This window comes from Comamonas sp. E6, from assembly GCF_001010305.1.
Taxonomy (GTDB): domain Bacteria; phylum Pseudomonadota; class Gammaproteobacteria; order Burkholderiales; family Burkholderiaceae_C; genus Comamonas; species Comamonas thiooxydans.
Genome location: NZ_BBXH01000005.1, coordinates 227351 through 285021 on the forward strand (window position 1 = coordinate 227351; position 57671 = coordinate 285021).

At 61.7% G+C, this 57671-nt stretch carries 52 protein-coding genes (2 of these 52 running past the window's edge); 40 read left to right on the top strand and 12 right to left on the bottom strand.

Annotation, left to right across the window (positions count from 1 at the left end; translation table 11 throughout):
* A protein-coding gene (locus tag CSE6_RS02065; RefSeq protein ID WP_059439789.1) for a lipoprotein crosses the window boundary here: on the bottom strand, positions 1 to 217 show its 5' portion. 32 nt of this gene lie to the left of the window's left edge; 217 of the gene's 249 nt are visible here — the first part of the coding sequence; the start codon lies at positions 215 to 217; its stop codon lies beyond the left edge, outside the window.
* A 12-nt stretch (positions 218 to 229) separates the two neighbouring features.
* On the opposite strand from CSE6_RS02065, the gene cyaY reads away from it, so the two are divergent.
* On the top strand, positions 230 to 571 hold the full coding sequence (gene cyaY / locus CSE6_RS02070) for an iron donor protein CyaY (protein ID WP_003061987.1): 342 nt from the start codon (positions 230 to 232) through the stop codon (positions 569 to 571).
* Positions 572 to 637: 66 nt separating this feature from the next.
* Here cyaY and CSE6_RS02075 read toward each other — a convergent pair whose 3' ends face one another.
* Positions 638 to 2968, bottom strand: a complete 2331-nt coding sequence (locus CSE6_RS02075) for a penicillin-binding protein 1A (RefSeq protein ID WP_034381532.1) — start codon at positions 2966 to 2968, stop codon at positions 638 to 640.
* A 349-nt stretch (positions 2969 to 3317) separates the two neighbouring features.
* Here CSE6_RS02075 and CSE6_RS02080 point away from each other — a divergent pair, with 349 nt between their 5' ends.
* The 10 genes from CSE6_RS02080 (at position 3318) to CSE6_RS02125 (ending at position 13095) form a co-directional block, all read left to right on the top strand.
* Entirely contained in the window at positions 3318 to 4400 is a 1083-nt protein-coding gene (locus tag CSE6_RS02080) for a pilus assembly protein PilM (protein ID WP_012837037.1), read from the top strand.
* Positions 4397 to 5008: a PilN domain-containing protein gene (locus tag CSE6_RS02085; RefSeq protein ID WP_012837038.1), complete on the top strand. Its 612-nt coding sequence runs from the start codon at positions 4397 to 4399 to the stop codon at positions 5006 to 5008. The genes CSE6_RS02080 and CSE6_RS02085 overlap by 4 nt, the downstream gene beginning before the upstream one ends.
* Complete coding sequence (locus tag CSE6_RS02090; RefSeq protein ID WP_034381535.1) at positions 5008 to 5682, top strand: type 4a pilus biogenesis protein PilO; 675 nt, start codon at positions 5008 to 5010, stop codon at positions 5680 to 5682. Before CSE6_RS02085 ends, CSE6_RS02090 begins: the two co-directional genes overlap by 1 nt.
* On the top strand, positions 5679 to 6230 hold the full coding sequence (locus CSE6_RS02095) for a pilus assembly protein PilP (RefSeq protein ID WP_034357416.1): 552 nt from the start codon (positions 5679 to 5681) through the stop codon (positions 6228 to 6230). The genes CSE6_RS02090 and CSE6_RS02095 overlap by 4 nt, the downstream gene beginning before the upstream one ends.
* Complete coding sequence (pilQ, locus tag CSE6_RS02100) at positions 6227 to 8341, top strand: type IV pilus secretin PilQ (protein WP_059439790.1); 2115 nt, start codon at positions 6227 to 6229, stop codon at positions 8339 to 8341. The genes CSE6_RS02095 and pilQ overlap by 4 nt, the downstream gene beginning before the upstream one ends.
* A gap of 114 nt (positions 8342 to 8455) precedes the next feature.
* The gene (locus CSE6_RS02105; RefSeq protein WP_059439791.1) at positions 8456 to 8992 is read left to right on the top strand and encodes a shikimate kinase; all 537 of its coding nucleotides are present in this window, start codon (positions 8456 to 8458) and stop codon (positions 8990 to 8992) included.
* Between the two features lie 64 nt (positions 8993 to 9056).
* Entirely contained in the window at positions 9057 to 10154 is a 1098-nt protein-coding gene (gene aroB, locus CSE6_RS02110) for a 3-dehydroquinate synthase (RefSeq protein ID WP_059439792.1), read from the top strand.
* 84 nt (positions 10155 to 10238) lie between these two features.
* Positions 10239 to 11417 (top strand): deoxyguanosinetriphosphate triphosphohydrolase, encoded by a 1179-nt coding sequence (locus CSE6_RS02115; protein WP_059439793.1) that lies wholly within the window; start codon positions 10239 to 10241, stop codon positions 11415 to 11417.
* A gap of 155 nt (positions 11418 to 11572) precedes the next feature.
* A complete protein-coding gene (locus CSE6_RS02120; RefSeq protein WP_003062011.1) occupies positions 11573 to 12190 on the top strand; it encodes a DUF1415 domain-containing protein in 618 nt (205 codons plus the stop codon).
* Positions 12190 to 13095: an SAM-dependent methyltransferase gene (locus CSE6_RS02125; RefSeq protein ID WP_003062013.1), complete on the top strand. Its 906-nt coding sequence runs from the start codon at positions 12190 to 12192 to the stop codon at positions 13093 to 13095. Before CSE6_RS02120 ends, CSE6_RS02125 begins: the two co-directional genes overlap by 1 nt.
* 45 nt (positions 13096 to 13140) lie before the next feature.
* On the opposite strand, the gene pgi is transcribed toward CSE6_RS02125, so the two are convergent.
* Together pgi and tal are read right to left on the bottom strand one after the other, a co-directional pair.
* The gene (pgi, locus tag CSE6_RS02130) at positions 13141 to 14745 is read right to left on the bottom strand and encodes a glucose-6-phosphate isomerase (protein WP_059439794.1); all 1605 of its coding nucleotides are present in this window, start codon (positions 14743 to 14745) and stop codon (positions 13141 to 13143) included.
* A gap of 12 nt (positions 14746 to 14757) precedes the next feature.
* Positions 14758 to 15723, bottom strand: coding sequence for a transaldolase (gene tal, locus CSE6_RS02135; RefSeq protein ID WP_059439881.1), 966 nt, complete (start codon positions 15721 to 15723; stop codon positions 14758 to 14760).
* A 244-nt stretch (positions 15724 to 15967) separates the two neighbouring features.
* Here tal and CSE6_RS02140 point away from each other — a divergent pair, with 244 nt between their 5' ends.
* Positions 15968 to 16813 carry an SIS domain-containing protein gene (locus tag CSE6_RS02140; RefSeq protein WP_003058703.1) on the top strand — a complete coding sequence of 282 codons (846 nt, stop codon included), beginning with the start codon at positions 15968 to 15970 and terminating at the stop codon, positions 16811 to 16813.
* Between the two features lie 254 nt (positions 16814 to 17067).
* On the opposite strand, the gene CSE6_RS02145 is transcribed toward CSE6_RS02140, so the two are convergent.
* The 5 genes from CSE6_RS02145 to CSE6_RS02165 all read right to left on the bottom strand — a co-directional run bounded on the left by CSE6_RS02145 (position 17068) and on the right by CSE6_RS02165 (position 21745).
* Positions 17068 to 17805, bottom strand: coding sequence for an SDR family oxidoreductase (locus CSE6_RS02145; protein ID WP_059439795.1), 738 nt, complete (start codon positions 17803 to 17805; stop codon positions 17068 to 17070).
* 136 nt (positions 17806 to 17941) lie between these two features.
* On the bottom strand, positions 17942 to 18937 hold the full coding sequence (locus CSE6_RS02150) for a tripartite tricarboxylate transporter substrate binding protein (protein ID WP_059439796.1): 996 nt from the start codon (positions 18935 to 18937) through the stop codon (positions 17942 to 17944).
* Between the two features lie 165 nt (positions 18938 to 19102).
* Positions 19103 to 20314: a 3-oxoadipyl-CoA thiolase gene (gene pcaF / locus CSE6_RS02155; protein WP_034357429.1), complete on the bottom strand. Its 1212-nt coding sequence runs from the start codon at positions 20312 to 20314 to the stop codon at positions 19103 to 19105.
* Between the two features lie 56 nt (positions 20315 to 20370).
* Positions 20371 to 21012, bottom strand: a complete 642-nt coding sequence (locus CSE6_RS02160) for a 3-oxoacid CoA-transferase subunit B (RefSeq protein WP_003058693.1) — start codon at positions 21010 to 21012, stop codon at positions 20371 to 20373.
* Positions 21013 to 21043: 31 nt separating this feature from the next.
* Entirely contained in the window at positions 21044 to 21745 is a 702-nt protein-coding gene (locus CSE6_RS02165) for a 3-oxoacid CoA-transferase subunit A (protein WP_059439797.1), read from the bottom strand.
* Positions 21746 to 21848: 103 nt separating this feature from the next.
* Between CSE6_RS02165 and CSE6_RS02170 the strand changes: the two genes are divergently transcribed.
* The 4 genes from CSE6_RS02170 to CSE6_RS02185 all read left to right on the top strand — a co-directional run bounded on the left by CSE6_RS02170 (position 21849) and on the right by CSE6_RS02185 (position 29950).
* On the top strand, positions 21849 to 22685 hold the full coding sequence (locus tag CSE6_RS02170; RefSeq protein ID WP_034357435.1) for an IclR family transcriptional regulator: 837 nt from the start codon (positions 21849 to 21851) through the stop codon (positions 22683 to 22685).
* Positions 22686 to 22774: 89 nt separating this feature from the next.
* Positions 22775 to 23482, top strand: coding sequence for a transposase (locus tag CSE6_RS02175; protein ID WP_034357436.1), 708 nt, complete (start codon positions 22775 to 22777; stop codon positions 23480 to 23482).
* A gap of 182 nt (positions 23483 to 23664) precedes the next feature.
* The gene (locus CSE6_RS02180; RefSeq protein WP_003074103.1) at positions 23665 to 28401 is read left to right on the top strand and encodes a glutamate synthase-related protein; all 4737 of its coding nucleotides are present in this window, start codon (positions 23665 to 23667) and stop codon (positions 28399 to 28401) included.
* 73 nt (positions 28402 to 28474) lie between these two features.
* Positions 28475 to 29950, top strand: a complete 1476-nt coding sequence (locus tag CSE6_RS02185; RefSeq protein WP_012837053.1) for a glutamate synthase subunit beta — start codon at positions 28475 to 28477, stop codon at positions 29948 to 29950.
* 184 nt (positions 29951 to 30134) lie between these two features.
* Here CSE6_RS02185 and CSE6_RS02190 read toward each other — a convergent pair whose 3' ends face one another.
* The gene (locus CSE6_RS02190; RefSeq protein WP_238585628.1) at positions 30135 to 30623 is read right to left on the bottom strand and encodes a DUF3293 domain-containing protein; all 489 of its coding nucleotides are present in this window, start codon (positions 30621 to 30623) and stop codon (positions 30135 to 30137) included.
* Positions 30578 to 30721 carry a hypothetical protein gene (locus tag CSE6_RS25985; RefSeq protein WP_193751087.1) on the bottom strand — a complete coding sequence of 48 codons (144 nt, stop codon included), beginning with the start codon at positions 30719 to 30721 and terminating at the stop codon, positions 30578 to 30580. Before CSE6_RS25985 ends, CSE6_RS02190 begins: the two co-directional genes overlap by 46 nt.
* A gap of 374 nt (positions 30722 to 31095) precedes the next feature.
* Between CSE6_RS25985 and CSE6_RS02195 the strand changes: the two genes are divergently transcribed.
* The 24 genes from CSE6_RS02195 to CSE6_RS02305 all read left to right on the top strand — a co-directional run bounded on the left by CSE6_RS02195 (position 31096) and on the right by CSE6_RS02305 (position 56881).
* The gene (locus tag CSE6_RS02195; RefSeq protein WP_059439800.1) at positions 31096 to 33906 is read left to right on the top strand and encodes a bifunctional glycoside hydrolase 114/ polysaccharide deacetylase family protein; all 2811 of its coding nucleotides are present in this window, start codon (positions 31096 to 31098) and stop codon (positions 33904 to 33906) included.
* On the top strand, positions 33872 to 37726 hold the full coding sequence (locus CSE6_RS02200; RefSeq protein ID WP_059439801.1) for a tetratricopeptide repeat protein: 3855 nt from the start codon (positions 33872 to 33874) through the stop codon (positions 37724 to 37726). Before CSE6_RS02195 ends, CSE6_RS02200 begins: the two co-directional genes overlap by 35 nt.
* Positions 37727 to 37746: 20 nt before the next feature.
* Positions 37747 to 38298: a hypothetical protein gene (locus CSE6_RS02205; protein ID WP_012837057.1), complete on the top strand. Its 552-nt coding sequence runs from the start codon at positions 37747 to 37749 to the stop codon at positions 38296 to 38298.
* Positions 38299 to 38320: 22 nt separating this feature from the next.
* Complete coding sequence (locus tag CSE6_RS02210) at positions 38321 to 39355, top strand: hypothetical protein (RefSeq protein ID WP_238585629.1); 1035 nt, start codon at positions 38321 to 38323, stop codon at positions 39353 to 39355.
* Entirely contained in the window at positions 39343 to 39687 is a 345-nt protein-coding gene (locus CSE6_RS26385; protein ID WP_238585630.1) for a PelD GGDEF domain-containing protein, read from the top strand. Before CSE6_RS02210 ends, CSE6_RS26385 begins: the two co-directional genes overlap by 13 nt.
* Positions 39680 to 40699: a hypothetical protein gene (locus CSE6_RS02215; RefSeq protein ID WP_059439802.1), complete on the top strand. Its 1020-nt coding sequence runs from the start codon at positions 39680 to 39682 to the stop codon at positions 40697 to 40699. Before CSE6_RS26385 ends, CSE6_RS02215 begins: the two co-directional genes overlap by 8 nt.
* Positions 40696 to 42243 carry a GT4 family glycosyltransferase PelF gene (gene pelF / locus CSE6_RS02220; protein WP_054074469.1) on the top strand — a complete coding sequence of 516 codons (1548 nt, stop codon included), beginning with the start codon at positions 40696 to 40698 and terminating at the stop codon, positions 42241 to 42243. The genes CSE6_RS02215 and pelF overlap by 4 nt, the downstream gene beginning before the upstream one ends.
* Complete coding sequence (pelG, locus tag CSE6_RS02225) at positions 42243 to 43616, top strand: exopolysaccharide Pel transporter PelG (RefSeq protein WP_034357448.1); 1374 nt, start codon at positions 42243 to 42245, stop codon at positions 43614 to 43616. The genes pelF and pelG overlap by 1 nt, the downstream gene beginning before the upstream one ends.
* A 242-nt stretch (positions 43617 to 43858) precedes the next feature.
* On the top strand, positions 43859 to 44668 hold the full coding sequence (locus CSE6_RS02230) for an amino acid ABC transporter substrate-binding protein (RefSeq protein ID WP_034357450.1): 810 nt from the start codon (positions 43859 to 43861) through the stop codon (positions 44666 to 44668).
* A 143-nt stretch (positions 44669 to 44811) separates the two neighbouring features.
* Complete coding sequence (locus CSE6_RS02235; RefSeq protein WP_003058677.1) at positions 44812 to 45465, top strand: amino acid ABC transporter permease; 654 nt, start codon at positions 44812 to 44814, stop codon at positions 45463 to 45465.
* Positions 45446 to 46222 (top strand): amino acid ABC transporter ATP-binding protein, encoded by a 777-nt coding sequence (locus tag CSE6_RS02240; protein WP_003062063.1) that lies wholly within the window; start codon positions 45446 to 45448, stop codon positions 46220 to 46222. Before CSE6_RS02235 ends, CSE6_RS02240 begins: the two co-directional genes overlap by 20 nt.
* 221 nt (positions 46223 to 46443) lie before the next feature.
* Positions 46444 to 47256, top strand: coding sequence for an ABC transporter ATP-binding protein (locus CSE6_RS02245; protein ID WP_034357452.1), 813 nt, complete (start codon positions 46444 to 46446; stop codon positions 47254 to 47256).
* Positions 47253 to 48029, top strand: a complete 777-nt coding sequence (mlaE, locus tag CSE6_RS02250; RefSeq protein ID WP_003062071.1) for a lipid asymmetry maintenance ABC transporter permease subunit MlaE — start codon at positions 47253 to 47255, stop codon at positions 48027 to 48029. Before CSE6_RS02245 ends, mlaE begins: the two co-directional genes overlap by 4 nt.
* 29 nt (positions 48030 to 48058) lie before the next feature.
* Positions 48059 to 48559: an outer membrane lipid asymmetry maintenance protein MlaD gene (mlaD, locus tag CSE6_RS02255; protein WP_034357454.1), complete on the top strand. Its 501-nt coding sequence runs from the start codon at positions 48059 to 48061 to the stop codon at positions 48557 to 48559.
* A complete protein-coding gene (locus tag CSE6_RS02260; RefSeq protein ID WP_059439803.1) occupies positions 48556 to 49353 on the top strand; it encodes a VacJ family lipoprotein in 798 nt (265 codons plus the stop codon). Before mlaD ends, CSE6_RS02260 begins: the two co-directional genes overlap by 4 nt.
* Positions 49354 to 49433: 80 nt before the next feature.
* Positions 49434 to 50066, top strand: a complete 633-nt coding sequence (locus tag CSE6_RS02265) for a phospholipid-binding protein MlaC (RefSeq protein WP_034381574.1) — start codon at positions 49434 to 49436, stop codon at positions 50064 to 50066.
* A 19-nt stretch (positions 50067 to 50085) separates the two neighbouring features.
* The gene (locus CSE6_RS02270; RefSeq protein WP_034381577.1) at positions 50086 to 50412 is read left to right on the top strand and encodes a lipid asymmetry maintenance protein MlaB; all 327 of its coding nucleotides are present in this window, start codon (positions 50086 to 50088) and stop codon (positions 50410 to 50412) included.
* Between the two features lie 74 nt (positions 50413 to 50486).
* Positions 50487 to 51422, top strand: a complete 936-nt coding sequence (locus CSE6_RS02275) for an ABC transporter ATP-binding protein (protein ID WP_034348309.1) — start codon at positions 50487 to 50489, stop codon at positions 51420 to 51422.
* Positions 51419 to 52174 (top strand): ABC transporter permease, encoded by a 756-nt coding sequence (locus CSE6_RS02280; protein ID WP_003058656.1) that lies wholly within the window; start codon positions 51419 to 51421, stop codon positions 52172 to 52174. Before CSE6_RS02275 ends, CSE6_RS02280 begins: the two co-directional genes overlap by 4 nt.
* A 72-nt stretch (positions 52175 to 52246) precedes the next feature.
* Entirely contained in the window at positions 52247 to 52489 is a 243-nt protein-coding gene (locus CSE6_RS02285) for a BolA family protein (RefSeq protein WP_003062090.1), read from the top strand.
* Positions 52490 to 52581: 92 nt separating this feature from the next.
* Entirely contained in the window at positions 52582 to 53853 is a 1272-nt protein-coding gene (gene murA, locus CSE6_RS02290; RefSeq protein ID WP_034357460.1) for a UDP-N-acetylglucosamine 1-carboxyvinyltransferase, read from the top strand.
* Entirely contained in the window at positions 53850 to 54512 is a 663-nt protein-coding gene (gene hisG, locus CSE6_RS02295; RefSeq protein WP_045838452.1) for an ATP phosphoribosyltransferase, read from the top strand. Before murA ends, hisG begins: the two co-directional genes overlap by 4 nt.
* Before the next feature lie 21 nt (positions 54513 to 54533).
* Positions 54534 to 55850: a histidinol dehydrogenase gene (gene hisD / locus CSE6_RS02300; RefSeq protein ID WP_059439804.1), complete on the top strand. Its 1317-nt coding sequence runs from the start codon at positions 54534 to 54536 to the stop codon at positions 55848 to 55850.
* Between the two features lie 98 nt (positions 55851 to 55948).
* Entirely contained in the window at positions 55949 to 56881 is a 933-nt protein-coding gene (locus CSE6_RS02305) for a hypothetical protein (RefSeq protein ID WP_059439805.1), read from the top strand.
* A 36-nt stretch (positions 56882 to 56917) separates the two neighbouring features.
* Here the strand turns inward: CSE6_RS02305 and CSE6_RS02310 are convergent, their stop codons facing one another.
* Positions 56918 to 57671 carry the final stretch of a serine hydrolase gene (locus tag CSE6_RS02310; protein ID WP_059439806.1) on the bottom strand. 812 nt of this gene lie beyond the right edge of the window, so only the last 754 of its 1566 coding nucleotides appear in the window; the start codon falls outside the window, past its right edge — the gene reads right to left on this strand; it ends in the stop codon at positions 56918 to 56920.

The following is a 57671-nucleotide window of genomic DNA, read 5'->3' on the forward strand; positions in this document are numbered from 1 at the left end:
TGGCCTCTATCGGCGTGGCTTTCTTTGCAGGTGTTGCTGCGCTGGAAGGCTTGGTGGAAATGCCCAGCGTTTCGGGCAGCGTGGCGCGACCCTGCGCCGCAGGATCTGTAGGCAGATAGAGCGGGCCTTTTTGCCCGCAGGCGGAAAGTGCTGCCAGGGACGCCGCACAAGCCGCAAGGGCAATGCTCCTGACTAAAATTTGGTTGGCTTTCAACATGGGCAAATTGTAATGACTGACCTTGAATATCTGGATCGCGCCGACCAACTTCTGCTGGCTGTGGAGCAATGCTGTGATCGCATCAATGACGAAACCGATGCCGACCTTGATGCCCAGCGTGTGGGCGGCATGGTGACTTTGGTGTTTGCCAATCGCAGCCAGATTGTCATCAACCAGCAAAAACCCCTGCATGAAATCTGGCTGGCGGCCAAGGCAGGCGGCTTTCACTATCGCTTTGACGAAGACAAGAAAGTCTGGCTGGACACCAAGGGTGCTGGCGAGTTCTTTGCCAATCTGACGCAATATGCAAGCGAGCAGTCGGGCATGGCTCTGGAGTTCAAGGCCCTGGCCTGAACATTCAGGGTGCTGGAATAAAAAAGCCTGCCTCGATGAGAGGCAGGCTTTTTGCTTTGCGAGGGCTTAGTTTCTGAACAGGTCCAGAATGCGGCTGCGCTCCTCTGCGGCTGGAGGCTGGGTGGCACCCGGGCCTGCGTTGCCAGGATCGGAGGCGCCTTCCATACCGAGGCTGGAGACGCCGCCGTTGCGGGCGTTTTCTTCGTAATACCAGTCGCCGCCCATATTGACCACGCCGGGCGGGGTTTGCACTTCGGCCACCGGAACACCCTTGAGTGCGTGTTGCATGAAATTGATCCAGATGGGCAGGCTCAGGCCGCCACCTGTTTCGCGCGAACCCAGGTTGCGCGGGGTGTCGTAGCCAATCCAGGAGACAGCGGCAATGCTGGGCTGGTAGCCGGCAAACCAGGCGTCCACCGAGTCATTGGTGGTGCCGGTCTTGCCATACAGGTCGGGGCGCTTGAGTGTGGCCTGGGCACGTGCAGCCGTGCCCACGCGTGCCACATCATTGAGCAGGGTGCCGGTGAGGAAGGCATTGCGCTCGGGGATGGCCTGGGGCAGCTCCTTCACCGCTGGTGGGGTGAACTCGGAGAGGATGCGACCCTTGTGGTCTGTCACTCGGGCAATCAGCCAGGGGTTGATGCGATGGCCGCCGTTGGCAAACACCGAATAGGCTCCCGCCATCTGCAGCGGCGTGACGGAACCGGCGCCCAAAGCCATGGTCAGGTAAGCGGGCTGTTTGGCGGCTTCAAAGCCGAAGCGCGTCGCCCATTCCTGCCCGGTCTTGGGGCCGATGGCCTGCAGCAACCGGATGGAGATCATGTTCTTGGACTTGTTCAAGCCCGTGCGCATGGTCATGGGACCGTCGTAGCGGCCGTCGTAGTTCTTGGGCTCCCAGGGCTGACCACCGGTGGTTGCCGCACTGAAGAAGATCGGTGCGTCATTGATCATGGTGGAGGGCGAGAAGCCGTGCTCCAGCGCCGCCGAGTAGATGAATGGCTTGAAGCTGGAGCCGGGCTGGCGCCAGGCCTGGGTCACGTGGTTGAACTTGTTCTTTTCGAAGTCGAAGCCACCGATCAGCGCGCGGATGGCGCCGGTTTGCGTGGACATGGCCACAAAAGCGCCTTCGACTTCGGGCAGCTGGGTGATTTCCCAGGCACCCTTGGCGTTCTTGATGGCGCGGATCACGGCACCGGGGCGGATCTTGATATTGGGCGGTGCCTTGGGGCTGAGACCAGATTCGGCGGGCTTGAGGTTGTCGCCCGTGATCTCGAAATGGGTACCGTCCGCACGGGCCGCGACAATTTTGCGCGGCGAGGCTTCCAGCACCACGGCCGCAACCACATCGCCGTTGTCGGGATGGTTGGCCAGGGCATCGTCGATGGCGTCTTCCAGCTCCTGAGCGTTGACTGGCAGAGTGATGAACTTCTCGGGGCCGCGGTACTTCTGGCGGCGTTCGTAGTTCATGATGCCTTCGCGCAAAGCCTTGTAGGCAGCCTCCTGTTCACCGGCATTGAGGGTGGTGTAGACGTTCAGGCCGCGGGTATAGGCGTCGCTGCCGTATTGGGCAAAGATCAGTTGACGGGCCATTTCAGCCACGTACTCTGCATGTACACGGGTCGAATTGGCGGCAGTACGCAGCTTGAGCGGCTCTTCGCGGGCCTGCTTGGCCTGCTCTGCGGTGATGAAACCGTTTTCCTCCATGCGCTCGATGATGTAGAGCTGGCGGATGCGGGCGCGCTTGGGGTTGCTGATCGGGTTGTAGGCCGATGGAGCCTTGGGCAGGCCGGCCAGCATGGCGGCTTCGGCCACCGTGATGTCCTTGAGCGGATGGCCGAAATAGGCTTCACAGGCTGCTGCAAAGCCATAGGCACGGTTGCCAAGGAAAATCTGGTTCATGTAAATCTCGAGGATCTGCTCCTTGGTGAGCAAGTGCTCAAGCTTGAAGGTCAGCAGGATTTCGTAGATCTTGCGGGTATAGGTCTTCTCGGAAGAGAGGTAGACATTGCGTGCAACCTGCATGGTGATTGTGGAGGCGCCCTGGCTCTTGACCTTGCCCAGGTTGGCCAGCGCAGCACGCAGCATGCCCTTGTAGTCCACGCCGCCATGCTCGAAGAAGCGGGTGTCTTCGATGGCCAGCACGGCATCCGTCATGACCTTGGGGATCTCGTTGATGGGCGTCAGGGTGCGACGTTCCTCCCCAAACTCTCCCAGCAGAGCGCCTTCGCTGGAGTAGACCCGCAGCGGTAGCTTGGGGCGGTAGTCTGCAAGTTCGGAGACGTCTGGAAGATTGGGGTAAGCCATGGCCAGCGCCACGGCCACGGCCAGCAAAACGGCCAGGGCAGCGGCGACGGCAATTCCGATCAGCCAGAAAATGGAGCGCGGCAGCCAGTGCATGCGTTTTTTGGGAGTTTGAGATCCAGGCGCAGGTGCCTGGTGAGCAGAATGTTCTGATGGCGGCATTTCGCAGTATTGGCAAGGGGTAGGACATTATAGAAATGCCGCCCGGAAAAGCATCGTGGCGGCCGGGGTGGGGCCGCGCTTTGATTGAATCCTAAATCACAGGGTAAGCACCAGTATGCGCAAGGGCTGAGGTTCTTGCGGTTTGACGTTACACAAGTTTGTCTTTTTTTGACCACGAAATACGGTGAAAAGCGCTGCAGCAAAGCATGTGCTGCTATAGCTTGCTGCTAGGATTCCGGGGTATTGCTGGCTTTTGTTTCCATTCTTACAAACTTGGGGGGGCATGTTGATTGCTCTGAGTTCTTTATTCAGCCGTCAGCCTGCACCTTTGCTTGGCATTGATGTCAGCTCCTCCAGCGTGAAGCTGGTCGAGCTGGCCAAAAGCAAATCCGGCGAGTGGCAACTGGAGCGTTGTGCGATTGAGCCTCTTGAAAAAGGCTGGATCACCGACGGCAATATTGAGAAATTTGATGAGGTGGCGGAGGCCGTGCGCCGGCTGGTCAAGAAAAGCGGAACGCGTACAAAGCAAGTGGCCATGGCGTTGCCAGCTGCTGCTGTGATTACCAAGAAGATCACCTTGCCAGCCGGCTTGACCGAGCTGGAAATGGAAGTTCAGGTCGAGTCCGAAGCCAATCAATACATTCCGTTCTCGCTCGATGAGGTGAGCCTGGATTTCTGTGTCATAGGCCCGTCGCTGGTGTCGCCTGGCGATGTGGATGTGCTGATTGCTGCATCGCGCAAGGAAAAAGTGCAGGACCGCCAGGGCCTGGCCGAGGCTGCCGGTCTCAAGCCCATGGTGATCGATATCGAGCCCTACGCCGCCCGAATGGCGGCAACGCGTCTGGTGTCGCGTTTGCCCAATGCCGGGCGTGACGCTGTCGTGGCGCTATTCGAGGTGGGCGCAATGACTACCAGCATGCAGGTGCTTCGCAATGACGAGGTGCTGTATGAGCGTGATCAGGCCTTTGGCGGTGCACAGCTTACCCAGTTGATTGCACGCCAGTACGGTTTTTCTCCGGAAGAGGCGGAGGCCAAGAAGCGCAGCGGCGAATTGCCGGACGACTACGCGGCTGGTGTGCTCAAGCCCTTTGTGCAAAGCCTGACCCAGGAAGTGGCGCGAGCGTTGCAGTTCTTCTTCACGAGTACTCCCTACAACCGCGTCGACCATGTGTTGCTGGCAGGTGGATCGTCGTCCTTGCCGGGGTTGGTGGATGCCGTCAGCCAGCAGACTGGATGTGCCTGCAGTCTTGCCAATCCCTTCGAAGGCATGGAAATTGGCAGCGGCGTGCGTCTGAAGAAGATGGCTCGTGAAGCGCCGTCCTATCTGACCTCTTGCGGTTTGGCCATGCGGAGGTTTCAAGAGTGATACTGATTAACCTTTTGCCGCACCGCGAGGCGGCCAAGAAGCGCCGTAAAGAAGCGTTTCAGGTCAATATGGTGCTGGGCGCACTGGGTGGACTGCTGATCGCAGCACTGATTTACTGGTACTTCCAGATGATGATCGAGGGCCAGCAGAACAAGAACAATCTGCTGCGCTCCGAAATCAAGGTCCTGGAAACACAGATCAAGGAAATCGAGGGTCTTGAGGCCGAAATCACCGCTCTGCGTGCACGGCAGAAGGCGGTGGAGGATCTCCAGTCCGACCGCAACCTGCCGGTGTACATGCTCAATGAGCTGGTCAAGCAACTGCCGGACGGTGTCTACATCAGCAGCATCAAGCAAGAAGGCCTGTCGGTGACCATGCAGGGAACTGCGCAGTCGAATGAACGTATTTCCGAGATGCTGCGCAATCTTACGGATGGCTCGCCCTGGTTCTCCAAGCCGGAGCTGATGGAAATTGTGGCCAAGACGGTTGATGTGACTGCCAAGGATAAGCGCCGTGCAGCTGCATTCACATTGCGCTTCAATCTGACCAGGGCCAGCGATGCGGAGAAGAATCTGCTTGCTGCAAGCTCTTCTGTGAAGGCGCAGTGATGGCAAAAAAGAAGAAATCTCTGGACATCGATTTCGCTGCGCTGCAAGAGAGAATTCAGCGCCAATTCCGGAATCTGGATCCCAATGACCCTTCGGTCTGGCCAGCCTTGCCCAAGGCACTGCTGTATGTTGCCGTTGCAGTCGCTGTCGCAGCCTTGCTGTGGTTCGTCGTTCTGAAGGATTACGAAGCAGAGCTCGACGCCGAGCGTGCGACCGAGGTGACTCTGCGCGAAGACTATTCCAGGAAAATGGTCAAGGCAGTGAGCCTGGAAGGCTTGAAGAAGCAGCGCGAGCAGGTGCAGCAGTATGTGACGCAGCTGGAAAAGCAACTGCCCAGCAAGGCGGAGATGGCTGCTCTGCTTTCAGATATCAACCAGGCCGGCTTGGGACGTAGCCTGCAGTTTGAAGTATTCCGCCCTGGCGCCATGGTGACCAAGGAGTACTACGCCGAGCTGCCAATCACCCTGAAGGTGACGGGGCGCTATCACGACATCGGTGCTTTTGCCTCGGATATCGCTTTCCTGTCCCGTATCGTGACCTTGAACAATCTGTCCATCGCCCCGGGCGGCAAGGACACGGATGTGCTGTCCATGGATGCCACGGCACGGACGTTCCGATATCTGGATGCGGACGAAGTCAAGGCGCAGCGTGACGCGGCCAAGGGGAAGAAATGAGCAGAGCATTCTTGAGCCCTGTCTGGCTGGTCCTGATGAGCAGTGCTTTGCTGGCGGGTTGCACCTCCTCCGAGGAGGAGCAACTGCGTGAGTGGATGGCCCAGGAGCGTGCCAATGCCAAGCCTCGCGTGACTCCTCTGGAGGAGCCCAAGCCTTTCAAGCCCCAGGCCTATACAGGGGCTGATGGCATGGATCCCTTCAATCCGCTCAAGCTGATCCAGGTGCTGCGCAAGGAGTCTGCGCAATCCAACATCAGCACGGCGTTGCTCACGCCAGAGCTGAGTCGCCGCAAGGAGCCGCTGGAGGCCGAGCCGCTGGACACCATGACCATGGTGGGCAGTCTCGACAAAAAGAACGTGCCCACGGCCTTGGTCAAAGTCGGCGGCCTGCTCTATCAGGTACGTGTCGGCAACTATCTGGGGCAGAACTACGGAAAGATCACCAAGATTACGGAAAACTCCATCCAGCTAAGAGAAATTGTCCAGGATGGCGGTGGTGACTGGATTGAAAGAACAAGCACTTTGGAGTTGCAGGAGGTCGGCAAATGATGGGTATTAATCGCAGCACTATGGCGAAGGCCCGTTGGGGTCTGACCCTGAGCGGCCTTTTGCTTTCTTCGGCAGCTTGGGCGCAAGCCCGCATTGAGGCTGTTACAGGCGCTTTGCAGTCAGGCTCCGAGGTTGTCCGTGTCGAGCTGTCCGAACCGCTGGCTGCTGACCCGACCGGATTCGTGGTTCAGTCTCCGGCGCGTATCGCTCTGGATTTTCCGGGTGTGAGCAATGGCTCGGGCAAGTCGTCGCTTGAATTCAATCAGGGCAATCTGCGCTCGGCAAATCTGGTGGAAGCATCGGGTCGCTCACGCCTGGTATTGAATCTGAAGACGGCTACGACCTATCGCTTGCAGCGCCAGGGCAAATCTTTGCTGATCTTGCTTGATCCCGCAGGTGCAGCGACAACCGCTGCAGCTGCGGCTCCTGTCATGGCTCCGGTGTTCGAGAACAAGACGGCAGCCTCTGATGCCGCTCCGATTCGCGGTATCGACTTTCGCCGTGGTAGCGATGGCTCCGGCCGGGTTGTAGTCAGCCTTGGCAGCAGCCAGGTGGGGGTGGATCTGCGGCAGGAGGGCAAGGGCCTGACGGTGGACTTCCTGCGTACAGCCCTGCCTGAAAATTTGCGCAAGAAGCTGGATGTGGGGGATTTCGGTACGCCTGTGCAAACGATATCGACCACTCAGCAAGGCGATCGTGTTCGGATGCGCATTGACCCTGTGGGTGATTGGGAGCACAGCGCATACCAGAGCGACAATCAGTTCGTGGTGGAAGTGCGCCAGAAAAAGGTCGACACCAGCAAGTTGACGCAAGGCCCGGGCTACAGCGGCGAAAAGCTGTCGCTCAATTTCCAGAATATTGAAGTGCGCTCTTTGCTGCAGGTCATCGCGGACTTCACCAACTTCAATATCGTCACCTCGGATACGGTGACAGGTGCCTTGACTCTGCGTCTGAAGGATGTGCCTTGGGACCAGGCTCTTCAGATCATCATGGATGCCAAGGGGCTGGGCATGCGCAAGTCCGGCTCCGTGCTCTGGATCGCTCCCAAGGACGAGATTGACGCGCGTACCAAGCGTGACTACGAAGCGGCCATGGAAATCCAGAAGCTGGAGCCTTTGCGCACGCAAGGCTTCCAGCTCAACTATGCAAAGGCGGCGGACATCCTGCAGCAGATCACGACTTCGACAGGCGGCGGCGGTGCAGGCGGTACAGGGTCCAGCACGCGCTTTCTGTCATCGCGCGGCTCCGCTATTTCCGAGCCACGCACCAATCAGCTGTTTGTGACGGATACGCCGACCAAACTGGAAGAAATGAAGGCTTTGCTGGCAACGCTGGATGTGCCGGTGCGCCAGGTCATGATCGAGGCCCGCATTGTGGAGGCACGCGATACCTTTGGCCGTTCGCTGGGTGTGAAGTTTGGCGGAGGGGCTGTTGGCAGCAATGCCTCCATGACATCGTCTCAGTTCCTGCCTGACAGCGGATCAGGATCAAGCTCCAAGTTCCCCAGTGGCAATTTTGTCAATTTGCCAGCCAGTGTTTCGGGAGTCAACACTGTGGGGCAGGTCGCATTCTCTGTCTTCAATAGCTCGATGACGCGTTTCCTGTCCCTGGAGCTGTCTGCTTTGGAAGCAGAAGGTGATGGCAAGATCATCTCCAACCCCCGCCTGGTGACGGCAGACCAGAACAAGGCATTGATCGAGCAAGGCACGGAATACCCATACTCCGTGACTGCGCCGAATGGCGCCACGACCATCTCGTTCAAGAAGGCCGTGCTGAAGCTGGAAGTGACTCCGCAAATTACCCCTGAAGGCGACATCATTCTGGATCTGGATGTGAACAAGGACAGCCGCGGTGAGACCACGACTCAGGGCGTCGCCATTGATACCAAGCATGTCAAGACCCAGGTGTTGGTCGAGAATGGCGGCACGGTCGTGATTGGCGGTATCTTTGAACTGGAGGAAACCAACCAGCTCAACAAGGTACCGCTGTTCGGAGATCTGCCTGTGTTGGGGCATTTGTTCCGTAGCAACACCAAGGCTTCGAGCAAGCGTGAAATGCTGGTTTTCATCACTCCCAAGATGCTGAGCCAGGCGCGCAGCACCAGCAAATAACTGTTATCAGTTTTTACATAGGGCCCGCACGAGTTGATGCGGGCCTTTTCATTTGTAATATCTGCGGGCTGCGAGAATCATGGGCTGGCCAGATTGGCGGATGACGGTAACGCGATGACTGTTCTAAAGAAATTTCATATTGCCCTTGTGGGTTTGCCAGGCTCCGGCAAATCCACCATCGGACGCTATTTGGCCAAGCGTTGGTCTATGCCTTTTGTGGATGTGGACGTGGCCATCGAAGAGCATATCGGCTGCACGATTCGCGATTTTTTTGCCAAGGAAGGCGAGTCCAGATTCAGGGATGTAGAGCAGGAGGTGCTGGCAGCGTTGCTGGCGCGACCTGAGAAAGCGGTGGTTGCCACAGGTGGCGGTGCCGTGCTGAAGGCTGAAAACCGGCAGGAGCTGGCCGAGCATGCACAGGTGGTCTATCTGAGTGCATCACCGCATGAGATTGCCAAGCGCCTGCAGCGGGATACTCAGCGTCCCTTGCTGCAAGTGGACAATCCTTTGCAGCGCTTGCTGGATTTGCATGCCATCAGAGATCCGCTCTACAAGGAGGTTGCGGATTTTGTGGTGGCGGGCAGCGGCCTGTCCGCCACGCAGGTGGCCCAGCGAGTGGCCATGCAGATTGAACTCGGTCAGCATTCCTGATTGCGCTGAAAAGCTTGTTGGTCAATACACTGCGTGTGGTTCCTGCTATGTATTTTGAGAGAGGTTGAACGTGGAAACGGTGCATATTGATCTGGGAGAGCGCAGCTATCCCATCGTGATTGCAGAGGGCTTGCTGGCCCAGAGCTCCACTTGGCAGGCATTGCCCAAGGCGGCGGCGGCTCTGGTCGTGACGAATGATGTCGTGGCCCCGCTTTATCTGTCTGCGCTCAAGCAGGCCTTGAGCGGTCAATACGCCCAGGTTCACGAGGTGGTGTTGCCCGATGGCGAGGCGCATAAAGACTGGCAGACTCTGAACCTGATTTTTGATGCCCTGCTGCAGCATGGTTGTGACCGCAAGACGGTGCTGTTTGCACTGGGCGGCGGTGTTGTGGGGGATATGACGGGCTTTGCTGCCGCCAGCTATATGCGTGGCGTGCCTTTTGTGCAGGTGCCGACCACGCTGCTGTCCCAGGTCGATTCCTCGGTGGGGGGCAAGACTGCCATCAACCACCCGCTGGGCAAGAACATGATTGGGGCCTTCTACCAGCCGCAGCTGGTGCTCTGCGATCTTGCTACGCTGGATACCCTGCCAGAGCGCGAGTTGAGCGCAGGTCTGGGGGAAATCATCAAATACGGCCCTATTGCCGATATGCAGTTCTTCGACTGGCTTGAGCAGAACATGGATGGCCTGCTGCGCCGCGATCGCGACATGCTCGCCCATGCCGTCAAGCGAAGTGTGGAGATCAAGGCCTGGGTCGTGGGGCAGGACGAGAAGGAAGCGGGTCTACGCGCGATTCTCAATTTTGGTCATACCTTCGGTCATGCGATCGAGGCCGGCATGGGCTACGGCAACTGGCTGCACGGTGAAGGTGTGGCGGCAGGCATGGTGATGGCGGCGGAGCTGTCCCAACGTCTTGGCCTGGTGGAGGCGAGCTTTGTCTCGCGTCTGCGCAAGCTGATTGAGCGAGCGGGCTTGCCGGTGCGCGCAGCGGTCATCGATGCCCAGGACAATGCTGGTCGCTATCTGGAACTGATGCGGGTCGACAAGAAATCCGAAGCAGGTGAAATCCGCTTTGTGCTGATCGATGGTCCCGGCAAGGCAGTGATGAGGTCGGCCCCCGACGCGCTGGTGCGTGAAGTGATCGAGAGTTGCTGCGCTTGATGGGTGGCGCTATGTGAGCAGACACTGGGGGAAGCGAGCCCATAGCTGTTAGAGTCATTGCATCGAGTTGTTGAGGCGATTTGCATGACCGCTCTGGCTTCCTACGCCTGCCATCCCCAGCAAAGCCGCGGGCGTCGCTTTGCTGAGCCCCAGGCTCCCACGCGCAGCGACTTTCAGCGCGATCGGGATCGCATTGTTCACTCCTCGGCCTTCAGGCGACTGGTTTACAAGACCCAGGTCTTTGTGAATCATGAGGGCGATCTGTTCCGAACCCGGCTCACGCATTCTCTGGAAGTGGCGCAGCTGGGGCGCTCCATCGCGCGTTCTTTGCGGCTGGATGAAGACCTGGTTGAAGCCATCTGTCTGGCGCATGATCTGGGGCACACACCTTTTGGACATGCGGGGCAAGACGCGCTCAATGAGTGCATGAAGCCTCATGGCGGTTTTGAGCACAATCTGCAAAGTCTGCGTGTAGTGGACAGGTTGGAGGAACGTTATCCTGCCTTTGACGGTCTGAACCTGACTTTTGAAACGCGCGAGGGAATTCTCAAGCATTGCTCGCTCAGCAATGCGCAATTGCTGAATGCACGTGAGCCCGGCGGCGTGGCTCTGCGTTTTCTGGATGGCACTCAGCCTTCTCTGGAGGCACAGCTATGCAATCTGGCGGATGCGATTGCCTATAACGCCCACGATGTGGACGACGGCGTTCGATCGGGTCTGATCACCATGGCCCAGCTGCGTGAAGCCGTGCCTTTGTTTGCCCGCTATTACGCCTCGACATTGGCGGATTGGCCCGATCTGGCTCTGCCGGATGCTCAGCGCAAGCTGCTCTATGAGAGCATTCGCCGCATGCTCAGCGACCAGGTCTATGATGTCATCCATCACTCACAGGCCGGTATTGAGCAGGCGGCTGTGCGCTCGGTGCAGGAGGTTCGTCAGCATGATCGGACGCTGATCGGTTTCAGCGAAGAGATGAAAGCGCAGTCCCTGGTGCTAAAGCAGTTCTTGTTCAGGCAGCTCTATCGGCACCCTCAAGTCATGCAGACCATGAACAGTGCCCAGCAAGTTGTGAAAGAGCTGTTTGCCGCTTATATGGTGGAGCCTGAACGCATGAAGCCGCGCTTTGTTCAGCGTGCCCATATCGTCACTACCCTGCATGAACGTGCGCGAGTGGTGGCAGACTTCATTGCGGGTATGACGGATCGTTATGCGGCGCGCGAGCATGAGCGCATCACCGGGCTTAGGCTGCTGGGCGAGGCCTGAAGGAAGCTCGCCAACGGTCTTGCTGCCAGTGGCGAGCATGGCACAGGCCGGATCGCTAAAATAGCGGTTCTGTGTATCTAGAGCCGGAATATTTCCCGCCCAGTGCGCATTCTTTGGGGGCGATGGCCCCCGTTTGCATTTTGGAGGGCCCTGTCATGACCGAAACTTCAACCATCGCCGATCAGGCTTTCCCGCCGGAGCTTGTGATTGCGGATACCGTGCGCTGGCTGGAAAAGGCCGTGATAGGTCTCAACCTATGCCCTTTCGCCAAAGGCGTGCATGTCAAGGCTCAGATCCACTATGCCGTCAGCGATGCGACCGATGCAGAGGCGGTTGCCGAGGCCCTGCATCGCGAGCTTGAAGCCCTGGCCGAAGCCAACGCAGAAAAACGCGACACCACACTGCTGATACTGCCCCATGCCCTGCAGGATTTTCTGGACTTCAATGACTTTCTTGAAGTGGCGGATGCCATGATCGAGGAGCTGGATCTGGGTGGTATTTTGCAGGTCGCCTCGTTTCATCCTCAATTTCAGTTTGAGGGCACGGATGTGGACGACGTTACCAACTGCACCAATCGTGCTCCCTATCCCATATTGCACTTGCTGCGCGAAGACAGCATCGACAAGGCTGTGGAGGTGTTTCCGGAAGCCGAAACGATATACGAGCGCAATATGGAAACGCTGGAAAAGATCGGCATCGAAGGCTGGCTGGACCTGGATGTCGGGGCTCGCTGCCCCGTGACCGGCCATGGTCAGACGAAGGCAGAGAAGTGATGGGCAAGACCGATAAAAAGCAGAGCCTGCAAAAGCCCGCCAAAGCAGGGGCACTTGATATCGCCGAGCAACTGGGGCTCAAGCCCGGCCAGAGCCTTGAGTTGCTCAAGGCCCTGCATATTCTGACGCGCGAGGGAAAGCTCAATCAGGATTCGCGCCGCAAGCTCAAGCAGGTCTATCACCTCTATCAGTTCATCGAGCCTTTGCTTGCCGAGCTGTCCAAGGATGGGCATGCCGTGACATTGGCTGACCATGGTGCGGGCAAGTCCTATCTGGGGTTCATTCTTTACGACCTGTATTTCAAGGCCTTGGCTCAGGGCCGGATTTTCGGTATCGAGACGCGGGCGCCGCTGGTCGAGGCATCTCAGAAGCTTGCGGCTGAACTTGGCTTCGAGCGCATGGAGTTTCTCAATATGTCGGTGGCCGAGTCCACGCGAGCAGACTTCATGCCTTCGCAGTTTGACGTGGTCACGGCCTTGCACGCCTGCGATACGGCGACTGATGATGCGATAGCCTTCGGGTTGGAAAAGCAGGCCAAGGCCATGGTGCTGGTGCCTTGCTGCCAGGCCGAAGTGGCTGCATGCCTGCGCCAGACCAAGGCCATGAGCCTGGCGCGCACTCCGCTGGCCGAGTTGTGGCGTCACCCGATCCACACTCGCGAGATGGGCAGTCAGATTACCAATGTGCTGCGCTGTCTGTATCTGGAGGCTTGCGGCTACCAGGTCACGGTCACCGAGCTGGTGGGCTGGGAGCACAGCATGAAAAACGAATTGATTGTGGCCCGTTATACGGGACAGAAAAAGCGCAGTGCGGCGCAACGCCTGCGTCAGCTCCTCGCCGAGTTTGGACTGGAAGGTCTGGCTGGCGTGCGCTATCCCCATTTGCAGCAAACCAGCGCGGTCTGAGCAGGCTTGAAGCATGAACTCTGCCGGGCCCGCTGCTTGTGATGCTCAGTGACCTTCCATCAGGCGCTTCATCAGCTCCTGCGTTGACGCGTCCACTCCTTCCCAGTCATTGTGGTTCTGGCGGGCATGAAGCTGCTTTGCCAGCTTCTTGCCCAGTTCCACACCCCACTGGTCGAAGCTGTTGATGTCCCAGATGGCGCCAGAGACAAAAATGCGATGTTCATACAGCGCAATCAAGGCACCCAGAGAGGCTGGATCCAGTCTTTCAAGCATCAAGAAACTGCTGGGGCGATTGCCGTCGCAGTCTTTTTCCAGACCTTCGCCGCAGCGCCCCACCATCAGCGCCTGGGCCTGGGCAATCGCGTTGACCACCAGGCTTTGATGGTGCTCTCCCAGGTATTTGCCCCCGTCGCGCAGGGCAATGAATTCGACCGGTATGACATCCTGCCCCTGGTGCAGCATCTGGAAAAAAGCATGTTGCCCATTGGTGCCGGGCTCGCCCCAGATCACCGGTGCCGTGGGAGCTGTGAGCCGAACGCCATTCTTGTTGATGCTTTTGCCATTGCTCTCCATCTCCAGTTGCTGCAGATAGGCCGTCAGGCGGCGCAGTCCATGGCTGTAAGGTGCAATGCAGCGGCTGGAAAACTGGCAGAAATTGCGATACCAGACGTCCAGCAGTCCCAGGCGCACCGGGAGATTGCTCTCCAGAGGGGCTGTGAAAAAGTGGGCGTCCATCGCGTGCGCGCCGCCCAGTAGCGCCCTGAATTGCGCCGAGCCTATGGCGATGGCGATAGGCAAGCCGATGGCGGACCACAGCGAAAAGCGTCCGCCTACCCAGTCCCAGAAGCCCAGAGTGCGCTGTATGCCGAACTCTGCGGCCGCCTGTGTATTGGTGGTGAGGGCCACGAAGTGTCGGTCGATCGAGCATGGGGCCTGCGGATCTTCGCTGCCGCCATGATCGAGAAACCACTGCCTGGCCGAGCGAGCATTTAGCATGGTCTCGGCCGTGGTGAAGGATTTGGAGGCAATCAGAAACAGCGTGCTTTCCGGTTGGACCCGGCGCAGCACATGTCCCAGTTCATGGCCGTCCACGTTGGATACAAAGTGAAAGTTCTTGTCCTGGTCTATCCAGTCCTCAAGGGCATTGACCACGACTTCCGGACCCAGGTGCGAGCCGCCGATGCCGATATTGACGATATCGGTGATCTGTTGGCTGCCCCTGATCTGATCGGCCAGGGCGAGCATTCGATCCTGCGTGTCGTGAACTTCACGCAGTGCCGAATGCATGTCCTGGGGCCAGGACCGAAGCACGGGGGACTGGGCGAGCTGCCCGCCGTTTGCAGGAGTGCGCAGCAGCCAGTGCATCGCGCTGCGCTGCTCGCTGGTATTGATGGCTGCGCCGGCCAGCATGGCATCGCGCTTGCCCGCGAGCCCGCTCTCGGCCGCAAGCTGTCTCAGCAAGGCCTCGGTCTCGCCAGTCCAGAGGTTCTTCGACAGATCGGCGAAGACATGTGGCGCCTGCATGCTCAGGGCGTCAAGACGTTGTGGGTCTTGTGCAAAAGCCTGGCGCAAATCCAGATGCTGGATCTGCGACCGGTAATGGGTTTGCAAAGCCTGCCAGGCAGGCAGCTCGTGACAAAGAAGTGTCAAAGGAAATTTCCGTCAATCTGCAGCCGCTTGCTGCATCAATGCTTCCAGCTTCAGGGTGTCCGCGGTGAAAGCGCGAATGCCCTCGGCCAGCTTTTCGGTGGCCATGGCATCTTCGTTCAGCGCAAAGCGAAACGAGGCCTGGTCATATAGAACGCGTTCCTGCGGCTGGGCTCTGGCCTTGTCCGGGTCCAGGGCGCGGGTCAAAGGCATGGCGTCGTCCTGCTGTGCGCGGAGCTGGGCCAGCAGCTCAGGTGCAATGGTAAGCAGATCGCAGCCCGCCAGAGCTAGAATCTGGCCGGTATTACGAAAGCTTGCACCCATGACCTCGGTGGAAACATCGAAATGTTTGTAATAGTCGTAAATTTTCTGTACGGAGCGCACGCCCGGATCATTGGCGCCGGCCATGGCGGCCTCATCCCATTGCGTGCCGGCCTGCTTTTTGTACCAGTCGTAGATGCGGCCCACAAAGGGCGAGATCAGCTGGACCTTGGCCTGGCCGCAGGCAACGGCCTGGCAGAAGGAGAACAGCAGCGTCAGATTGGTGTGAATGCCGCGCTGCTCGAGAATGCGGGCCGCTTCAATCCCTTCCCAGGTGGCGGCGATCTTGATGAGCACGCGCTCGGTGTGGATGCCTGCGGCCTGATACAGCTCGATCAGTCGCTCGGCGCGCGTGACCGTGGCCACGGTGTCGAAAGACAGGCGGGCATCGACCTCGGTAGAGACACGACCGGGTATGGTGTTCAGAATCTCGCAGCCGAAGCGCACCAGCGTTCGGTCCATGATTTCGTCCAGCCCTCTGTCTTTGAATTGCGCCACGGTGGCGCGCATCAGGGGCGCATATTCGGTCTTTTGAACCGCTTTGAGAATCAGGGATGGATTGGTGGTGGCATCTTGCGGTTGAAACTGCGCCAATTGATGAAAATCACCGGTGTCCGCGACCACGGTCGTGAATTGCTTGAGCGCCTCCAACTGATTCATGTCCATCCTTTGCTGTGTTTCAAACTAACCAGCAAGTGTAGAGCGTGAATCCCAGATTGAAAACGAGGCTGCCGCCACTCTGTTTGATGATGTATCAAGGCAAACCCTGCTGAATATTTGCGCTTGCCTATTTATTTGCGGAAATATTCAAGTTTTGCTGCCATTTTGCGAGGCATGAGGCGCTTCGGTCTTATGCTCGCTTTTTTCTGCACTCATTCATTGCCTCCACCTCATCTGCGCCAATATGCTTGATCGGATTACTGCCTCCCTTCCGTCCCTGGCGCCTGCAGAGCAGCGTGTTGCACGCTTGGTACTGGCCGATCCGCGGGCCTTCGCGCATCTGCCGGTGCGAGAGCTGGCAGTGCGGGCGCATGTCAGCAAACCCACGGTGGTGCGCTTTTGCCGCAGCATGGGTTATGACGGCCTGGCGGACTTCAAGCTCAAGCTCGCGGGCAGCGTCAGCGAAGGCGTGCCCTTCATCCATCGCAGTGTGGACAGCGATGACAAGACCAGCGATGTCATGGTCAAGGTGGTGGACAACGCGGTTGCCGCTTTTCTGCAGTACCGCAATGCGGCCAGCACGGCGGCCATAGAGCAGGCTGCGCAGGCAATTGCAGCGACCTGGCAGACCGGCAAGCGCATCGAGTTTTACGGCGCCGGGAACTCGGGCATCGTGGCGCTGGATGCCCAGCACAAGTTTTTCCGCCTCGGTGTGACCAGTCTGGCCACCAGCGATGGCCATATGCAGGTCATGAGCGCTACCTTGCTGGGGCCGGGGGACTGCGTGGTCATCATCTCGAACTCCGGCCGTACGCGAGATCTGATGGATGCCGCAGATATCGCCCGCAAGAACGGAGCCACCACCATCGCCATCACGGCCAGCGGCTCACCTCTTGCCTCCGCTTGCCAGGTGCATCTGGCTGCCGATCATCCCGAAGGCTACGACCGCTACAGTCCCATGGTCTCGCGGCTGCTGCACCTGCTCATCATTGATGTGCTGGCGACCTGTGTGGCTTTGCGCATCGGGCCGGCACTGCAGCCGGCGCTGGAGCAGATGAAGAACAATCTGCGCGCCAAGCGCTATACCTGAGGGCCAGCAAAGGCGCGGCCTGTGCGCGTCGAGATGGCAAGCAAGAGGACTCTCTTATTGAGAGCTTCTGTCGCCTTTCCATAAATGGTTTCAAGCATGAAACACATTGAAATCATTCTGGGGAAGGCGCTTTAAGCTATCAAAATTAAAAAGCATCCAGATCCCGAAGGCTTGCAGGGTGCGCGCCGGACGAGGGTGATGCATCTGCGGCTTGGGGACTTGGCTTGCCCGGGCAGCAGCTCGGATCGAGCCGCTTACACGGAGGCGACGCCCACGGTCATGCCGCCGCAGACATAGAGCACCTGTCCGGTCACAAAGCCGCTGCGCTCGTCGAGCATGTAAGACACGGCATGGGCCACATCCTCGGGAGTGCCCACCCGCTTGACAGGTACGGAAGCAATGATCTTCTGCGTGCGCGGGGCGTCGGGCGGATTGGCCTTGTCGAACAGCTCGGTGCGTATCGGGCCGGGGCCTATGGCGTTGGCCGTGATGCCCCATTGGCCAAGCTCCAGCGCCCAGACGCGGGTCATGCCGATCAGACCGGCCTTGGTGGCCGCGTAGGCTGTGCGCAAGTCCTTGCCCAGCGCGGCGCGCGAGGACATGTTGACGATGCGCCCGAACCCCGCGTGCTTCATGCCGGGCAGCAGGGCCTGCATGCACTGGAAGGCGCAGCGCAAGTTCAGCGAGACGGCCAGGTCGAACTCGGCCAGGGTCTGCGAGGCGGCGTCGTTGGGTACGACCACGCCGACGTTGTTGATCAGGCGCGTGATGGGGCCGGTTTCCAGAGCCTGGCGCAGGGCGCGGGCCGTGTCCTCGGCATCGCTGAGGTCGGCCTGTATGCCGCCGGGAACGTGATCGACCACGCGGTCGATGATGATGGGCTCGTAGCCGTCGGCGCGGCAGCGCTCGGCAGCGGCGGCGCCGATGCCGGCTCCGCCACCGGTGATCAACACGCGAGGGCGGTCAGTAAGGGAGGCGCTCTGGGAAGACATGGCAATAACTTTCAGACGGAAAACTGGGCGGTTGAGACAGGCGCGGGCCCGGGAGGGCAACAGCAACCGCCGGCATGCGCCGGCAGTGCTGGTTCTGGAGCCAGGGGCGGCCGGGACAGGCCGGCACCTGGGGGGATCAGACGCTGGCGCCGGAGTCCTTGACGACCTTGCCCCACTTCTTGGCTTCGGCGTCGATGAACTTGGCAAAGCCTTCCTGGGTGTCGATCACGACTTCGCCGCCCTGGTCGTTGATCTTCTTGATCACGGCGGGATCCTTGAGCACCTTGGCAATGGCGGCATGCAGCTTTTGCTGGATGTCGGCAGGTGTCTTGACAGGCACGAAGAGACCGAACCAGGAGGTGGCTTCATAGCCGGGCACGCCGGCTTCGGCGACCGTGGGCACATCGGGCAGCTCGGGCGAGCGCTTGGCCGTGGTCACGGCGATGGGGCGCAGCTTGCCCGAGCGCACATGCTGGATGGCCGAGGGCATGTTGTCGAACATGATGGCGATCTGGTTGCCCAGCAGATCGGTGATGGCCGGCGCGCTGCCCTTGTAGGGCACATGCACCATGTCCAGGTAGGTCATGGACTTGAACAGCTCGCCCGACAGATGGATGGAACTGCCCGAGCCCGAGGAGCCGAAATTCAGCTTGCCGGGATTGGCCTTGGCGTAGGCCATCATTTCCTTGACCGTCTTGAAGGGCTGGCTGGGGTGGGCCACCAGCAGATTGGGCACATTGGCGACGCGGGTCAGCGGAGCAAAGTCCTTGACCGGGTCGAAGGGCATCTTCTTGTACAGGGCTTCGTTGATGGCGTGCGTGCCCACCGTCCCCATGAACAGGGTGTAGCCGTCGCCAGCTGCACGGGCTGCGGCCTGGCCGCCGATATTGCCGCCCGCGCCGGGGCGGTTGTCAATGATGATGCTCTGGCCCAGTTCGGTGCTCAGGGCCTGGCCCACCACGCGCGCCAGGATGTCGGTCGTGCCGCCGGCCGAGAAGGGCACGATCATGGTGATGGGCTTGCTGGGATAGGGCGTCTGGGCCATGGAGGGAGCAGCGCCCAGAGCAAACAGGGCGCTTGCTGCCAGGGTTTGCAGGCTGCGGCGGCGAGACAGGGAAAGGGAATTGGACATCTAGGTCTCCGGAAAAAGGCAAGACACCGCCGGCCAGTGGCCGGGGCGCGGGCTGCCGCGGTGGCGTAGCTCCGAAAAGAGCTGCACTCCAGCGGTCGTTGTTTTGGTGTAAGAGGCAGGGGGCGGCAGCAGGCCGGACTTGGCCGGTCCCTGCCGCAGTCGGGATCAGACGCGTTCGAGCACCACGGCGATGCCCTGGCCCACGCCTATGCACATGGTGCACAGCGCATAGCGGCCGCCGAAGGCATGCAGCTGGTTCACGGCCGTGGTGGCCAGGCGGGCGCCCGATGCGCCCAGGGGGTGACCCAGGGCGATGGCGCCGCCCCACTGGTTGACACGGCGGTCGTCGTCGGCAATGCCAAGGTCGCGCAGCACGGCCAGGCCTTGTGCGGCAAAGGCTTCGTTGAGCTCGATGACATCCATCTGCTCAAGAGTCAGTCCTGTCTGGGTCAGCACCTTGCGCACGGCGGGAGCGGGGCCGAAGCCCATGATGCGCGGCGCGACGCCGGCCACGGCCATGCCGACCACACGGGCGCGCGGCACCAGACCATACTGGCTGGCTGCTTCCTCGTTGGCCAGCAGCAGTGCGCAGGCACCGTCGTTGACGCCGCTGGCGTTGCCGGCTGTGACCGTGCCGTCAGGCCGTACCACGCCCTTGAGCCTGGCCAAGGCCTCGATGGTGGTGGCGCGGGGGTGCTCGTCCTGGCTCACGACGATGGGATCGCCCTTTTTCTGGGCGATGGAGACGGGCACGATCTCGCGCGCCAGATGGCCGGCCGCAATGGCGGCCGCGGCCTTTTCCTGGCTGGCCAGGGCCATGCGGTCCTGGGCTTCGCGTTCGATTCCGAAATCATCGGCCACGTTTTCGGCGGTCTCGGGCATGGAGTCCACGCCGTACTGGGCTTTCATCAGCTTGTTGACAAAGCGCCAGCCGATGGTGGTGTCGTAGACGGCATTGTTGCGGCTGAAGGCGGACTCGGCCTTGGGCATGACGAAGGGGGCGCGGCTCATGCTTTCCACGCCGCCGGCGATCATCAGGCGGGCTTCGCCGGACTTGATGGCGCGCGCGGCCGTGCCGACAGCGTCCAGACCCGAGCCGCACAGGCGGTTGATGGTGGCGCCGGGCACATCGATGGGCAGGCCGGCCAGCAGCGCCGACATGCGCGCCACGTTGCGGTTGTCTTCGCCGGCCTGGTTGGCACAGCCATAGAGCACATCGGCCACGGCGGTCCAGTCCACGTCGGGGTTGCGCTGCATCAGCGCCTTGATGGGCAGTGCGCCCAGATCATCGGTGCGCACGCTGGACAGCGCGCCGCCGTAGCGACCGAAGGGGGTGCGGATGGCGTCGCAGATAAAGGCTTGGTTCTGGTTGCTCATGGCATGTCTCCGTTATGAAAATTGAGCTTCTGGTGCAGACGGGATTGGCCTGAAGTTCAGGCCGCGATGGGCAGGCCCACGATGCGTTCGAGTTCGGCGTGCTCCAGGCCTTCGACCTTGTCGATCAGGCGCAGCCCCTCGGGTGTGCATGCCAGGGTGCACAGATCGGTATAGATGCGCTTGACGCAGCCCAGGCCGGTCAGCGGGTAGCTGCACTGGGCCACGACCTTGCTCTCGCCCTTTTTGGTGAGCAGATCCATCATCACCCAGGTCTGCTTGGCGCCAATCGCCAGGTCCATGGCTCCGCCCACGGCGGGAATGGCGCCGGGCTCGCCGGTGCTCCAGTTGGCCAGGTCGCCCGTGGCCGAAACCTGGAAGGCTCCGAGCACGCAGATGTCCAGGTGGCCGCCGCGCATCATGGCGAAGCTGTCGGCGTGGTGGAAATAGCTGCCGCCGGGCAGCAGGGTCACGGGCTGCTTGCCGGCATTGGTCAGGTCGTAGTCTTCGGAGCCGGCCGCCGGTGCCGGGCCCATGCCCAGAATGCCGTTCTCGCTTTGCAGCACGATCTCGCGTCCTGCGGGAATGTGGTTGGCCACCAGGGTGGGCTGGCCTATGCCCAGATTCACATAGGCACCGTCATGAATGTCCTGGGCCACGCGCAGGGCCAGTTCGTCCTTGCTTCGTTTTTGATAGCTCACGCTTGTATCTCCTTGCTGGACCTTGGCTGGCTCAGGCCGCCTTCTTGAAGCCGCCGGCCTGGGTGGCCACGCGCTCGATCTTCACCACCTGGCTCACATAGATGCCCGGGGTGACCACGGATTCGGGGTCAAGCTCGCCGAGCTCCACGATGTCATGCACGGTGGCAACGGTGAACCTGGCGGCCGAAGCCATCACGGGGCCGAAGTTGCGCGCCGACATGCGATAGGTCAGATTGCCCCAGCGGTCGCCTTTTTCGGCCTTGATCAGGGCCACATCGCCATGAATGGGGTGCTCCAGCACATAGTGCTTGCCGTTGATTTCGCGCGTTTCCTTGCCTTTGGCGAGTTCGGTGCCGTAGGCCGTGGGGCAGAAGAAAGCGCCTATGCCCGCAGCAGCGGCGCGCATGCGCTCGGCCAGATTGCCCTGGGCCACCAGCTCGAGCTCGATCTTGCCGCTGCGGTACAGCTCGTCGAAGACCCAGCTGTCCACCTGGCGCGGGAAGCTGCAGATGATCTTGCGCACCTGGCCGGTCTTGAGCAGGGCGGCCAGGCCGGTGTCGCCATTGCCGGCGTTGTTGTTGACCACGGTGAGCTCGCGTGCACCCTGGGCGATCAGGCCGTCGATCAGCTCGCCGGGGATGCCTGAGGTGCCGAAGCCGCCGATGAGCACGGTGGAGCCGTCTTGAATGCCGGACAGGGCCTGAGCGACCGAGTCGGCGATCTTGTTGATCATGGGTGTCTCCAATTTTCTACACAAAGATCTGCGCCATTGGCGCTAAAATGTTCGTATATAGAACATTTGTTCGCTAAAAGAATTGTAGAAAAGGATGATGAAAATGGAGACTGTAAAAACCACATCAGGGAAAACCCCGGTCGAGGGCGAAGCGGTCTCGCTCAAGCCCGGTGACAGCTATGTGCAGTCCTTTGCCAGGGGGCTGGAAGTCATACGTTCGTTCAGCGCCAGGGCGCCTGAGCAGACGCTCAGCGAGGTGGCTGCCGCCACGGGTCTGACGCGTGCCGGTGCAAGGCGCATCCTGCTGACGCTGCAGACGCTGGGCTATGTGCGCAGCGATGGCAAGTACTACGCACTCACGCCGCGCATCCTGGATCTGGGCTTTGCCTATCTGAGCTCCACGCCGCTGTGGAATTTGGCCGAGCCGGCCATGGAGGCGCTGGTGGACGAGGTCAAGGAGTCATGCTCGGCCGCGGTGCTCGAAGGCCTGGACGTGGTCTATGTTCTGCGCGTGCACACGCACAAGATCATGAGTACCAATCTGGGCGTGGGCTCGCGACTGCCTGCCTTCTGGACATCCATGGGCCGGGTGCTGCTGGCGGCGCTGCCCCCCGATGAGCTGCGGGCGCTGATGGCCCGGCGCGAGCAGCGCGCCTTCACGCGACACACGCTGACCGGCGACGACGAGCTGTATGCCGAGATCGCCCGCGTGCGCGAGCAGGGCTGGGCCTTGCTCAATCAGGAGCTGGAGGAGGGCCTGATCTCGATTGCCGCCCCCATACGCAACGCGCGCGGCCAGACGGTGGCGGCGCTCAACATCAGCGGACAGGCCAACCGCACCAGCGAGCAGATGATGCGCGAGCGGTTGCTGCCGCAGTTGCTGGCCGCTACGCGCCACATCAGCCAGTTGCTGAGTGCTTCGGGCCGCATGCATCTGTGATGTCTGGCGCCTGAGGACGCGTCGGCCCTGGCGCGACGCTTCATAATGACCGAAACGCCTTCCCTGTCGCCCCTGTCCAAGTCCGCTCCATGGCCCGTCTTCCCCGTCTCACGCTGGCAAACATGCCGCACCACATCATCCAGCGTGGCAACAACAGCGGCGAGATCTTTGTGGACGCGCAGGATCGCCTGGTCATGCTGGATCTGATGCGCGAGATGGCGCGGCGCTTCGAGGTCGATGTGCATGCCTATGTGCTCATGCCCAATCACTTCCATCTGCTGCTGACGCCCAGGACCGAGCAGGGCGTGCCCCAATTCATGCAGGCCGTGGGGCGCAGCTATGTGCGTTACTTCAACAACCGCCACGGGCGTACCGGTACCTTGTGGGAGGGGCGCTATCGCTGCACCGTGCTGCAGGCCGAGCAATGGCTGATGGCCACCATGGTCTCCATGGATCTCAATCCCGTGCGCGACGGGCTGGTGCAGCGCGCGGTGGACTGGCCCTGGTCCAGCTATGCGCACAACGCAGGTCTGCAAAGCGATGCGCTCATCAGCCCGCACGCGCTTTTCTGGGCCCTGGGCAACACGCCGTTTGCCAGAGATGCGGCATATGTAAGGGCTGTGGAAGCCGGTCTGGATGCCGATACCCAGGCGCAGATCAGCCATGCCGCACTGCGTGGCTGGGCTCTGGGTGAGCCCGATTTCATTGAAAATTTGCAACAAAAAACCGAGCGGCGAGTGAAGCGGCAGAAGGCCGGTAGGCCTGCAGTACGCACAGCTTCGGTGCACGAAGACTAGACGGCTTTTCCAACTCCTTGTTTTTATTGGATTGCTTTGTTCTATTTTTATATGTCCCTAATTAAATGCAAATAAGAAAAGTTGGGAATTAATTAGAATCTGACCCTAATTAAAACTTATTGCATAACTTCATGTCATGTCGTAATCTTGCGTTCCCCGCGATTGATATAAGAGGATTCCCCATGACGACTGCTGCCGAGATCAAGTATCTCCAGGACCACGGTCTGTACTCCAAGAGCAACGAACACGATGCCTGCGGTCTGGGCTTTGTGGCCCATATCAAGGGTCAGAAGCGCCATGACATCGTGCTGGGGGCACTGAAGATCCTCGAAAACATCGACCATCGCGGTGCCGTGGGCGCAGACCCTCTGATGGGTGACGGCGCCGGTATCCTGATCCAGATCCCCGATCAGCTCTACCGCGAGGAAATGGCCAAGCAGGGCGTGGCACTGCCTCCCGCCGGCGAATATGGCGTGGGCATGATCTTCCTGCCCAAGGAACATGCCTCGCGCCTGGCTTGCCAGCAGGAGATGGAGCGCGCCATCAAGGCCGAAGGCCAGGTGCTGCTGGGCTGGCGCGATGTGCCGGTGAACCGCGACATGCCCATGTCGCCCACCGTGCAGGAAAAGGAACCCATCCTGCGCCAGGTCTTCATCGGCCGTGGTGCCGATGTCATCGTGCAGGATGCGCTGGAGCGCAAGCTGTACGTGATCCGCAAGACGGCCTCGGCCGCCATCCAGAACCTGGGCCTCAAGCACAGCAAGGAATACTACGTTCCCAGCATGAGCAGCCGCACCGTGGTCTACAAGGGCCTGCTGCTGGCCGACCAGGTGGGCGTTTACTACCGCGACCTGGCAGACGAGCGCTGCGTCTCGGCCATCGGTCTGGTGCACCAGCGTTTCTCCACCAACACCTTCCCCGAGTGGCCTCTGGCTCACCCCTACCGCTATGTGGCCCACAACGGTGAAATCAACACCGTGCGCGGCAACTACAACTGGATGCTGGCGCGCGAAGGCGTGATGGCCTCTCCCGTGCTGGGCGAAGACCTGCAAAAGCTCTATCCCATCAGCTTTGCCGGCCAGTCCGACACCGCCACCTTCGACAACTGCCTGGAACTGCTGACCATGGCCGGCTACCCCATCAGCCAGGCCGTGATGATGATGATTCCCGAGCCCTGGGAGCAGCACGAAGCCATGGACGAGCGCCGCCGCGCCTTCTATGAATACCACGCTGCGATGATCGAGCCCTGGGACGGCCCCGCCTCCATCGTGTTCACCGATGGCCGCCAGATCGGCGCCACGCTGGACCGCAACGGCCTGCGCCCCTCGCGCTACTGCATCACCGATGACGATATGGTGATCCTGGCTTCCGAAGCCGGCGTGCTGCCCGTGCCCGATAGCAAGATCGTGCGCAAGTGGCGCCTGCAGCCCGGCAAGATGCTGCTGATCGACCTGGAGCAGGGTCGCATGATCGAAGACGAAGAGCTCAAGGCCAACGTCGTCAACACCAAGCCTTACAAGCAGTGGATCGAGAACCTGCGCATCAAGCTCGACGAGGTGGAAATCCCCGCCGACTTCAAGGCTCCCGCTGCCAAGACCGAGCTGTCCTTGCTGGACCGCCAGCAAGCCTTCGGCTTCACGCAGGAAGACATCAAGTTTCTGCTGACCCCGATGGCCGAAAAGGGCGAGGAAGGCATTGGCTCCATGGGCAACGACAGCCCGCTGGCCGTGCTGTCCGACAAGAACAAGCCGCTGTACAACTACTTCCGTCAGATGTTCGCCCAGGTGACGAACCCCCCCATCGACCCGATCCGCGAAGCGATCGTGATGTCGCTGGTGTCGTTCGTGGGCCCCAAGCCCAACCTGCTGGACATCAACCAGGTCAACCCGCCCATGCGCCTGGAGCTGCAGCAGCCCGTGCTCGACTTCGAAGGCATGGCAAGGCTGCGTGATATCGAGAAGCGCACCAACGGCAAGTTCAAGAGCTCGACGATCGACATCACCTACCCGCTGTCCTGGGGCAAGCAGGGCGTGGAAGCCAAGCTGGCCTCGCTGTGCGCCCACGCCGTGGACGAGATCAAGGGCGGTGCCAACATCCTGATCATCAGCGACCGCAACATGAGCGCCACGCAAGTGGCCATCCCCGCGCTGCTGGCGTTGTCCGCCATCCACCAGCATCTGGTGCGTGAAGGCCTGCGCACCACCGCCGGTCTGGTGGTGGAAACCGGCACGGCCCGCGAAGTGCACCACTTCGCCGTGCTGGCCGGCTACGGCGCGGAAGCCGTGCACCCCTATCTGGCGATGGAGACCCTGGTCGACATCTTCAGCCGCGAAGCTGCGCCCATCACTGCCGACAAGGCCATCTATCACTATGTGAAGGCCATCGGCAAAGGGCTGTCCAAGATCATGTCCAAGATGGGCGTGTCCACCTATATGTCCTACTGCGGTGCCCAGCTGTTCGAAGCCGTGGGCCTGAACAGCGAGACCGTGGACAAGTACTTCACGGGCACGGCCAGCCGTGTGGAAGGTATCGGCGTCTTCGAGATCGCCGAGGAAACCATCCGCAACCATGAAGCTGCCTTCAGCGACGACCCCGTGCTCGAAACCATGCTGGATGCCGGCGGCGAGTACGCCTGGCGCGCCCGTGGCGAAGAGCATATGTGGACGCCTGACGTGATTGCCAAGCTGCAGCACTCCACACGTGCCAACAACTTCAGCACCTACAAGGAATACGCCCAACTGATCAACGACCAGACCAAGCGCCACATGACGCTGCGCGGCCTGTTCGAGTTCAAGTTCGATCCCGCCAAGGCGATTCCAGTGGACCAGGTCGAGTCGGCCAAGGAAATCGTGAAGCGCTTTGCCACGGGTGCCATGTCGCTGGGCTCCATCTCCACCGAAGCCCATGCCACGCTGGCCGTGGCCATGAACCGCATCGGCGGCAAGAGCAACACCGGCGAAGGCGGCGAGGATCCCAAGCGCTATCGCAACGAGTTGAAGGGCATCCCCATCAGCAAGGGCGAAACCCTGGCTTCAATCATCGGCAAGGACAAGGTCGAGTCCGATATCGAACTGCAGGCCGGCGACTCGCTGCGCTCCAAGATCAAGCAGGTCGCGTCCGGTCGTTTCGGCGTGACTGCCGAGTATCTGGCCTCTTCGGACCAGATCCAGATCAAGATGGCTCAGGGCGCCAAGCCTGGTGAAGGCGGTCAGCTGCCCGGCGGCAAGGTCTCCGACTACATCGGTGCACTGCGTCACTCGGTGCCCGGTGTGGGCCTGATCTCGCCTCCTCCCCACCACGACATCTACTCGATCGAAGACCTGGCGCAGCTGATCCACGATCTGAAGAACGTGGCTCCGCACGCCAGCATCAGCACCAAGCTGGTGTCCGAAGTCGGTGTGGGCACGATTGCCGCAGGCGTGACCAAGTGCAAGAGCGATCACCTGGTGATCGCAGGGCACGACGGCGGCACCGGCGCCTCGCCCTGGTCCTCCATCAAGCATGCGGGCGGCCCCTGGGAAATCGGCCTGGCCGAGACCCAGCAGACCCTGGTGCTGAACCGTCTGCGCGGCCGTGTGCGTGTGCAGGCCGACGGCCAGATGAAGACCGGCCGCGACGTGATCATCGGCGCTCTGCTGGGTGCCGACGAGTTCGGCTTTGCCACGGCTCCGCTGGTGGTGGAAGGCTGCATCATGATGCGCAAGTGCCACCTCAACACCTGCCCCGTGGGCGTGGCCACGCAAGATCCCGTGCTGCGTGCCAAGTTCACCGGCAAGCCCGAGCATGTGGTGAACTATTTCTTCTTCATCGCCGAAGAAGTGCGCCAGATCATGGCCCAGCTGGGTATCGCCAAGTTCGACGACCTGATCGGCCGCTCCGATCTGCTCGACACCCGCAAGGGCATCGAGCACTGGAAGGCTCAGGGTCTGGACTTCAGCCGTCTGTTCGCCCAGCCCGAAGTGCCTGCCGACGTGGCCCGCTATCACGTGGAAAGCCAGGATCACCTGCTGGACAAGGCGCTGGACGTCAAACTCATCGAGCGCTGCAAGCCCGCCATCGAAAACGGCGAGAAGGTGCGCATCATGGAAGTGGCGCGCAACGTAAACCGCTCCGTCGGTGCCATGCTCTCGGGCGCGGTGACCAAGCATCACGCCGAAGGCCTGCCAGACGACACCATCCGCATCCACTTCGAAGGTACGGGCGGCCAGTCCTTCGGTGCCTTCCTGTGCAACGGCATCACGCTGAACCTCAGCGGCGAAGCCAACGACTACACCGGCAAGGGCCTGTCGGGCGGCCGTGTGGTGGTGCATCCCAGCCATGAGTTCCGTGGCTCGACCACTACCAACACCATCGTGGGCAACACCGTGATGTTCGGCGCCACCAGCGGTGAAGCCTTCTTCAGCGGCGTGGCCGGCGAGCGCTTTGCCGTGCGTCTGTCCGGCGCCACGGCGGTGGTCGAAGGCGTGGGTGACCACGGCTGCGAATACATGACCGGCGGTACCGTGGTCGTGCTGGGCAAGACCGGCCGCAACTTCGCGGCCGGCATGAGCGGCGGCGTGGCCTATGTCTACGACGAGGACGGCAAGTTTGCCGAGCGTTGCAACACCGCTTCGGTGAAGCTGGAGAAGGTGCTGCCGCACGACGAGTTTGTCTCGCGTGTCGATCCCGGCATCTGGCACCGCGGCCAAAGCGACGATCAGCAGCTGCGCAACATGGTGGAGGCTCACAGCCGCTGGACGGGTTCCAAGCGTGCCCGTGATCTGCTGGACAACTGGGCCGCAGCGCGTGCCAAGTTTGTCAAGGTGTTCCCGACCGAGTACCAGCGTGCACTCGGCGAGATCTTTGAACGCAAACAGAAGGAAAAGCAAGCTGCGAAAGCGCCAGCAGCTCCTCAGAAAGAAGCAGTAGCCGCCAAGTAAACACGGCTCCAAGCGGTGGCGGCCAGGCGGCCACCGCACTGCAAGCGAACACAGATTTCAAGGATTAAAGATCATGGGAAAGACCACCGGCTTCATGGAATACGAGCGCATCGAAGAGGGCTATGCCCCCGTTGCGGAACGTCTCAAGCACTACAAGGAATTCGTCATCGGCCTGACGACCGATCAGGCCAAGGTGCAGGCTGCACGCTGCATGGACTGCGGCACGCCGTTCTGCAACAACGGCTGCCCGGTCAACAACATCATTCCGGACTTCAACGACCTCGTGTATCAGGGTGACTGGAAGAACGCCATCACCACGCTGCACAGCACCAACAACTTCCCCGAGTTCACGGGCCGCATCTGCCCCGCACCCTGCGAAGCTGCCTGTGTGGCCAATATCAACGGCGACGCCATCGGCATCAAGTCCATCGAGCACTCCATCATCGACCGTGCCTGGAGCGAAGGCTGGGTCAAGCCCCTGCTGCCCAAGCACAAGACCGGCAAGAAGGTGGCCGTGGTCGGTGCCGGCCCTGCAGGCATGGCAGCGGCCCAGCAACTGGTGCGCGCCGGCCACGACGTGACCCTGTTCGAGAAGAACGACCGCGTGGGCGGCCTGCTGCGCTACGGCATTCCCGACTTCAAGCTGGACAAGGGCCTGATCGACCGCCGTGTCGAGCAGATGGTGGCCGAAGGCCTGAAGATCCGCACCGGCGTGCTGATTGCCGGCAAGGACGGTCTGGGCAAGGATTCCAAGGTCACCAACTGGGCCAAGGAAACCATCAGCCCCGAGCAGCTCAATGCCGAGTTCGACGCCGTGCTGCTGACCGGCGGCTCCGAGCAGTCGCGTGATCTGCCCGTGCCCGGCCGCGATCTCGAAGGCGTGCACTTCGCGATGGAGTTCCTGCCCCAGCAGAACAAGGTCAACGCGGGCGACAAGCTCAAGGGCCAGATCCGTGCTGACGGCAAGCATGTCATCGTCATCGGCGGTGGCGATACCGGCTCCGACTGCGTGGGCACCTCCAACCGCCATGGCGCCAAGAGCGTGACCCAGTTCGAGGTCATGCCCATGCCGCCCGAGCAGGAGAACAAGCCCCTGGTCTGGCCTTACTGGCCGATCAAGCTGCGTACCTCGTCCAGCCACGACGAAGGCGTGGTCCGCGAGTTCGCCATCTCCACCAAGGAGTTCGGCGGCGAAAAGGGCAAGGTCAAGAGCCTGACCACCGTCCAGGTCGAGTTCAAGGATGGCAAGCTGAGCGAAGTGCCCGGCACGGAAAAGGTCTGGCCTGCGGATCTGGTGCTGCTGGCCATGGGCTTTGTGAACCCTGTCGCCACCGTGCTCGAAGCCTTTGGCGTCGACAAGGATGCACGCGGCAACGCCAAGGCCAGCACCGATTTCATCGGCGGCTATGCCACCAGCGTGCCCAAGGTGTTCGCTGCCGGCGACATCCGCCGTGGCCAGTCGCTGGTCGTGTGGGCGATTCGTGAAGGCCGCCAGGCCGCACGTGCCGTGGACGAGTTCCTGATGGGCGCCAGCGAACTGCCGCGCTGAGCCAAGGCCTTGCGAGCCAAGGCATATTCAAGATTTTCACAGGCGCCCACCGGGGCGCCTTTTTTTATGGCCTCAATCGACTAGTAGCTGAATTGATAGCTGCATGCGATTTATGAATAACGATTTCGGATTGGTTTGTGGCTGATAACTAGGAAGAGCGTGTGCAAGCTGCTATCAGAACGCTTTATCTGAGCCATAGCAGCTGGGGGATGGCATCGGCGCCGCACCAGAGCACGGCGTTCTGCTCCCATTGCTCGCCCCAGGCGCGGGCCGTGGGGGCGTCCATGCCCCATATCAGCACGCTGGCTTCGCCGGGCCACAGGCCTTGCGGATCCAGACCCTGGCCTTCGGAAAATATCCAGGCGCCGACGCGCAGCGTCTGGCGCAGCTGCTGCATGCGCCTGGCGTTGTCCGCATCGGACAGCAACTGCCCCCGAGGATTGCAGGCCGTGAGAAAGCTTGCGCAGTCCACCTGGTGTGCGCTGTAGTGCGTGAGCAGCAGGGGCTGGAGTCTGTCGACTTGCAGCCGCCAGTCCAGCCCGCTTTGATCATGCACGCGATATTCGGCGCGACGGTAAGCCTGCTGCAATGAAGAGGGAAGCTGCGTGTCCTGCATGCCCGTCAGATTCAGGGTGTGGCGGCCGAGCTTTGTCGGCGCCAGGTGTCCGCGCACATGCGTTCCACATCAAGCTCTGCCTTCCAGTCCGGCAATTGCCCGGCCGGCGAAAGATCGATCTCGTATTGCGCCGCATCGCTGTGGTTCTGGTTCATGGTCAGTCGTCCGGAGATTCGGCCCAGATGGTGCTGTGCCACAGTGTCCCCCACATTGGCTTCATCCGCTGGACAGCAGCCGGGACGCCGATTCGCGCACGGCCCTGGCGCGCGGTGCAGTGATCCGGGGAGCCTTGCTTGCACCCCTTTCTGACCAGTCAAGCCGAGCGAATTTCCTCCGCGCTTCGTTTGGGTCATTGGGGGTCATTGGGTTTGAGTATTTTCGGGGTTTTTAGTAGGTATTTGGCAGCGTACCTACACAGAATATTCGTGAGTCAGTCTATATATTTAAAAGTTAATAACAATTCAAAAATGCATATTAATTTATGATAACTATCAATTAACGTGTAAACCAACAACATGAGGGCCTGGTCGTGAATGCTTTTCTGCGAAGTTGCGTGTTCTGCTGCGCCTTGTTGTACGGTTGGAGCAGCCAGGCTGCGGAGCCGTCGGTTGCCATCTACTATGGAGCCAAGGCTTCGCTGAGCGAACTCGGTCTTTACGACATTGCCGTTGTAGAGCCCGACCATGGCTACGACCCGCAGCGTTTGCGCGACCAGGCGCCCGGCAGCGAACTCTATGCCTATGCCTCGGTAGCTGAAGTACTGCCGGAGCGGGCCTACTTCAAGAAGCTGCCGGCCGCATGGCAGATGGCGCGCAATGGAGCCTGGCGTTCCATCGTGATCGACCAGACCCCGGCGCAGTGGCCGGAGTTCTTTGCTCAGCAAGTGATTGCACCGCTCTGGGAAAAGGGCTACAGAGGTTTTTTCCTGGATACCCTGGACTCCTACCGCCTGGCCGCACACTTCGATGAAGCGGCGCAGCAGGATGGCCTGGTCCGCGTCATCGACACCTTGCACAGCCGCTTTCCCGGCATCAAGCTGATACTGAACCGCGGCTTCGAGATCGTGCCGCGAGTGCGCGACAAGATTCAGATGGTGGCGGCCGAGTCGTTGTATCGCGGCTGGGATGCCAATCTCAAGCGCTATGTGGAAGTTCCTGCCAAGGACCGCGACTGGCTTCTGCAGCAGCTGCAAACCATACGGGAGCGCGACAAGCTGCCGGTGCTGGCCATTGACTATGTGGCGCCGCATGACCGCGACACTACACGGGCCACCGCACAGCGCATTGCGCAGCTGGGCATCATTGCCTGGGTGAGCGATGCCGGTCTGCAGACCCTGGGCATGGGGCGGGTCGAGGCCGTGGCGCGTCGGATACTGGTGCTCTACAACGGAGCCGACGATCCCGCGCTCGATTACGCATCGGCCCATCGCTTCCTCGAGATGCCCATCAACTACATGGGCTATGTGGTCGACTATGCCGATGTGCGCTCGGCACTGCCCACTGACGTGGGACGGGATCGCTACGCAGGTGTGGTGAGCTGGTTCGGCGGGGCCATTCCCGACACGCGCTTCAAGGATGTGCGCAGCTGGATGGTGCGCCAGGTCCAGCAGGGTATGCCGCTGCTGATGATGGAGGCGCCCGGCGTGCCCCTGGATCGTACGCTTGCGAGCACGCTGGGCGTGCGCGCCATGGAGACCGTTCCGGCCTTTCCGCTGAAAAAGGCCGAGCAGGCGGCTGCCATGGGGTTCGAGACCGAGCCCGGGCTGCCGGCCCACGACTACACGGGCTGGCTGCTGACGCCGCAGCTGCAGCAGCAAAGCCGGCAACTGCTGTCCTTTGACGATGCCAAGGGCCGACGCTTCGTCTCTGCCGCCATCACGCCCTGGGGCGGTTTTGTGATGACGCCTTATGTGCTGACGGACGTGCCGGGCACCGAGCAGTCGCGCTGGGTGGTCGATCCTTTCGCGCTGCTCAAGCAGGCATTGCGGCTTGAAGACATTCCCGTCCCCGATGTGACCACCGAGAACGGCCGCCGTCTGCTGCTGGCCCATGTGGATGGAGACGGATTCCCATCCAAGGCCGAAGCGCCCGGTGCACCCTTTGCCGGAGAGATGCTGCGCCGCGAGATCCTCGAGCGCTACCGTATTCCCCACACGGTGTCCGTGATCGAGGCCGAGGTTTCGCCCAAGGGCCTGTATCCGCAATGGGCAGATCAGCTCGAGGGCATTGCCAAACGCATCTTTGCCATGCCGCATGTGGAGATCGCCAGCCACTCCTATTCCCACCCCTATCTCTGGGACCGCTCCGTAAGCCATGGACTGTTTGCCGAAAGCAAGGAGGCCAGCCTGAACCTCAGCATTCCCGGCTATGAAATGGATCTGCGCCGGGAGATTGTGGGTTCGGTCGACTACATCAGCCAGCGCTTGGCTCCCGCAGGCAAGCCGGTCCAGGTGTTCCTGTGGACCGGCGATACGGCACCCGGCGCCGATGCGCTGGCCATCTCCGATGCCGCAGGCCTGCTGAACATGAATGGCGGGGATACCTCGATCATGCGCAGCAATCCGTCCATCACCGAGGTCAAGAGCTGGGGCATACACAAGGGCGGGCATCTGCAGATCTATGCACCGGTCACCAACGAGAACATCTACACCAATCTGTGGCATGGCCCGTTCTACGGCTTCGAACGCGTTATCGAGACCTTTGAGATGACTGATGCGCCGCGACGCTTCAAGGCGGTGGACATCTATTACCACTCCTATTCGGCCAGCAAGCAGGCCAGCCTCAAGGCCTTGCACAAGGCCTATCAATGGGCGCTGAGCCGCAAGCTGCACCCGGTCTACGGCTCGGAATACATACGCAAGGTAGAGGATTTCTACCAGTTTGCGATCGGCCGGGACGGCGAGGGCTGGCGCCTGCGCGGCCCCGGGCGATTGCGTACGCTGCGCCTGCCGCCGGGCCTGGGCACTCCTGTGATGGCCGAAAGCACGGGCGTTGCCGGCTATGCGCCGGGAGTGGACGGCAGCTATCTGCACCTGACCGACGGCGTAGCTCGGATGGTGGTGCGTACAGGGGCCGCACCGACCGCCTCCACCCCCTATCTGGTGGATGCCAATGCTCGCCTCAAGGACTGGCAGACCCAGGCCGACGGCAGTCTGCGCTTCACGCTGGAAGGTCATGTGCCGCTGGAGCTGCGCATGTATCTGCCGCCTGGCTGCTCGCTGAGCGCTGCCGCTGCCAGTTCCTCCATCAGCGCGGTTCCCGCTGCGGACCGCTCCTCCATCCGCTCCTTCAGAAGTGCCAGCCACAGTGCCCAACTCCAAGCGCAATGCCGTGCGCTCTGAGCGCCCGACCACGGTTCCTCACTGGCTGATTGCACTGCTGGCAGTGCTGATCGGAGGAGCCTTGTGGATGTTGTTCCCCAAGCAGGCGCTGGAGCGTCGGCTTGCCGATTCGGCGGACGATTCCGAGCTTTCGCTCAACTACCTGAGCAATCTGCTCAAGAGCGACCCGGGAAATGAACGTCTGCAGAGCCTGCTCAAGGTCAAGCAACAGCGGCTCGAGGCCATGCGACAGGCCCAGGAAGAGGCGCGCAGGCAGGCTCTGCCCAGCGCCGCGGCTCAGGCCTGGGATCGTTGGCAGACGCTGTACCAGCGCTATCTGGAAACCAAGCAGCGGGGCCATGGATCAGATGGTCAGGTCAGGCAGCTGGCACCCGCGGTGATGCAGGCGCTCAAGGCCGTGCCGCGCGACGATCTGAGCCAGGAGCAAAGCCTTTATCTGGCATCCTCGGCGCTGGTGCTGAACGATGAGTCACAGGCCCTGGAAATCTATGAGGAGCTGGCCCGTAAACAGGTGTCTCCTGAGCGCAAGGCGCGCGTGTACGAGGCCGCTGCACGTCAGACGCTGGGGTTGTCCATGTACGAGCAGTCCTCCCTGCTGTGGCGCGAGGCCAGCGCGGCGGCGCCGGAGGTGCAGCAGTCGCGCGAGTATATGTGGCAGGCCTTGCAGGTGCTGCAGGCCGGCAACCGTGCCCAGCAAGCACTGGTGCTGGCGCGCGAGCAGGAGGAGCTGCTGGGCAGCGATCCCGAGACGCTGCGCCGGCTGATAGGCCTGGCGCGTGCGGCCGGCGCTTCGGCCGAGGCCGAGCGCTATGCCAAGCAACTGCTCAAGTTGTCGCTGCAGCAGCAATGGCTGAACATGCGGGCCGTGGCTGATAGGGGCGGCGGGGCCGACGATGGTGCCTGGGCGCTGCATCCCGTGCTCTGGAAGGCTCCGGGTTGGACGCTGCGGCACACTGCCGCACCGGCTAGGAAAGAGGCTCCGGGACTTCCGTTCGACGACAAAACCTATGAGCTGGGCTACCAGGTATTCCTCGAGAACCGCAATCTCGAGGATGCCTGGCGTGTGGCCGCAGCTGCCGTGCACCAGGCTCCGGGGAATATGGTTTGGCGCGAGCGTCTGGCCCAGGTGGCGGAGTGGAGCGGGCGCCAGCAGGTGGCCCTGGACAACTGGCTGGCCATTGCCCAGGCCACGCAGCGTGAGGTTGCCTGGCAGTCTGTGATGCGACTGGCGCCGGGCTTGTTCGACGATCGCGCGCTGGTGGAAGGCATCAAGCACGAACTGGGTCGACGTCCTGGCGATGCGGCACTGCAGCAGGCGCTGGTACAGGCCTATGAGCGCCAGGCCGAGCCGCAGCCGGCGATCGACTATCTGCAAGCCCATGGGAACACGCCGCAGGCGCAGATTCTGCTGGCCCAGTTGGCCGAGCGTGCCGGCCAACCCGTGGTGGCGCTCAATGCCTGGAAACGCCTGCTCCGCGATCCGGCGCAGCGCGTTCCGGCCCATGTCATGCCGGCCGCGGTGCTGGCATTTCTGCAAGGTGAGCGCGCGCTTGGCCTGAGTTGGCTGGATGATGCCCAGGCACGGGTGCCGGCCGATATGGGAGCTGAAGCCGAGGCCGAATACTGGCGACTGCTGGGCGAGGTGGCGCAGAAACAGCAGCAGGAGGCCCTGGCACTGGGCGCTTTCAGGCGTTTGCTGGAAATGCAGGATGCCAAGGCGCGCGATTTCGACGAGGTCATCAATCTGCTGATTCGCAGCGATCGCGGTGAGGCGGCTCGGGTGTCGCTGCGCGCATGGCATCAGTTCCACGATCCGCGCCATTTGTCCCAGGCGCTCTATATGCTGGAAGATCTGAACGAGTGGAGCCATGCGGGTCAGCAGATCGATCGCGCCTTGGCCGACACCAAGACGGCCGGTTTGCTGCTTCAGCAGCCGGCTTTTCTGCACGCCGCAGCGCTTTACTACCAGCATGTTGGACAGGCAAGAAAAGCCCTGGAGCTGCTGCAAAAAGGCCTGGCCCTGGATGGGGGCTCGACCCTGATGCGTCAGTCACTGCTGTGGCTGCTGATAGATACGCAGAATGCCGCGCTGCTCGCGCCGATGCTGGCGCAGGCCGAGCCGGCCTGGGCTCAGGATCCGGAGATGCACGATGCGCTGGCGGCTGCCTATATGGCTCTGTCCCGCCCGGCTGTGGCCCTGCAGCGCTATCTGCGCCCCCATCTGCAGGAGAACGGCGACGACTTCCTCTGGATGATGAACTACGCCGATGCGCTCGAGCAAAACCAGCAGGTGGATCTGGCCTGGCGGCTGCGGCGCGAGCTGTGGGTCAGGCAGGCACTCCAGACGCGGGATGTCGGGTTGGCCGATACTTCAGCAGGCCGAGCCTCGGGTGGCAAGCTGCGTCGCTGGCTGAGCCCCGAAGACCTGGACAAGGTGCAGAGTCAGGCCCGCAACCGGTTGATGCTCTCACAAGTGCACGGCGATGACGAGCTGGTCCTGCTGCGTGAGCTCATGCGCATGGACCGCGATACGGGCCGGGAGCTTTCCCCGGCGGCCGTGGAGCTGGCCATTGCCTGGCTGCAGGACAAGGGAGAATATTCGACCGAGCGGGGCTATCTGTGGCAGCAGTACGCCTTCAGCCGCAGCAAGCGGGCGAACCGGCCACTTTGGGCCGAGATCACCGTGGCACTGGCCGAAAAGGATCATGCCCAGGTCGGCCAGTTGCTGGAGCAATACGATGCCAGCCTGTCGCGCTACGACCGCATCAATGCGGCGACCCTGACGGGCGACGGCAGGCTGGCGCAGTCTGCCGCCTTCGAGACCCAGCACGACCAGCCCGACGACGACAGCCTGCATCTGGCTCTTACCGAGCAACTGCTGGCCTTCAGCGACCATGCAGGCCTGCAGTTGCATAGCCGGCGGCTGGATGGCATAGACGAGCGGGCACGGCGCCTGAGTTGGCATCTGGCGTTAAGTCCGCGCTGGGCGCTGGACATCGATGCCGATCACACGCGCCGCAGCGTGAACGGCCGCGGCTTTGTACAGGCGCCATCGTCCGAACATGGCCTGGGCCTGCGTCTGACGCGCAAAACTCAGGGTTCCAGCAGCGAGTTCATGCTGGGCCAGCGCCAGGGAATGAGCAGCTATGTGCCCATGCAGTTTTCGCACACCCAGATCCTGGACAGCCGCCTGAGCCTTCAGGCTGCGCTGGGCCGCGACCTGCCGACGCAGGAAACGCTGCCCATGCGCATGGGGGGCATGAAGGATCGCGTGGCCGTGGGTGCAATTTACAGGCTGTCGCGGCTGGATCAGCTCAGCTTGGAGTATGCCCATGAGCGTTTCCATGTGCAGACCGGTGCGCGCGTGGGCCTGGGCAACCAGACCACGCTGCAATACACCCATAGCTATCGCGGCGAGGCACCCCTGGTCCAGTTCGACGCCTTCACCTCCTGGCATCGCTACAGCCGCAACAGCCCCGGGGGACTGAGCGGCCGGGATGCGGCGGTGCTGCGCTATCTGCCGTCGGGAAGCGAGGCTGGCATGGACTATCTGCTGCCCGGCAATTTCCGTTTTTCGGGGCTGCGGATCTCGGCCAATATGCCTTATGCACAGGAGTACTCGCGCGCACTGCGGCCGTTTGCCAGCCTGGCCCTGACCCGCCACAGCATCAACGGCACGGGCTACGACCTGAGCTTCGGTCTGGCCACCAGTGTGCTGGGGGCGGATCACCTGATGCTGGGACTGAATTTCTCCAAGTCGGGTGTGAATACCACGGGCACCACCCGCGAGCTGCAGCTCGCCTACCGCCTCCATTTCTGAAGATTTCAAGGAGCTCTCCCATGACTCACCGTACTGTTCTCTCCTCCCGCATCCGCATGCTCACGGGCGCAGCCCTGCTGGGGCTGCTCGGTGCTTGTTCCACGCTGGACCAGGGCAAGTCCCCGGCCCTGGAGAGGAACGCCAACTGGGCGGTGCTGCCGTTCGAGAACCATACGGAAACGCCCATGGCAGGCAGCCGGGCCGAAAGCATTGCCACGGCCTTGTTGAGCAGCCGCGGCATAGGTGCCGTCAAGCGCTATACAGGCGAGGCGCAGCAGGAGACGCTGTTCGATGGCCGCGATGCCAAGCGGCGCGAAGATGCGCTGGCCTGGGCACGCAGTGAGGGTGTGCGTTATGCCTTGCTGGGGGCGGTTGACGAGTGGCGCTACAAGGTCGGCGTGGACGGTGAGCCAGCCGTCGGCGTGGCCCTGGAGATCGTCGATGTGGACAGCGGTGCCACGGTCTGGAGCGGTGCTGGCGGTCAAAGCGGATGGAGTCGCGAGGCTTTGTCGGCTGTCGGGCAGAAGCTGATCCGCAAACTGCTGGGAACGGGCCTGGCCGGCGCCCGGTAAGCATTGAGCAGGATTTCCAGTCATGCAAGATCACGCCACGACACCTGCCGCCACGCCCGATTCCGCGCGCCGCATGGGCATTGCTGCGGAATTCAGAAGCTCGCCACTGGGGTTGCTGGTGCAAACCAGCGAGCGCCCCGGAGTGGTGGCGGCCGAGACCTTGCTGCTGCCACTGCTGGCATTGCTGATAGGTTATGTTTTTAGCCGCAACGACCCGCTCTGGGTGCGTGCCGAGTTTCCCTGGTCCTGGCTTGCGCCCATGATCGTGGCCTTGCGCTATGGGCCCATCGGGGGATTGTCGGCGGCCGGTGTGCTGTTGCTGGGCTGGCTGGGTTTCAACCGCGAGGACTTGAGCCGCTTTCCCGAGCAGTACTTTCTGGGTGGCTTGATGGTGGTGATGATCGTGGGCGAGATTTCTAGTCTCTGGCGTGCCCGCATACGGCGCGAGCGTACCGCGCAGCACTATATGGATCAGCGCACCGAGCAGCTCATACGTCAGCACTATCTGCTGCGTCTGTCACATGACCAGCTGGAGCAGGAGCTGATCGGCCGCCCGGTGTCGATGCGCGATGCACTCAGCGGGCTTAGTGCGCTCAGCGGCGCTCCTGGCGATGCGCAAAGCCTGCTCAATCAGCTGGCACAGTTCTGCCAGATCAGTGCGGCCTGCCTGGTGGCTGTGCGCGACGACAGGATCGAGCCCCAGCCGATTGCCCAGCTGGGCGGTGCCCATGAGGTCCGGCCCGAGGATCCGCTGCTGCGCCAGGCGCTGGAAGCCCGCATGCTGACCCATGTCTCCCAGGGCCTGAGGGATGCTCAACAGACCCGCTATCTGGTCGTGGCTCCGATGCTGGATCTGGGGGGGAGATCTATGGTCTGCTGCTGGTGGAAGAAATGCCCTTTTTTGCTCTGCAGGAGGAGACGCTACAGACCATCAATCTGCTGCTCGGCTATTACACGGACAGCGTGGCTGCCAATCGTCTGGCCCAGCCGCTGCTGCAGGCCTATCCCCTGTGCCCGCGGCCGTTCGCGTCCGAGCTGCAGCGCATGGAGCATGTGAACCGCAGCGCCGGCCTGTGCAGCGTGGTCGTGGCGCTAGAGCTTTCACCGCAGGCGGTGCAAAGCCAGATGGCTCAGCAGCTGATGCGCCTGGAGCGCATGCTGGATCGCTCCTGGCTGATCGAAGGTCGGAACAGGCAGTGGCTGGCCATCCTCATGCCGCTTGGCACCGGGGCCACGGCCGAGGGCTATCTGAATCGTATCGAAGGCTGGCTGGGTCAGCGCGGCATGGACTCCCTGGGAGCGGCCGGCATTTTTCCCCGCACTGTCTTGCTGGATCGCTGCTCGGCCCTGAGCGTGCTGGAGCAGATTGACAGGATGGCCCATGATTAATGTCAAGCTGGCACTGTCCGCTGTGCTGGCGGAGATTGCCTCCTGGAGCAGCCTGTGGCTGCTGCACAACCACTCCGATGCGGCATTGCTCAGCTATCTGGCAGCGCATGCGCTGGCCAGCGTGCTGCTGGCGCTGTGCCTGTCTCCGCTCCTGATGCTGGCGGCAGGTGCCAGGCGCCAGCGTCTGCCGCTGGTCGCGCTGATGGCCTTGCTCTCCTATGCCGTGCCGGTGGTGGGCTTTGTCGGTTCGGTGATTGCGACTGTGGCGTTACTCCGACGGCGCGGCTTGACGGCGCGCAGGGAATTTTCATCGCTGCCGCTGCCTGAGTTCGACCCGCACCAGCAGGCGAGCGGCAGCCGGAGGCAGGCGGGCTTGCAGTCTTTTCTGGCCAATCAGGCGGTTCCCGTGCCCTTGCGCATGCGTTCCCTGGCTGCCCTGGGTCATGTCTCGGGGCGTATTGCCTCGCCCATGCTGCGCATGGCGCTAAGCGACTCCAGCGATGATCTGCGTTTGCTGGCCTACAGCATGCTGGATGCCCAGGAGCGCCAGTTGAGCCAGTCCATACACCAGGAGCTGCAGGCCCTGGAGCGCGCGCGTACGGTCGAAGGAGAGACAATCGGCCCCCGCGGTCTGAGAGCAGCCTGGGCGCTTTCTGATCTGTACTGGGAGCTGATTTACCAGGGCTCGGCGCAGGGTGATGTACGTGACCATGCCATCAAGCAGTCGTTGCATTACTGCAACCGGGTGCTGTCTCAGCACCCGGATACCGCCCTGCTGCAGCTGCGCAAGGGGCGCTTGCTGCATCTGGTGGCCGACGACGAAGGTGCCCAATCCTGCTATCAGAGGGCACTGGAGCTGGGTTTGCCGGCGCCCCGCGTCATTCCCTATCAGGCCGAGCTGCTGTTCAAGCAGCGTCAGTTCGCCAAGGTGCAGGAGCTGATGCGCAGACTTGAGGATCAGCAGGTCATGCCCCGTCTGCGCCCCTGCATCCAGTACTGGAGTGCCTCATGAGTTCTCTTCCCAAGGCTGCGCGGGCCGATATCGCCCTGCTGCTCGAGGGCACTTTCCCCTATGTCAGCGGCGGCGTGTCGAGCTGGGTTCACCAGATCCTTCAAGCCTACCCGCAGCATAGCTTTGCCATCGTCTTTATCGGCAGCCGGCGCGAGGACTATGGCGATTTTCGCTATGAGCTGCCGCCCAATGTGGTGCATTTCGAGGAGCATTTCCTCTATGGTCATGCGTCGGGAAAACTGCGGCCCACACCGCGCCGGGGTGACCCCGAGGTCATGTCCAAGCTGCAGCAATTGCTGCAGGCACTCGAGCGACGGGATGAGAGCCCTGCAGGCAGGGCGGAGGTGCTGGCCGCCATGCGCGCCGTTGCCATGGAGCTGCTGCCGGGCGGCAGCTTGCCGCAGGAAGATTTTCTGCACAGTGAATATATGTGGGAGCTGATACAGGACAGCTACCGGCGCCATTGCACCGATCCGTCCTTTGTCGACTTCTTCTGGACGGTACGCATCATGCTGCAGCCGCTGTGGCTGCTGGCGCGCATCGCCCGGGAGCTGATTCCGGTACGTGTGCTGCATACGGTCTCCACAGGTTATGCGGGCTTCCTGGGCGGCATGCTGCACCATCTGCGCGGGCTGCCGCTGGTTCTGTCCGAACATGGCATCTATACCAAGGAGCGGCAGATCGACCTGCTCCAGAGCCAGTGGATACGCGATAACCGCAATGTCTTCCAGCGCGACCCCATGGAAGTCTCCTTCTTCCGTCAGATGTGGATCCAGTTCTTCGAGTGGATGGGGCGTTTTTGCTATGAGGCAGCCGATCCCATCATCGCGTTGTTCGAGGCCAACCGTCTGCGTCAGGTGGCCGACGGCGCCGTTCCAGCGCGCACCAGCAACATTCCCAATGGCATTAGCGTGAAACGCTTTGCGCCGCTGCGTGCCCTGCGGCCTGCCGTGACACCACCCGTGCTGTGCCTCATAGGCCGCGTGGTGCCGATCAAGGACATCAAGACCTTCATCCGCGCCATGCGCCGCGTGGTCAATCACCTGCCCGAGGCTCAGGCTCTGATCGCCGGCCCCATGTCCGAGGACCCGGCCTATGTAGAGGAATGCCGCAATCTTGTGGACAGTCTGGGCCTGCAGGCGCAGGTGCACTTTCTGGGCATGCAGAAGATCGACGAGTTGTTGCCGCGTGTCGGGCTGGTGGTGCTCTCGTCCATCAGCGAGGCCTTGCCTCTGGTGCTGCTGGAGGCGCAGGCGGCAGGCGTTCCCGTGGTCAGCACCGATGTGGGCTCCTGCCGTCAGCTCATAGAAGGGCTGGAGCCCGAGGACCGTGCATTGGGCGCTTGTGGTCGCGTGGTCGGTATCGCCAACCCTGCGGATCTGGCCGATGCGGCGCTGGAGTTGCTGAAATCGCCCGAGGCCTGGCAGGAAGCCAGTGCTGCCGGGATTGCACGCGTTGAGCGCTACTACTCCGATCAGTTGCTGTTCGACCGCTACCGGCAGGTCTATGACCGGGCCATGCAACATTCCAAGGAATATCACTGATGGCCGGCATTGGCTTTGAACTGCGCCACCTGCTGCGCAAAAACACGCTGACCAGCCTGCTCCAAGCCTATGCCTATGCGGGCGTGATCGGCTCGGGTCCCTGGGTGTTCTCCATCATCGGCATTTTGCTGGTAGGGGTGTTCAGCCTCAGCGTCGTGGCGCCGCCGCTGCTGGTGACCCAGTTTCAGACCTCGGTGACCTATCTGGTGGCCTGCAGCTTGATACTGACCGGTGCGGCGCAGCTGATGTTCACGCGCTTTATTTCGGATCGGCTGTTTCTCAAGCAGGATGAAACCGTATTGCCCAATCTGCACGGCTTGCTGTTGCTGATCGTGGCAGCCGCCAGCGGCCTGGGGACGCTGGCCCTTTTCGTGGTGCTGCCAGGCCAGAGCCTGCTGTACCGGATGCTGATGCTGGCCGGCTTCACGCTGATGTGCGTGGTCTGGATGCTGACCGTTCTGCTGTCCGGCCTCAAGCATTACAAGGCCATCTCCGCGCTGTTCGGGGTCAGCTATGCGCTTATTGTCTTGCTGTCGCTGCCTCTGCGTCGCTGGGGACTGGAAGGGCTGCTGAGCAGCTTCGTGTTCGGCAATATCGTGCTGGTGGCTGGCATGTGGGCCATCGTGCTGCGCGCTTTCCCGATCAAAAGGCGCTGGATCGGCTTCGATTTCATGCAGCGCTCGCTGATCTTTCCGGTACTGATTGCGGTCGGCTTGCTCTACAACCTGGGTATCTGGGCCGACAAGTTCATGTTCTGGTATTTCCCGCCAACCTCGCAGCAGATCATCGGCGGGCTCAGGGCCTCGCTGATCTACGACCTGCCAGTTTTCCTGTCCTATCTGTCCATCATTCCTGGCATGGCAGTGTTCCTGGTGCGCATAGAAACCGATTTCGTCGAGTACTACGACAAGTTCTTCGATGCGGTGCGCGGCGGCGGCTCCCTGAACTACATACAGTCCATGCGCAACGAGATGGTGTATGCGATACAGACGGGCCTGGGCGAGATCGCCAAAGTGCAGACGCTGGCGGTTCTCGTGACCTTTGTCGCCGGTCCGGCCGTGCTGCATTTGCTGGGCATATCGCAGTTATACCTGCCGCTGCTGCATGTGCAGGTGGTCGGTGCCGGTCTTCAGGTGGGTGTGATGGCTGTGCTCAATGTGTTTTTCTATCTCGACGAGCGGCGCATCGTGCTTTTGCTCTGTGCACTGATGGTGGTGCTGAACATCGTCTTTACTGGCATCTCGCTGGCGCTGGGGGCGGCTTTCTACGGCTATGGTTTCTGCCTGGCAATGCTGGCAACCCTGTGTACAGGTCTGTTTCTGTTGACGCGCGAATTGGACCGGCTGGAATACAAGACTTTTATGCTGCAGTAACCGGGCCGGCTGCAGGTCTCGGCAGCTGCAGCCCCGAGTTCGCCCGGGTGCAATGGCTGAAAGGCACGATCCATGTTCCGAACAAGTTCATGGTTTTGCGACCGGCGAGTGACGTTCTGTCCCGTCTGCGCGACAATAGCGGATTCGGCGCTGGCGGCAGCCCGGCTTCGGGACGGCTGCGGTGGCCCCGGACGGGAGACAAAGCCCCTGCCTCCGCTTTTTCCACTTCAAATTTTGACGCCATGAAAAAACGTACCCTGCTGGCCTCGGTGGCCCTGACTGCAATTTTGGCTGCCTGCGGCAAGAACGAGTCCGCAAGCAACACCGCTGCAGCTCCTGCGCCCACTCCTGCGGCAGTTGCCGCCAAGCTGGTGGTGGGCCTGGACGACAACTTCCCGCCCATGGGTTTCCGTGACGAAAAGAACGAACTGGTCGGTTTCGACATCGACATGGCTCGTGAAGTCGCCAAGCGCGCCAATATCGAAGTGGAGTTCAAGCCCATCGACTGGAACGCCAAGGAAGCCGAGCTGCTGGGCAAGCGTGTGGACGCTCTGTGGAACGGCCTGACCATTCTGGAAGAGCGCAAGGAAAAGATCCTGTTCTCCGACCCCTACATGGTGAACAAGCAGATCATCATCGTGAAGGCCGGCTCTCCCATCAAGGGCAAGGCTGACATGGTCGGCAAGATCGTGGGTGCCCAGGAAGGCTCCAGCGCCGTGACTGCCCTGACCAAGGACAAGGAACTGTCGGACAAGTTCAAGGAAACAAAGCTCTTCGGCGACAACATCGCTGCCATGATGGACCTGGAAGCAGGCCGTCTGGATGTGGTGGTGGTGGATGAGGTGGTGGGTCGCTACTACGTCAACAAGAAGCCCGACAACTACGTGGTGCTGGCCGAGGACTTCGGTACCGAAGACTACGGTGTGGGCTTCCGCAAGGACGACGAAGCCACTCGCAACAAGGTCAACGATGTGCTGACCGAAATGAAGAAGGACGGCAAGGCTGCTGAAATCGCCCAGAAGTGGTTCGGCGCCGACGTCATCAAGCACTAATCCCTTTTTGACGGACTGCACCGGCAATGCCTGGCATTGCCGGTTTTTTTTGCGACGACAATGCGTGCAAACACTTCCTCCTGCGCACGCCCGTGCCTGTGGCGGGCTTTCGATAGCTGCAGCGCCACACTGAAGGCCATTTGATGGACTATGTAATCTCGCTCCTGGGGCCCATGTCGGCTGGTGCCCTTGTCACACTCAAGCTGTTCTTCATCACGCTGGCGCTGTCCATTCCCATGGGCCTGGCGCTGGCGCTGATGCGCATCTCCAGCATCAAGCCGCTGAGCAGCGCCGTGGGCGCCTATATCTGGCTGATGCGCGGCACGCCGCTGATGCTGCAGCTGCTGTTCGTGTACTTTGCGCTGCCCTTTGTGCCCTACATCGGTGTGCGCCTGCCCGACTTTCCCGCCGCCGTGGTGGCGTTTGCGCTGAACTATGCGGCCTACTTCGCGGAGATCTTCCGCGCCGGCATCAAGTCCGTGGATCGCGGCCAGTACGAGGGAGCCAAGGTGCTGGGCATGACTTATGCCCAGACCATGCGCCGCATCGTGCTGCCCCAGATGTGGGCCCGCATCCTGCCGCCCGTCAGCAACGAGACCATCACCCTGGTCAAGGACACCTCGCTGATCTATGTGCTGGCACTCAACGATCTGCTGCGCGTGGCGCGCGGCGTGGTGCAGCGCGACTTCAGCTTCACGCCCTTCATCGTGGCTGCGGCCTTCTATCTCATCATGACCCTGGTGCTGACCTGGGGCTTCCAATATCTTGAGAAAAAATATGCCAAGTACGACGCCTGACGTGATGATTTCCGCCCAGGGCATCCACAAGGCCTTTGGCAGCAACGAAGTGCTGCGCGGTGTCTCTCTGGAGCTGCTGCGCGGCGAGGTGGTGGCCGTGATCGGCCCGTCCGGCTCGGGCAAGAGCACCTTTTTGCGCTGCCTCAACCACCTGGAGACGATTGACCGCGGCACCATCAGCATCGAAGGCGAGGTGTTGGCACGCTCCGAGGGTGAGGCCAGGGCTCAGTACGTGAGCGATGCCGAAATCCGCAAGATCGGCCGCAAGATGGGCATGGTGTTTCAGTCCTTCAATCTGTTTCCCCACCTCACGGTGCTGGAAAACATCATCGAGGCGCCCGTCATCGTCAAGGGCATGAAGCGCGAAGACATCATTCCCAAGGCCGAGGCCCTGCTTGCCAAGGTGGGGTTGGCCGCCAAGCGCGATGCCTATCCCAATCATCTCTCAGGCGGTCAGAAGCAGCGCGTGGCGATTGCCCGTGCGCTGGCCATGGAACCCGACATTCTGCTGTTCGACGAGCCCACCTCGGCGCTGGACCCCGAGCTGACCGGCGAGGTGCTGCGCACCATGCGCGAGCTGGCCGAGGAGCACATGACCATGCTGGTCGTGACCCACGAGATGGGTTTTGCGCGAGAGGTGGCCAACCGCGTCATCTTCATGGACGGCGGCTACATCGTCGAGCAAGGCCCGTCCGAAGCATTCTTTGTGGCGCCTCAGCACGAGCGCACCAAGGCGTTTCTGCAGAATATGTTGTAAATAAGTCGCAGCTGTCGATGCGATTTCATATCGCAAAAAAGGCAGTTTGCGCATGCACAACAAGCACTGAATGCTCCTGAAACAGGAGTGATGACTCTGCGATCCAAGCCATGCCTTGAAGAAACATTCACGAATGTATGTTTACTTGGGGCTAACCCGAGCTTTTTGCCGAGCTTGTCGGCACAATACCAGTTTGCTTTCTCTTGAGCGGCTATTCACGCATGTCACCCAACGCACCCTTTGTGGAACTGCGCAATGTCACCTTTGGCTATGGTGACCGCGTCATCCTGCGCGATCTGTCCCTGCAAGTGCCGCGCGGCAAGGTCACGGCGCTGATGGGCGCATCGGGCGGCGGCAAGACCACTGTGTTGCGTCTGATCGGCGGGCAGAACCATGCCCAGCAGGGGCAGGTGCTGTTTGACGGCCAGGATGTGACCATCATGAATGCGCAGCAGCTCTACGCCGCGCGTCGCCGCATGGGCATGCTGTTTCAGTTCGGTGCACTGTTCACCGACATGAGCGTGTTCGACAACGTGGCCTTTCCGCTGCGCGAGCACACCGATCTGCCCGAAGAGCTGATTCGCGACATCGTGCTCATGAAGCTGCATGCCGTGGGCCTGCGCGGTGCGCGCGATCTGATGCCTTCCCAGGTCTCGGGCGGCATGGCCCGCCGCGTGGCACTGGCCCGCGCGATTGCGCTGGACCCCGAACTCATCATGTATGACGAGCCTTTCGCGGGCCTGGACCCCATTTCGCTGGGTACCTCGGCACAGCTGATCCGCCAGCTCAACGATGCCATGGGCCTGACTTCGATTCTGGTATCCCACGATCTGGAAGAAACTTTCCGCGTGGCCGACCATGTGGTGATTCTGGGAGCCGGAAGCGTTGCTGCCCAGGGCACACCCGAAGAGGTGCGCGCCAGCACCGACCCGCTGGTGCAGCAATTCATCCATGCCAGACCCACGGGGCCTGTGCCGTTTCACTATCCGGGCGTCAGCGCCGACGAGGACTTTGGCAGCAGGAGGCGTGCATGAACTTTCTCGCACGCATTGGCCTGGCAGTGCGCTGCCAGCTGGTCAACATGGGGATTGGCGCACGCCTGCTGTGGCGCCTGCTGGGTTTGATGGGGCCGGCGCTCAGGCGCCCGCGCCTGATCGGCGACCAGATTCACTTTCTGGGCAATTATTCGCTGGCCATCATCGGCGTCTCCGGTCTGTTCGTGGGCTTTGTGCTGGGTCTGCAGGGCTATTACATCCTGCAGCGCTATGGCTCGGCCGAGGCGCTGGGCATGATGGTGGCCCTGAGCCTGCTGCGCGAGCTGGGGCCTGTGGTCACGGCCCTGCTGTTCGCGGGTCGTGCCGGCACGGCCTTGACGGCCGAAATCGGCCTGATGAAAGCCGGTGAACAGCTGTCAGCCATGGAAATGATGGCGGTGGACCCCGTCAAACGCATTCTGGCGCCGCGCTTCTGGGCCGGGCTGATCACCATGCCTTTGCTGGCTGCGGTCTTCAGCGCCGTGGGTGTGCTGGGTGGCTGGCTGGTGGGCGTGGTGATGATCGGCGTCGACAGCGGTGCTTTCTGGGGCCAGATGCAGCAGGGCGTGGACTGGTGGAGCGATCTGGGCAATGGCGTGCTCAAGAGCTTTGTCTTCGGCCTGGCCGTGACCTTTGTGGCCCTGCTCGAAGGCTATGCGGCCAAGCCCACGCCTGAAGGAGTTTCCCGTGCCACCACCCGCACCGTGGTCGTGGCCTCGCTAGCGGTTCTGGGCCTGGACTTCCTGCTCACCGCAACCATGTTCAGCATTTGAGGCTGCTCAGCAGATAGAGGTAAAAAATCATGCAGCAAAAGAAAAGTGATGTCTGGGTCGGCCTGTTTGTGCTGATCGGTGCTCTGGCCCTGGTGTTCCTGGCCTTGCAGTCGGCCAATCTGCTGAGTCTGAATTTCCAGAAGACCTATGCGATCACGGCGCGTTTTGACAATATCGGCGGACTCAAGCCCAAGGCGGCGGTCAAGAGCGCCGGCGTGGTCGTGGGCCGTATCGAATCCATTACCTTCAACGACCAGACCTTCCAGGCCGACGTGGCCATGAGCATGGAAACCCGTTACGCCTTTCCCAAGGACAGCTCGCTGAAAATTCTGACAAGCGGCCTGCTGGGTGATCAGTACATTGGTATTGAAGCGGGCGCCAGCGAAGAGAACCTCAAGGCAGGCGACCGTGTGACGGCCACCCAGTCTGCCGTGGTGCTCGAGAATCTGATCGGTCAGTTTCTCTACAGCAAGGCGGAGCAGGGTGGTGATTCCGGCGCTGCCGCAGGCAACGGGGGAGCGAAAGAATGATGACTACAACAAGCCCACAGACGAAATTGACGTCAGACGAGAACCAGGCGCTCAGGCGCGTTGCGCTGGCAGCCAGCGTTTCCGTAGCCGCACTGCTGTCCGGCTGCGCCACCACCACGGGCCCTGCCAACCCTGCCGATCCGCTGGAGTCCATGAACCGCAGCATCTATTCCTTCAATGAAGGCGTGGACGAGGCGGTCTTCAAGCCCGTGGCCACGGCCTATCAGACCGTGACGCCGCGTGTGGCGCGTCAGGGCGTGAGCAACTTCTTCGACAATCTCGGCGATGCGTGGTCCTTCGTCAACAATGTGCTGCAGGGTCAGGGTCAGGGGGCTTACAACTCCATGGTGCGCTTCAGCGTGAACACGGTGCTGGGCATAGGCGGTCTGTTCGACATCGCCAGCGAGGCTGGCATCGAGCGCCATAAGCAGGACTTCGGCCAGACTCTGGGTCGCTGGGGCATGCCCACGGGGCCGTATCTGGTGCTGCCTTTCTGGGGGCCGTCCACGGTGCGAGATTCGGCCGGCCTGGTGGTCGACGCCTTCGGCTATCCTGCCAACTCCATGGATGACGTGCGCTGGCGCAACAGCCTGTTCGGTCTGCGCATGGTCAACAACCGTGCCAATCTGCTCAAGGCCGGCGATGTGCTGGACTCCGTTGCGCTCGACAAATACAGCCTGGTGCGCGATGTCTATCTGCGCTCACGCATTGGCGGCGCGGCGTCCGGCGGCGATGGTCGCCTCGAAAACTATGATGACGACAACGCCGGCAAGCTGCCCCCGGAAGGCCAGTGAGCCGGTAGAGCTTGGTTACAAACATGATGCACAGGCTGCGCGAGTGCGGTGACACTTGCGGGCCTAGGAGAAAAAACGCAATGAAGATTACTCGTCGCATGTGGGGCATGGCAGCAGGTGCCGTGCTCGCTCTGAATCTGGGGCTACCCGCAGCCCAGGCTGCTGAGGAAGCTCCCGATGCACTGGTCAAGCGCGTCTCTGCCGATGTGCTGGAGACCATCAAGAAGGATGCCTCGCTGCGCAACGGCGATTCCAGCAAGATCAATGCACTGGTCAACGAGAAGGTCATGCCCTATGTGGACTTTCGCCGCATGACATCGGCCGCTGTCGGTCCGGCCTGGCGTCAGGCCACGCCCGAGCAGCGCCAGAAACTGCAGGATGAGTTCAAGGCCCTGCTGATTCGCACCTATGCGGGGGCCCTGTCCCAGGTCGGTGATCAGACCATTACCGTCAAGCCTGTGCGCATGGCAGCCGGCGACACCGACGTGCTGGTGCGTACCCAGGTCAACGGCCGTGGCGACCCCGTGCAACTGGATTTCCGTCTGGAAAAACAGGCCACGGGCTGGAAGCTCTACAACTTCAACGTGCTCGGTGTGTGGCTGGTGGAAACCTATCGCAACCAGTTTGCGCAGGAAATCAATGCCAACGGCATTGACGGCCTGATCAAGACCCTGGCCTCGCGCAGCTCCATGCCGGCCACGGCGAACAAGTAAGCAAAGCGCTGCAGACGTCATGGCCCGCTCAGCTAGCAACCCTCTGCAACTGCCCAAGGAACTGACCTATCGTCAGGGGCGCGACTGTCTGCTGCGCCTGCGCCCGCTGGTCACGGGCCATGCGGATGCCCAGGTGGTGCTGGATGCCAGTGCCGTCAAGGTGTTTGACTCGGCGGCTCTGGCCGTGCTGCTGGCCTGCCGGCGTGCTGCCCAGGAGGCGGGCAAGCAGCTCGTCGTCGAGGGTCTGCCCAAGGGCCTGCAGTCCATGGCCGCGCTGTATGGCGTGGATGGCTTGCTGATGCCCGCTCCCATGCCCGATGCGGCCGCCACCGCTCAGCAGGGCTAGGCTGACGAATCACTGTGTCCGGCTAAGCCCCGCCAAGGCAGAGGCTGTGGGCAAGCCCTAGAATCATGGGCTCCATGTCCGCAGTCTCATTCCAATCCGTCTCCAAGACCTACCGTACCCCAAAAGGGGATTTTCAGGCCCTCAAATCGGTGAGCCTGGATATCGAGGAAGGTGAATTCTTCGGTCTGCTCGGCCCCAACGGCGCCGGCAAGACCACGATGATCAGCATCCTCGCCGGACTGGCTCAAGCCACGGGCGGGCGCGTGCTGGTGCAGGGCAGCGATGTGCAGGCGAACTACGCCGATGCACGCCGCAAGCTGGGCATCGTGCCGCAGGAGCTGGTGTTCGACCCCTTCTTCAATGTGCGCGAGGCCTTGAAGTTCCAGTCCGGATATTTCGGCGTCAAGAACAACGACGACTGGATCGACGAGCTGCTCGACAGCCTGGGCCTGACGGACAAGGCCCACAACAATATGCGCCAGCTCTCGGGCGGCATGAAGCGCCGCGTGTTGGTGGCTCAGGCCCTGGTGCACAAGCCGCCCATCATCGTGCTGGACGAGCCCACGGCCGGCGTCGACGTGGAGCTGCGCCAGACGCTGTGGCATTTCATTGCCAAACTCAACAAGCAGGGCCACACGGTTCTGCTGACCACTCACTATCTCGAAGAAGCCGAGGCGTTGTGCAGCCGCGTGGCCATGCTCAAGCGCGGCGAGATCATCAAGCTCTCGCCCATGAGCGAGCTGCTCAAGTCGGCTTCCAGCAATGTGTTGCAGTTCAAGACCGATAGCGCCCTGCCCAAGGCCGTGGCCGACAGAGCGCGTGTAACCGGTCGAATCGTGCAGATTCCCGCCGCCCATGCAGTCGATGTGGAGCAACTGCTGGCCGCCTTGCGCGAGGCGGGTGTGACCCCCGAGGATGTGGAAATCCGCCGCGCGGATCTGGAAGATGTGTTCATCCACATCATGAATGAAGGCTCCAGGACACAGGCTCCTGCAGGAGGTGTCCAATGAACGGCTGGCAGACCCTGCTCAAAAAGGAAGTGCTGCGCTTCTGGAAGGTGAGCTTTCAGACCGTGGCCGCACCGGTGCTCACGGCCGTGCTGTATCTGCTGGTTTTCGGTCATGTGCTCGAAGGCCGGGTCATGGTCTACGATCGCATCCCCTACACCGCGTTTCTGATTCCCGGCCTGGTGATGATGAGCATGCTGCAGAACGCTTTTGCCAACAGCTCGTCCAGCCTGGTGCAGAGCAAGATCATGGGCTCGCTGGTGTTCGTGCTGCTCACGCCGCTATCGCACTGGGCCTGGTTCAGCGCCTATGTGGGAGCGGCCATTCTGCGCGGCCTGCTGGTCGGTCTGGGCGTGTTTGTGGTCACCTTGTTCTTTGCCGTGCCCGATTTTGCCGCGCCGCTGTGGATTCTGGTGTTCGGCTTTCTGGGCTGTGCCCTGATGGGCACGCTGGGCCTGATCGCCGGTCTCTGGGCCGAGAAGTTCGACCAGATGGCAGCTTTCCAGAACTTTTTGATCATGCCTCTGACCTTTCTGTCCGGCGTGTTCTATTCCGTGCACTCGCTGCCCGGCTTCTGGCAGGCGGTCAGCCATGTCAACCCGTTCTTCTACATGATCGACGGCTTCCGCTATGGCTTCTTCGGCCAGAGCGATGTCTCGCCCTGGCTCAGCTTCGCCATCGTGGGCGCTGCCTGGCTGGCTGTGAGCGCGCTGGCCGTGCACCTGCTGCGTATCGGCTACAAGATTCGTAACTGATTTTTAGAATTGACGCGGGGCTGCTTGCGAGACAATGACCGGTTTCGCCAGCTTTGCGCTTAAAGGTTCCCCATGACTGCAGACCAACTCAAAGACCTGATCGCCGCCGGCCTGCCCTGCGAGCATATTGCGCTGGAAGGTGACGGCCGACATTGGTTTGCCACCATTGTTTCTGCACAGTTTGAAGGCCAGCGTCTGCTGGGCCGCCAGCGCCTGGTCTATGCCACGCTGGGCAACCGCATGGCCACCGATGAAGTCCATGCCCTGTCCATGAAGACCTACACCCCGGCAGAATGGGCTGCTGCCCAGGCTTGATGCGAGTCGAGACGCAAGATTGATAGCTGTCAGTGCTTGCTACATAAGCGCTGAGTGCATTTTTTACATATAAACATTCAAGGCTTGAAGCCATGGACAAACTCAAGATCCACGGTGGTCGTCCCCTCAAGGGCGAAGTAATCATTTCCGGTGCCAAAAACGCCGCTCTGCCTGAAATGTGTGCCGCACTGCTCACGGCCGAGCCCGTGCATCTGCACAATGTGCCGCGTCTGCACGATGTGGCCACCATGCGCAAGCTGCTGGCCAACATGGGTGTGCAGACCGAAACCCATGGCGAACGTGGCGGCATGAGCTTTGTGGCACCCGACAGCCTGGTGCCCGAAGCGCCTTACGAGCTGGTCAAAACCATGCGCGCCTCGGTGCTGGCCCTGGGTCCGCTGCTGGCCCGCTTCGGCCACGCCAAGGTGTCGCTGCCCGGCGGCTGCGCGATCGGCTCGCGCCCCGTGGATCAGCACATCAAGGGCCTGCAGGCCATGGGTGCCATCATCACCGTGGAAAACGGCTATATGCATGCCAGCCTGCCCGAAGGCTGGAAGCGTCTGAAGGGCGCACGCATCACCACCGACATGGTGACCGTGACCGGCACCGAGAACTTCCTGATGGCCGCTGCGCTGGCCGAAGGCGAGACGGTGCTGGAAAACGCCGCCATGGAACCCGAAATCACCGACCTGGCCGAGATGCTGATCAAGATGGGGGCCAGGATCACCGGTCACGGCACCAGCCACATCGTGATTCAGGGCGTGGACAAGCTGCATGGCTGCGAGCATCAGGTGGTGGCCGACCGTATCGAGGCCGGCACCTTCCTCTGTGCCGTGGCGGCTACCAGCGGTGAAGCCTTGCTGCACCACGCGCGTGCCGACCATCTGGGCGCGGTGATCGACAAGCTCAAGGATGCGGGCGTGAGCGTGGAGTGCGTGGATGGCGGCCTGAAGGTGGCGTCCTCCGGCAAGCTCAAGGCCCAGGGCTTTCGCACCACCGAATATCCGGGCTTTCCCACCGATATGCAGGCCCAGTTCATGGCGCTGAACCTGGTGGCCGAAGGCACTAGCATGGTGACCGAGACCATCTTCGAGAACCGCTTCATGCATGTCAACGAGATGGTGCGCCTGGGCGCGCGCATCACCACCGACGGCCGCGTGGCGACCATCGAAGGCGGCAAGCGCCTGTCCGGTGCCACCGTGATGGCGACCGATCTGCGCGCTTCGGCCAGCCTGGTGATTGCCGGTCTGGTGGCCGAGGGCGAGACCATCGTCGATCGCATCTACCACCTGGATCGTGGCTACGACCGCATGGAAGACAAGCTGCGCGCCCTGGGCGCCGATATCGAGAGAATTTCCGCATGAGCACCGCAACGCCTGTGACCATAGCCCTGTCCAAGGGCCGCATTTTTGAAGAAACCGTGCCCCTGCTGGCCGCCGCCGGCATAGTGGTGACCGAGGATGTGGAAAAGTCGCGCAAGCTGATTTTCGACACCAACCGTCCCGATGTGCGTGTGGTGCTGGTGCGTGCATCGGACGTGCCCGTCTATGTGCAATATGGCGGCGCAGACCTGGGCGTATCGGGCCTGGACTCGCTGATCGAGCATGGCGGCCAGGGCCTGTACCAGCCGCTGGACCTGCAGATTGCCAAGTGTCGTGTCAGCGTGGCCGTGCGCAACGGCTTTGACTATCAGCTGGCCGTCAAGCAGGGCGCGCGTCTGCGCATCGCCACCAAGTACCCCGAGATTGCCCGCAACTTCTTTGCCAAGAAGGGCGTGCACGTGGACATGGTCAAGCTCTACGGCTCCATGGAGCTGGCGCCGCTGACCGGCATGGCCGATGCCATCGTCGATCTGGTGTCCACCGGCAACACGCTCAAGGCCAACGATCTGGTCGAGGTCGAGCCCATCATGGACATCAGCTCGCGTCTGGTCGTCAACCAGGCTTCGCTCAAGCTCAAGCAGGCTCCGCTGCGCCACATCATCGATGCGTTTGCGCAGGCCGTTGCCGCCAAGAACAACTGATTTTCCCTACTGGTAAATACTATGGAATTCGTAGCTGTCCCCGCCCGTCTGTCAACCGCTGATGCCCAGTTCGAGCATGATTTTGCGCAGCGTCTGCACTGGTCGGCGGACACGGATGCAGCCATCGAGCAGCGGGTGGCCGACATCCTGGCCGATGTACAGCAGCGCGGCGACGCCGCCGTGCTTGAATACACGGCACGCTTTGACGGGCTGCAGGCCGATTCCATGGCTGCGCTGGAGCTGACCAAGCAGGAGCTGAAAGCCGCCTTCGAGAGCTTGCCGGCAGCCGAGCGCGAAGCGCTGGAGTCGGCGGCGCGCCGCGTGCGCAGCTATCACGAGGCGCAGAAAAAGGCCAATGGTGAGAGCTGGAGCTACCGCGACGAAGACGGCACGCTGCTGGGCCAGAAGGTCACGCCGCTGGACCGCGTGGGCATCTACGTGCCGGGCGGCAAGGCCGCCTATCCGTCCAGCGTGCTGATGAACGCCATTCCCGCCCATGTAGCCGGTGTGCAGGACATCATCATGGTCGTGCCCACGCCCCAGGGTCAGAAGAACCCGCTGGTGCTGGCTGCTGCCTATGTGGCTGGCGTGCACCGCGCCTTCACCATCGGTGGCGCCCAGGCCGTGGCTGCCCTGGCCTACGGAACGGCCACCGTGCCCAAGGTGGACAAGATCACCGGCCCCGGCAATGCCTATGTGGCCAGCGCCAAGAAGCGCGTGTTCGGCATCGTGGGCATCGACATGATTGCCGGTCCTTCTGAAATCCTGGTGCTGGCCGACGGCACGACACCGCCCGACTGGGTGGCCATGGATCTGTTCAGCCAGGCCGAGCACGACGAGCTGGCCCAGTCCATCCTGCTGTGCCCCGATGCGGCCTATCTCGATGCCGTCCAGGCCGCGATCGACCGCCTGCTGCCCGAGATGCCGCGCAAGGCCATCATCGCCAAGAGCCTGAGCGATCGCGGTGCACTGATTCTGACCAAGGACATGGAAGAGGCTTGCGCGATCAGCAATCGCATCGCGCCCGAGCATCTGGAAGTCTCCAGCCGCGACCCGCACCGCTGGGAGCCTCTGCTCAGGCACGCCGGCGCCATCTTCCTGGGCGCCTATACCTCCGAGAGCCTGGGCGACTACTGCGCCGGCCCGAATCACGTGCTGCCGACCAGCGGCACGGCGCGCTTTTCCTCGCCGCTGGGGGTGTACGACTTCCAGAAGCGCAGCTCCATCATCGAAGTCAGCGAGGCCGGTGCCCAGATCCTGGGCAAGACCGCCGCCGTGCTGGCCTATGGCGAAGGCCTTCAGGGCCATGCCAGGGCTGCCGAAATGCGCCTGAAGTAAATCCGCCGGTGCTTGCCCATCAGCCGTGGCCCGTCCACGGCTTTTTTCATTTTCGGGCAGGTCGGCATGCCCCCCGTTTCGGGGCAAATCATCTCCAGATGTTTCATGATGCGGGAATGTGCGGATTTGCTGTGACACTCGGCGGGCTGCGTGGCAGCGCAGCATTTAATAGCCAATCACAACAAGGGAGCGTGAAGATGAATCAGGTCATGAGTTCCTGGCAGCAACGCGGCTGGCGGCTGCTGGGCGGATTGCTGCTGATCGCGGGGCTGGCCGCGTGCGGTGCACCGCCTTCGGCGCAGGACGCCTTGCAGGTCGCTGAGAGCGCATCGGCAGCGCCGCGCACGCCCAGGGTCGAGTCCACACTGGGCACGCAATGGGGGGAAGGGCGAGAGTCGGTCACCCGGACCGTGGAAGCCGCGCGCCTGGATCCCGAACGCCCACGAACCGTGGCACAGCTGCGCTACTCCGATGAGGTCAGCATCCGCCGCGCCCTGGGGCGCAGCATTGATCAGCAGCTCAGCGTGCAGCTAGCCGACGGCGATGTGGAGTGGGTGGTGCAGGACGGGCAGGGCCGGCCGCTGCCCATCTACACCATGCGCGGAGCTCGGGACTATCAGCTGGCCGGCCGTCATGGCGAGCGCTACGAGCTGGTCTACAGCAATCGCAGCCAGCGCCACTATGAGGTCGTGGTCACGGTGGACGGCCTGGATGTGCTCACCGGCCAGGCCGGCAGCGTGCGCAATGCCGGCTATCTGCTGCGCCCCGGCGAGACCCTGCGTATCGAGGGTTTTCGCAAGAGCCAGCGTGAAGTGGCAGCTTTTCGTTTTGCCGGCAAGGAGCGCGCCTATGCCGGCAATACCCCGGCTGGCGATGCGCGCAACGTGGGCGTGATCGGAGCGGCCCTGTTTGAAGTCCGCCTGCAGGGGCGCGATGCCGCTCGGCCGGCGCCAGAGCCCCGTGGTGCGGCCGAGCCTGCGGCTTTTCCCGCCGACGGCAGATATGCCCCGCCGCCGCAGTACCGGCGCTGAGGGCTGTGGCGCTGCCGCCTGCAGCCGTAGCGCCTGTCAGATTCGCCTGCTGAACTGGCCTAATCCGTCGTCGTCATAGAACTCCAGCCAGAGGCTTTGGGCCGGCGCTGTGTCACTTGCCTCGAAGACCGCCAGCGAAATGCTGTGCGGAGCTGCGCTTTCGTTGCCAGGAACGAAGCAGAACTGGCCGCCGCTCCAGTGCTGCAGCACATAGGTCTGGGCTTGCGGGCCTATGCTCAGCTGCAGCCGGTTGTCGACGAGGCTGACCTGCACCGGGCCATGGTAGGCGTTGTCATAGCTTCCCGCATAGCGCTGCAGCGCGCCCGGAGGCTGGGGCGTAGACGGGGGCTGCTGGCCCAGCAGGGAGCCCGTGGGCGCCATCAGCGGAGCGATCTTTTCGCTGTACAGCGACCACCAGTCCTGCGTGAGGCGGCCGGTTTCCATCAGGTCCACGAACTGGCGGCACAGGGTTTCGGGAACGCCTATGGGAATGCCGTTGGTGAGCACGATGACGGCGGCGTCCAGCGAGGGAATGAGCATGAAGCAGGTGGCTGCACCCAGCATGAAGGCGCCCGAATGGCTGAGGAAATTCAGCCCGCCATCGGTCGCTGCGACATTGAAGCCGAAGCCGTAGTGACCTCCCGGCGCCTGGGCCTGCCAGGCGGCTTGCAGGGCTGCAGGGGCGACCAGTTGCTGTCCCTGCCAGCGCCCCTGCGCCAGCAGCAGAGACAGCCAGCGCGCCATGTCGTTGACGCTGGAGCTGGCGCCGCCGGCCGGGGACTGGGGGTCG

Coding starts and splice junctions, on each gene's coding strand:
- cyaY (WP_003061987.1), top strand. CDS start 230: ATGACTGACCTTGAATATCTGGATCGCGCCGACCAACTTCTGCTGGCT.
- CSE6_RS02075 (WP_034381532.1), bottom strand. CDS start 2,968: ATGCACTGGCTGCCGCGCTCCATTTTCTGGCTGATCGGAATTGCCGTC.
- CSE6_RS02080 (WP_012837037.1), top strand. CDS start 3,318: ATGTTGATTGCTCTGAGTTCTTTATTCAGCCGTCAGCCTGCACCTTTG.
- CSE6_RS02090 (WP_034381535.1), top strand. CDS start 5,008: ATGGCAAAAAAGAAGAAATCTCTGGACATCGATTTCGCTGCGCTGCAA.
- CSE6_RS02095 (WP_034357416.1), top strand. CDS start 5,679: ATGAGCAGAGCATTCTTGAGCCCTGTCTGGCTGGTCCTGATGAGCAGT.
- pilQ (WP_059439790.1), top strand. CDS start 6,227: ATGATGGGTATTAATCGCAGCACTATGGCGAAGGCCCGTTGGGGTCTG.
- CSE6_RS02105 (WP_059439791.1), top strand. CDS start 8,456: ATGACTGTTCTAAAGAAATTTCATATTGCCCTTGTGGGTTTGCCAGGC.
- CSE6_RS02115 (WP_059439793.1), top strand. CDS start 10,239: ATGACCGCTCTGGCTTCCTACGCCTGCCATCCCCAGCAAAGCCGCGGG.
- CSE6_RS02120 (WP_003062011.1), top strand. CDS start 11,573: ATGACCGAAACTTCAACCATCGCCGATCAGGCTTTCCCGCCGGAGCTT.
- CSE6_RS02125 (WP_003062013.1), top strand. CDS start 12,190: ATGGGCAAGACCGATAAAAAGCAGAGCCTGCAAAAGCCCGCCAAAGCA.
- tal (WP_059439881.1), bottom strand. CDS start 15,723: ATGAATCAGTTGGAGGCGCTCAAGCAATTCACGACCGTGGTCGCGGAC.
- CSE6_RS02140 (WP_003058703.1), top strand. CDS start 15,968: ATGCTTGATCGGATTACTGCCTCCCTTCCGTCCCTGGCGCCTGCAGAG.
- CSE6_RS02145 (WP_059439795.1), bottom strand. CDS start 17,805: ATGTCTTCCCAGAGCGCCTCCCTTACTGACCGCCCTCGCGTGTTGATC.
- CSE6_RS02150 (WP_059439796.1), bottom strand. CDS start 18,937: ATGTCCAATTCCCTTTCCCTGTCTCGCCGCCGCAGCCTGCAAACCCTG.
- pcaF (WP_034357429.1), bottom strand. CDS start 20,314: ATGAGCAACCAGAACCAAGCCTTTATCTGCGACGCCATCCGCACCCCC.
- CSE6_RS02165 (WP_059439797.1), bottom strand. CDS start 21,745: ATGATCAACAAGATCGCCGACTCGGTCGCTCAGGCCCTGTCCGGCATT.
- CSE6_RS02170 (WP_034357435.1), top strand. CDS start 21,849: ATGGAGACTGTAAAAACCACATCAGGGAAAACCCCGGTCGAGGGCGAA.
- CSE6_RS02175 (WP_034357436.1), top strand. CDS start 22,775: ATGGCCCGTCTTCCCCGTCTCACGCTGGCAAACATGCCGCACCACATC.
- CSE6_RS02180 (WP_003074103.1), top strand. CDS start 23,665: ATGACGACTGCTGCCGAGATCAAGTATCTCCAGGACCACGGTCTGTAC.
- CSE6_RS02185 (WP_012837053.1), top strand. CDS start 28,475: ATGGGAAAGACCACCGGCTTCATGGAATACGAGCGCATCGAAGAGGGC.
- CSE6_RS25985 (WP_193751087.1), bottom strand. CDS start 30,721: ATGAACCAGAACCACAGCGATGCGGCGCAATACGAGATCGATCTTTCG.
- CSE6_RS02205 (WP_012837057.1), top strand. CDS start 37,747: ATGACTCACCGTACTGTTCTCTCCTCCCGCATCCGCATGCTCACGGGC.
- CSE6_RS02210 (WP_238585629.1), top strand. CDS start 38,321: ATGCAAGATCACGCCACGACACCTGCCGCCACGCCCGATTCCGCGCGC.
- CSE6_RS26385 (WP_238585630.1), top strand. CDS start 39,343: ATGGAGCATGTGAACCGCAGCGCCGGCCTGTGCAGCGTGGTCGTGGCG.
- CSE6_RS02215 (WP_059439802.1), top strand. CDS start 39,680: ATGATTAATGTCAAGCTGGCACTGTCCGCTGTGCTGGCGGAGATTGCC.
- pelF (WP_054074469.1), top strand. CDS start 40,696: ATGAGTTCTCTTCCCAAGGCTGCGCGGGCCGATATCGCCCTGCTGCTC.
- pelG (WP_034357448.1), top strand. CDS start 42,243: ATGGCCGGCATTGGCTTTGAACTGCGCCACCTGCTGCGCAAAAACACG.
- CSE6_RS02230 (WP_034357450.1), top strand. CDS start 43,859: ATGAAAAAACGTACCCTGCTGGCCTCGGTGGCCCTGACTGCAATTTTG.
- CSE6_RS02235 (WP_003058677.1), top strand. CDS start 44,812: ATGGACTATGTAATCTCGCTCCTGGGGCCCATGTCGGCTGGTGCCCTT.
- CSE6_RS02240 (WP_003062063.1), top strand. CDS start 45,446: ATGCCAAGTACGACGCCTGACGTGATGATTTCCGCCCAGGGCATCCAC.
- CSE6_RS02245 (WP_034357452.1), top strand. CDS start 46,444: ATGTCACCCAACGCACCCTTTGTGGAACTGCGCAATGTCACCTTTGGC.
- mlaE (WP_003062071.1), top strand. CDS start 47,253: ATGAACTTTCTCGCACGCATTGGCCTGGCAGTGCGCTGCCAGCTGGTC.
- mlaD (WP_034357454.1), top strand. CDS start 48,059: ATGCAGCAAAAGAAAAGTGATGTCTGGGTCGGCCTGTTTGTGCTGATC.
- CSE6_RS02260 (WP_059439803.1), top strand. CDS start 48,556: ATGATGACTACAACAAGCCCACAGACGAAATTGACGTCAGACGAGAAC.
- CSE6_RS02265 (WP_034381574.1), top strand. CDS start 49,434: ATGAAGATTACTCGTCGCATGTGGGGCATGGCAGCAGGTGCCGTGCTC.
- CSE6_RS02270 (WP_034381577.1), top strand. CDS start 50,086: ATGGCCCGCTCAGCTAGCAACCCTCTGCAACTGCCCAAGGAACTGACC.
- CSE6_RS02275 (WP_034348309.1), top strand. CDS start 50,487: ATGTCCGCAGTCTCATTCCAATCCGTCTCCAAGACCTACCGTACCCCA.
- CSE6_RS02280 (WP_003058656.1), top strand. CDS start 51,419: ATGAACGGCTGGCAGACCCTGCTCAAAAAGGAAGTGCTGCGCTTCTGG.
- CSE6_RS02285 (WP_003062090.1), top strand. CDS start 52,247: ATGACTGCAGACCAACTCAAAGACCTGATCGCCGCCGGCCTGCCCTGC.
- murA (WP_034357460.1), top strand. CDS start 52,582: ATGGACAAACTCAAGATCCACGGTGGTCGTCCCCTCAAGGGCGAAGTA.
- hisG (WP_045838452.1), top strand. CDS start 53,850: ATGAGCACCGCAACGCCTGTGACCATAGCCCTGTCCAAGGGCCGCATT.
- hisD (WP_059439804.1), top strand. CDS start 54,534: ATGGAATTCGTAGCTGTCCCCGCCCGTCTGTCAACCGCTGATGCCCAG.
- CSE6_RS02305 (WP_059439805.1), top strand. CDS start 55,949: ATGTTTCATGATGCGGGAATGTGCGGATTTGCTGTGACACTCGGCGGG.